This window comes from Paraburkholderia sp. RL17-368-BIF-A (assembly GCF_046054045.1).
Lineage (GTDB): Bacteria > Pseudomonadota > Gammaproteobacteria > Burkholderiales > Burkholderiaceae > Paraburkholderia > Paraburkholderia graminis.
This window is the reverse complement of sequence record NZ_JARESN010000018.1, coordinates 55,887-112,007: the sequence shown is the minus strand read 5'-3', so window position 1 is coordinate 112,007 and position 56,121 is coordinate 55,887. Positions and strand designations below refer to the sequence as shown.

The following is a 56,121-nucleotide window of genomic DNA, read 5'->3' as shown; positions in this document are numbered from 1 at the left end:
CCGCTGCTCGAACGCATCGCGCCGTTCCTCGACGCGAACACCATCGTGACCGATGCCGGCAGCACCAAGTCCGACGTCGTGGCCGCGGCTCGTGCCGCGCTCGGCGCGCGCATTGGGCAGTTCGTGCCGGGGCATCCAATCGCCGGCCGCGAGTCGAGCGGCGTCGAGGCCGCGTTGCCCGACCTGTACGTCGGCCGCAATGTCGTGCTGTGTCCGTTGCCGGAAAATGCACCGCATACCGTCGAGCGTGTGGCGGCGATGTGGCGCGCGACCGGCGCACTCGTGCGCGACATGGCGCCGGAGCAGCACGACCGCGTGTTTGCGTCGGTCAGTCATTTGCCGCATGTGTTGTCGTTCGCGCTCGTCGAGCAGATTCTGAATTCGCCCGATGCCGCGTTGAAGTTTTCTTTTGCCGCGGGCGGTTTTCGCGACTTCACGCGCATTGCGGCGTCGAGTCCCGAAATGTGGCGCGACGTCTGCGTCGCCAATCGCGCCGCGCTGCTCGACGAACTCGACGCGTACACGGCGGTGCTCGCGCGGCTGCGCACGGCGATTGAAGCGGGCGACGGCGCGGCGCTCGAAGCCGTATTCGCGCGCTCGCGCGTGGCGCGCACAGAGTGGCAGGAACAGCGCGCGGGCGGCGCCGCGCAAGGCGACGCATCGAAATAGCCGCGTCGAAATAACCGGAAACTGGACTCAATCATGGAATTCCTCGATCTCGGACCATTTTCTCGTGCGTCCGGCACGGTTCGTCTGCCTGGCTCGAAAAGCATTTCGAACCGGGTGCTGCTGCTCGCCGCGCTCGCCGAAGGCGAAACGACGATCACGAACCTGCTCGATTCCGACGACACGCGCGTCATGCTCGACGCGCTCGAGAAGCTCGGCGTGCGTCTGAAGCGCGAAGGCGACACGTGCGTCGTGACCGGCACGCGCGGCGCGTTCACTGCGCGCACGGCCGACCTCTTTCTCGGCAACGCCGGCACGGCGGTTCGCCCGCTGACGGCGGCGCTCGCCGTGAATGGCGGCAATTACCGCATCCACGGCGTGCCGCGCATGCACGAGCGGCCGATCGGCGATCTCGTCGACGGGCTGCGGCAGATCGGCGCGAGAATCGACTACGAGGAAAACGAGGGCTATCCGCCGCTGCGCATCCGCCCCGGGCAGATTTCCGCCGAGGCGCCGATCCGCGTGCGGGGCGACGTCTCGAGTCAATTCCTCACGTCGCTTCTGATGACGCTGCCGCTCGTGCGCACCGCAAGCGGCGTGACCACGGTTCAGGTGGACGGCGAACTCATCTCGAAGCCCTATATCGAGATCACGATCAAGCTGATGGCGCGCTTCGGGATCGACGTCGAGCGCAATGGCTGGCATCAGTTCGTCGTGCCGGCAGGGCAGCGCTATCAGTCGCCGGGCACGATCATGGTGGAAGGCGATGCGTCGTCGGCGTCGTATCTGCTCGCGGCCGGGGCGCTCGGCGGCGGGCCGGTGAAAGTGGAAGGCGTCGGCCGTTCGAGCATTCAGGGCGACGTCGGCTTCGCGGACGCGCTCATCAGAATGGGCGCGAACCTGCAAATGGGCGACGACTGGATCGAAGTGCGCGGCGTCGGCACCGACCACGGCAAGCTCGACCCGATCGACATGGATTTCAACCTGATTCCGGACGCCGCGATGACCATCGCGGTCGCCGCGCTGTTCGCCGACGGCACGACCACGCTGCGCAACATCGCGAGCTGGCGCGTGAAAGAGACCGACCGGATCGCGGCCATGGCGACCGAACTTCGCAAGGTCGGCGCAAAAGTCGAGGAGGGCGAAGACTTCCTGATGGTCACGCCGCCTGAAAAGCTGATTCCGAACGCGTCGATCGACACGTACGACGATCACCGCATGGCGATGTGTTTTTCGCTCGTGAGCTTGGGCGGCGTGCCGGTGCGGATCAACGACCCGAAGTGCGTCGCGAAGACATTCCCCGATTATTTCGAGCGCTTCACCGCGCTCACTCACCCTTGATTCGCTACGAATCGCCTGACGTGCGACCTTTTCGATGAAACCGATCCGTCCCTTTCACCAGACGCCCGTCATTACAATCGACGGCCCCAGTGCCTCCGGCAAAGGCACCGTGGCCGCGCTGGTCGCCGCGAGCCTCGGCTTTCACCTGCTCGACAGCGGCGCGCTGTACCGGCTCGCGGCGCTCGCGAGCATCCGCTACAACGTCGCGGCAGACGACGTCGACGCGCTTGTAAAGCTGATCGACGACCTGCATATCACGTTTCGCGAGGGTTTGGCGCAACTGGACGGCGTCGACGTCTCGGCGGAAATTCGCGCGGAGGAAGTCGGCAGCCGCGCGTCGGCGATCGCCGTGCACGCGCCGGTGCGCGCCGCGCTGGTGGCGCGCCAACGGGCTTTTCGTAAGGAACCGGGGCTGGTCGCGGACGGTCGCGACATGGGCACCGTCATCTTCCAGGACGCCGTTCTGAAGGTGTTCATGACCGCCAGCGTGGAGGCCCGCGCGGCGCGGCGGCATAAGCAATTGATACAAAAAGGCTTTTCTGCTAATATTGATGACTTGCTCCGGGATTTGCGCGAGCGTGACGAGCGCGACAGTCAGCGCTCAGCCGCGCCGCTTAAGCCCGCAGCGGATGCAAAACTGCTCGACACGTCCGCCTTGTCGGTCGATCAGGCGGTCGAGCAGGTGGTGCAATGGTACGAAGCCCTGGTCCATGCGTGATTGATTGCCTGACGCATGGCTGCCATGAAGCATGGCTCTCGCCGAACAGGCGGCCGCGGTCGTAGTTTCATTGATTGCTGGTGCTTCGCGATGGTCGCGAAGCGTTGTATTAACCCTTTAACCCCGCGTGGCATTCGCATTCTTGCCGTAGTTGCTGACCGTCCGGCCAGCCGGGCAGCGCGAGAACCATGCAAATTTCGATTTTTATGTCCGACCTGCAAACCTCTACCCCGAATACCGAATCTTTTGCGGCTCTGTTCGAAGAGTCGCTGACCAAGCAAGACATGCGCGCCGGCGAAGTGATCTCCGCCGAAGTCGTGCGTGTCGACCACAACTTCGTGGTCGTCAACGCTGGTCTCAAGTCCGAAGCCTACATCCCGCTCGAAGAGTTCCTGAACGACGCGGGCGAGGTAGAAGTGCAGGCGGGCGACTTCGTTTCCGTCGCGATCGACGCGCTGGAAAACGGCTATGGCGACACGATCCTGTCGCGCGACAAGGCGAAGCGTCTGGCTTCGTGGCTGTCGCTGGAAAAGGCTCTCGACAACAACGAACTCGTGACCGGCACGATCACGGGCAAGGTCAAGGGCGGCATGACCGTGATGGTCAACGGCATCCGCGCGTTCCTGCCGGGTTCGCTGGTCGACACGCGTCCGGTCAAGGACACGACCCCGTACGAAGGCAAGACGCTGGAATTCCGCGTCATCAAGCTCGACCGCAAGCGTAACAACGTCGTGCTGTCGCGCCGCGCCGTGATCGAAGCAACCCAGGGCGAAGAGCGCGCGAAGCTGCTCGAAACGCTGAAGGAAGGCGCGATCGTGGAAGGCGTGGTGAAGAACATCACCGACTACGGCGCGTTCGTGGACCTCGGCGGTATCGACGGCCTGCTGCACATCACCGACATCGCATGGCGTCGCGTGCGTCACCCGAGCGAAGTGCTGTCGGTTGGCCAGGAAGTCACCGCGAAGATCCTCAAGTTCGACCAGGAGAAGAACCGCGTTTCGCTCGGTATCAAGCAACTGGGCGACGATCCGTGGGAAGGCATCTCGCGCCGTTACCCGTCGGGCACGCGTCTGTTCGGTAAGGTCACCAACATCACCGACTACGGCGCATTCGTCGAAGTGGAATCGGGCATCGAAGGCCTCGTCCACGTGTCGGAAATGGACTGGACGAACAAGAACGTTGCACCGTCGAAGGTTGTGCAGCTGGGCGACGAAGTCGAAGTCATGGTTCTCGAAATCGACGAAGACCGCCGCCGTATCAGCCTCGGCATGAAGCAGTGCAAGCCGAACCCGTGGGACGACTTCAGCCGCAACTTCAAGAAGGGCGACAAGCTGCAAGGCGCAATCAAGTCGATCACCGACTTCGGCGTCTTCATCGGTCTGCCGGGCGGCATCGACGGTCTGGTTCACCTGTCGGACCTGTCGTGGTCGGAAACGGGCGAAGAAGCCGTTCGCAAGTACAAGAAGGGCGACGAAGTGGAAGCGATTGTTCTCGGCATCGACGTCGAGAAGGAACGCATTTCGCTGGGTATCAAGCAGCTCGAAGGCGACCCGTTCAGCAACTTCGTTGCAATGAACGACAAGGGTTCGATCGTCGACGGCGTGGTCAAGACGGTGGACGCGAAGGGTGCAGTGGTTCAGTTGTCGACGGAAGTCGAAGGCTACCTGCGCGCTTCCGAAATCGCACAAGACCGCGTGGAAGATGCTCGCAACGTGCTGAAGGAAGGCGACAAGGTCAACGCGATGATCATCAACATCGATCGCAAGTCGCGTGGCATCAACCTGTCGATCAAGGCGAAGGACTCGGCTGAGCAACAGGAAGCGATCCGCGGCCTGGCTTCGTCGGATTCCAGCGCGGCTGCTACCGGCACGACGAACCTCGGCGCGCTGCTGAAGGCCAAGCTCGACGGCCAGAACCAGTAATTGAGGAACGCCCCCAGCCTGCCGTTCGCGGCAGGTTCCCCAACGGGGAAGTCTTGGGGGTGGCTCGGCGTTTTCTTGAGAGGTCTGCTGCAGTATGACCAAATCGGAATTGGTCGCCCAACTGGCTACGCGTTTTCCGCAACTTGTATTGAAAGATGCGGATTTCGCGGTCAAGACGATGCTCGATGCGATGTCTGAGGCGCTTGCCAAAGGTCACCGCATCGAAATTCGAGGTTTCGGCAGCTTTGGCCTGAACCGCCGTCCTTCCCGCGTCGGGCGCAATCCGAAGTCGGGCGAAAAAGTGCTGGTGCCTGAGAAGTACGTACCGCATTTCAAGCCGGGCAAGGAGTTGCGTGAGCGGGTCGATCGTCGTGCGGGCGAGCCGTTGAAGGCCGAAGAGCCGGATGACGATCTGTAAAAGACCGCTCTGTGCGCGGTATGCACTCTGCAGCGGTCGGCAAAAGACCAGAAAAAGCGCCTTTAGGCGCTTTTTTTTCGCCCGTGCGCTTTGTCGACACGCAGGCATGTACTCCACTAACGGCGCCCCGAGCCGTGCTATCAGTCGCGCTCGAAACCGCGCTCTCGGCGAGCCGCGCTTTTACTCCAGCTTCCTGTCCCGCTCCCAGCCGCATTTCGCATCGCGTTTCGCCGGCACATTCTGTAAGCCCGCGATCCGCCAGTTCCTGCCCAGCCGCGAGGGCTTCAATTACAATACGGGTCACTTCGGCGCGGGCAAACACCGTGGCGCGACGCGTCATCAGGCCGGCGTCACCCCGCAACTGCCGTCAAGAGATCTATTCATGAAATTTATCGTCTGGCTGATCCGTGTACTGGTGTTCGTGCTGCTGCTGGTGCTCGCACTCTCCAATACACAACCCGCTACGCTGAATTTCCTCGCGGGTTACGCCTGGTCGGCACCGCTCATCCTGATCGGCCTCGCGTTTTTCGCGGTCGGGCTTGTCGCCGGCCTCGTTTCGTCGATGCCGGCCGTGGTCCGCCTTCGCATGGAAAACGGCCGCTTGAAGCGCGAGTTGCGGGTGGCTCGCGAGGCGCCGGTGGTTGTCGAACAGCCGCCCATGCCGCCGTTGATCTGATTGTGCCGTTCGCCGCGCGCCCCTTGCGCGGCATCCCGTTCCCGCCTTCCGGCTCATTTGCATTCATCGCATGGATCTAGACTTCTGGTGGCTGCTCGTCATTCCCGTCGCTTTCGCGTTCGGCTGGATGGCTGCGCGCTACGACCTCAAGACGCTGCTGTCAGAAAGCGCCAATCTGCCGCGTTCCTATTTCCGCGGCCTCAATTTCCTGCTCAACGAGCAGCCGGACCAGGCAATCGACGCGTTTATCGAAGTCGTCAAGCTCGATCCCGAAACCGTCGAATTGCATTTCGCGCTCGGCAACCTGTTCCGCCGCCGCGGCGAGACGGATCGCGCGATACGCGTGCATCAGAATCTTCTCAGCCGCGCCGATCTGCCGGTCAGTGAGCGCGATCACGCGCTGTTCGAACTCGGGCAGGACTTCCTGAAGGCCGGTCTGCTGGACCGCGCGGAAGAAACCTTCCGTTCGCTCGAAACCGGCGACTACGCGTTGGGCGCGCAGCGTGCGCTCCTCACCATCTACGAAATCGAGAAGGACTGGATCAAGTCGATCGACACCGCCCGGCATCTCGAAACGATGGGCGCGGAGTCGCTGGACAAGGAAATCGCGCAGTTCCATTGCGAGCTCGCGCAGGAAGCGCTGCAACACCAGAAGCCCGACGAAGCGCGCCGTCAACTCGGCTTCGCGCTGAAGGCGAACCCCGGCAACGTGCGCGCCACGATCCTGTTCGGCGATGTCGACGCAGCCGGCGGCGCGCAGGAAGCCGCGATCGCGCAATGGCGGCGCGTCGAGGAGCAGAATTCGGCGTATCTGCCGCTCGTCGCCGAAAAGCTGATGAAGGCCTATGAAGCGCTCGGCCGCGCGCAGGAAGGCGCCGATCTGCTGACCACGTGGGTCGACCGCTATCCGAGCAACGATCTGCTCGACGTCGCCTATCAGCACGTCGCGTCGTTGCGCGGGCCGGACGCCGCCCACGCGCTGGCCCGTTCGCAGATGCAGAAGTCGCCGAATCTCGCCGGCATGACGCGCCTGCTCGAGGCGCAGCAGGCCGTCGCGGAAGAGCCGCGGCGCAGCGAGCTCGAACTGATGCGCACGCTGATCCGCCAGCGCACGAAAAATCTGCCGCGCTATACGTGCCAGAATTGCGGTTTCAGGGCGCGGCTTTTCTACTGGCAGTGTCCCGGCTGCAGCGGTTGGGAAACCTACGCGCCGCGCCGGGTCGAGCCGATCACTGCGTCGAACTGAGGTCGCCCGCGGCTTCGGCAGCGTGTTCATGACCGGAATCATCACCGGAACTTTCAACCGGAAAGCGTATGAAAATCACCATTATCGGCACTGGCTATGTGGGCCTCGTCACGGGCGCATGTCTCGCTGAAATCGGCAACGACGTCTTCTGTCTCGACGTCGATCCGCGCAAGATCGAAATCCTCAACAACGGCGGCGTGCCGATCCACGAGCCGGGCCTGCAGGAAATCATCGCGCGCACGCGCGCGGCCGGGCGCATCACGTTTTCGACGGACATCGAGGCGAGCGTCGCACACGGCGACGTGCAGTTCATCGCGGTAGGCACGCCGCCCGACGAAGACGGCTCGGCGGATCTGCAATACGTGCTCGAAGCGGCGCGCAATATCGGCCGCACGATGAACGGCTTCAAGGTGATCGTCGATAAGTCGACGGTGCCGGTCGGCACCGCGCAGCGCGTGCGCGCGGTCGTCGAAGAAGAGCTCGCGAAGCGCGGGCTCGCGGGCAGCGAAAAGCATCGCTTCTCGGTCGTGTCGAATCCCGAGTTTCTGAAGGAAGGCGCGGCGGTGGACGACTTCATGCGGCCCGACCGCATCGTGCTCGGCAGCGACGAAGACCAGGCCGGCCAGCGCGCGCGCGAACTGATGAAGCGCCTCTACGCGCCGTTTAACCGCAACCACGAACGCACGCTCTACATGGACGTGCGCTCGGCCGAATTCACGAAATACGCGGCCAACGCGATGCTGGCCACGCGCATCTCGTTCATGAACGAAATGTCGAATCTCGCGGACCGCGTCGGCGCCGACATCGAGGCGGTGCGCCGCGGCATCGGCTCCGATCCGCGTATCGGCTATCACTTTCTGTACGCCGGCTGCGGCTACGGCGGCTCGTGCTTCCCGAAAGACGTGCAGGCGTTGATCCGCACCGCGAGCGAAGAGGGCCACAATCTGCGCATTCTCGAAGCCGTCGAGGAAGTGAACGACAAGCAGAAAGACGTGCTCGTGCAGAAGATCACGCACAAGTGGGGCAACGATCTGGCCGGCCGCACGTTCGCCGTCTGGGGCCTCGCGTTCAAGCCGAATACCGACGACATGCGCGAAGCGCCGAGCCGTCGCGTGATCGCCGAGCTTCTCGCGCGCGGCGCGCAGGTGCGCGCGTACGATCCGGTGGCCGTGACCGAAGCCCGCCGCGTCTTCGCGATGGATCTGCACGACGCGCCCGACCAGCTCGCGCGTCTCACGTTCACGAGCACGCAGGACGAAACGCTCACGAACGCCGATGCGCTTGTGGTCGTCACCGAATGGAAGGAGTTCAAGAGCCCGGACTTCGTGCATCTGAAATCGGTGCTGAAGTCGCCGGTCATTTTCGACGGCCGCAATCTGTACGAGCCGGATGCGATGAACGAACTCGGCATCGACTATCACTCGATTGGACGCCCCTATGCCCAACCCACTGAACTTGCGACCGATGTCTGAGGCGCGGCCCGGCTCCATCACACCATCGCCGTCGCCGTCGCCGGCACTGACGGTGGTGCCGCGCGCGCAACTCGCGGCCGCGCGCGTGCTTGTCGTCGGCGACGTGATGCTCGATCGCTACTGGTTCGGCGACGTCAACCGCATTTCGCCGGAAGCACCGGTGCCGGTCGTCCACGTGCAGCGCCAGGAAGACCGCCTCGGCGGCGCGGCCAACGTCGCGCGCAATGCGGCGGCGCTCGGCGCGCAAGCGGGCCTGCTGTGCGTCGTCGGACACGACGAGCCCGGCGAGCGCATCGTGCAGTTGCTCGGCGAGAGCGGCGTGAATCCGCATCTGGAACGCGACCCCGCGCTGCTCACGACGATCAAGCTGCGCGTGCTGTCGCGTCAACAGCAGTTGCTGCGTGTCGATTTCGAGAACTCGCCGGCGCACGAGGTGCTGCTTGCAAGCCTCGCGCGCTTCGACGAATTGCTGCCCGCGCACGACGTGATCCTGATGTCCGATTACGCGAAGGGCGGGCTCACGCACGTCACGCAGATGATCGCCAGAGCGCATGCCGCGGGCAAGCCTGTGCTGGTCGATCCGAAGGGCGACGACTGGGAGCGTTATCGCGGCGCCACGCTCATCACGCCGAATCGCGCGGAGTTGCGCGAGGTGGTCGGCCAGTGGAAGTCCGAAGAAGACCTGATCGAGCGCGTGAACAAACTGCGCGCGGATCTGCAGTTCAAGGCGCTGTTGCTCACGCGTTCGGAAGAAGGCATGACGCTCTTCTCCGACGACGGCATCCTGCACGCATCGGCCGTCGCGCGCGAAGTGTATGATGTTTCGGGCGCGGGCGACACCGTGATCGCGACGCTCGCGGCCATGCTGGGCGCGGGTCTCACGCTGGTCGAAGCAGTCGGTCTCGCCAATCGCGCAGCCGGCATCGTGGTCGGTAAACTAGGCACGGCCACCGTCGACTACGACGAACTCTTTCACTGACGCGGCCCGCCCGATCCTGCGCCGCAAGCCGACGGCAGCGCGCAGCGAGGATCGGCGGAACGCCAACCAGACCTGCCGATCGAAGCCGGCGTCTCGTCGCCCGCTTCGATCCTACACAAGGCTCATTACCGCGGGACCATCATGACTCTCATCGTCACCGGCGCGGCCGGCTTTATCGGCAGCAACCTCGTGAAAGCGCTCAACGAGCGCGGCGAACAACGCATCATCGCCGTCGACAATCTGACGCGCGCCGACAAGTTCAAGAATCTGGTCGACTGCGAAATCGACGACTATCTGGATAAGACCGAATTCGTCGAGCGCTTCAAGCGCGGCGACTTCGGCAAAGTGCGCGCGATCTTCCACGAAGGCGCCTGTTCGGACACGATGGAAACCGACGGCCGCTACATGATGGACAACAACTTCCGCTACAGCCGCGACGTGCTCGACGTGTGCCTCGCGCAGAACATCCAGTTCCTGTATGCGTCGTCGGCGGCAACGTATGGCGGCTCGAGCCGTTTCGTCGAAGAACGCGAAGTCGAGCAGCCGCTGAACGTGTACGGCTATTCGAAGTTTCTGTTCGACCAGGTGATCCGCCGCGTGCTGCCCACCGCGAAAAGCCAGATCGCGGGCTTTCGCTATTTCAACGTCTACGGTCCGCGCGAAACGCATAAGGCGCGCATGGCGTCGGTGGCGTTTCACAACTTCAACCAGTTCCGCGCCGAGGGCAAGGTCAAGCTGTTCGGCGAATACAACGGCTATGCCGCGGGCGAGCAGACGCGCGATTTCGTCTCGGTGGAAGACGTGGTCAAGGTGAACCTGTTCTTCTTCGACCACCCGGACAAATCGGGCATCTTCAATCTGGGCAGCGGACGCGCGCAGCCGTTCAACGACATCGCGAGCACGGTCGTTAATACCCTGCGCGCGCTGAACAACGAGCCGCCGCTGTCGCTCGCCGACCAGGTGCAGCGCGGCCTGATCGAATACATTCCCTTCCCCGACGCATTGCGCGGCAAGTATCAGTGCTTCACGCAGGCGGATCAGTCGAAGCTGCGCGCGGCTGGCTACGATGCGCCGTTTCTGAGCGTGCAGGAAGGTGTCGACCGATACGTACGTTGGCTATTCGGCCAGGTGTAAATAGTTCGGATACCTGTTTAAACTGGAATCTCCCGGTTGGTGATGTCGCCAACCGGTTGTACAAGGGAGATTCCATATGTTTCGAAAAATTCTGGTTACCGCAGCAATGCTCGCCGCTTTCGGCCACGCGTATGCGTCGGTTGACGTCAACACGGCTAACGAGGACGCGCTGCGCGGCGTCAAAGGCATTGGTCCTGCCAAAGCGAAAGCCATTCTCGAAGAGCGCGCCGCACATGGTCCGTTCAAGGACCCGACCGACCTCGGCAAGCGCGTCAAGGGCATGGGCGGGCATACCGTCGAGCGCCTGCAGGCGGAGGGTCTCGCTGTCGGTCCGGCTGGCGCGGCTGCTGGCCCGCAGGTTGCGGCGTCTTCACAGAGCAAGGGCGCGGCCGTTGCGGCCAATACGCCGAAAGGCGGCGCTACCGTGGCGGTGAAGAAATAGTCTGACAGCCTGACGCGGGCTCGCGCGCGGCGTGTGTAGCCGCGCGCGATTCGCCATCGTTGTCCTTCATGGTCGGAGCCGGCAACGCCGCTCCTTAAGCTGTCATTCGCATGACTGGCTCCCGCGGTACTCAGCCGCGGGTTTTTTGCGTGGGCGCTGCGTGCATCCATGCGGCGAGAAGGGCCGCGCGGCAGCGGCGGGCACCGTGGTTTAGAATCAATGGATTGAGACTCCGCGCATCGACAGCACCTGAACCGATATGGCTTACAAAACGATTGAAGACACGATCGGCAATACGCCGCTCGTGCAACTCGTCCGGCTCACCGACGACGAGATCCGCAGCCGCAATAACGTGGTGCTCGCCAAGCTCGAGGGCAACAATCCCGCCGGCTCGGTGAAGGACCGCCCGGCGTTGTCGATGATCAAGAAAGCGGAAGCGCGCGGCCGTATCAAACCGGGCGACACGCTGATCGAATCGACGAGCGGCAACACCGGCATCGCACTCGCGATGGCCGCGGCGATCCGCGGCTACAAGATGGTGCTGATCATGCCGGAAGACCTGTCGGTGGAGCGCCGTCAGAGCATGGCCGCGTATGGCGCGCAAATCATCCTCACGCCGGTCACGGGCGGCATGGAGTACGCGCGCGATCTCGCCGAACAGATGCAGCGCGACGGCAAGGGCATCATCCTCGATCAGTTCGCGAACCCGGACAATCCGGCGTCGCACGTCGAAGGCACGGGCCCCGAAATCTGGCGCGATACCGAAGGGCGCATCACCCACTTCGTTTCGTCGATGGGGACGACCGGCACGATCATGGGCGTGTCCACGTATCTGAAGCAGCAGAACCAGGCAATCGAGATTATCGGCGCGCAGCCGGAGGAAGGTTCGCGCATTCCAGGCATCCGCAAATGGCCGGAAGCGTATCTGCCGAAAATTTTCGACCGCAGCCGCGTGGATCGCGTCGAGAACGTGAGCCAGGCGGCAGCCGAGGCAATGGCCCGGCGTCTTGCATCGGTGGAAGGGATATTCGCGGGCATTTCGTCGGGCGGCGCATGTGAAGTCGCGTTGCGCGTCGCGCGGCAAGTCGAGAACGCGACCATCGTGTTTATCGTCTGCGATCGCGGCGACCGTTATTTGTCGACGGGCGTGTTTCCGGCGTAAGGCGGCAATACGGGTGCGGCTGTTGGCAGCCTTGCTGCTTGCGGACAAAGAAAAAAGCGCCTGCCGGCGCTTTTTTCTTTTCCATCACATCACATGCGAAGCGATCCGACAGCGCGCCTCGCGTTGCATGGTGTCATTGCGAAGCGTCGCTCGCCGGCGCCGCGTTATCGACGGAATTGCCGTTGGAATTGCCGCCGTCGCTCGCCTCCATCTGCGACTTGATGCGCTGCCCCAACTGATAAACCGCGAGCGCATAAAAGAAGCTGCGGTTATAGCGCGTCAGCACATAGAAGTTCCTCAGGCCCAGCATGTATTCCGTGCCGCGTCCCGGCGAGGGCAGGTCGACCACCGTAACCGGCGTTGCCACTTCGGAAGAGATATTCACGTTCGGCTCATTGAGCACGAGCCCGGCGCGCAACAACTGGTCGAGCGGCCAATGCGGTTCCGGCGCGCCGTCGGCGGCCGCTTGCGCGACGCCGAGGCTGCCCGCATCGCTACCGATCTTCCACACGACCGGCCGGCCGTTCTCCCAGCCGTTCTTGCGCAGATAGTTGGCGACGCTGCCGATTGCATCGGCCTGGCTCGTGCGCAGGTCGATGTCCTTGTGGCCATCGTAGCTGACCGCATACTGCACGATGCTGCTCGGCAGAAATTGCGGAATGCCGATCGCGCCGGTGTACGAGCCGAGCACCGTGCTCGGATCGATCTGCGAATCGCGCGTCCACACCAGGTAGTCTTCGAGATTCTTGCGGAAGGTCGCCTGGCGGTCCGCGCGATTCGGTGTATTCGGGTAATCGAAACTGAGCGTGGTCAGTGCGTCGAGCACGCGGAAGTTGCCCATGAAACGCCCGTAAATCGTCTCCACGCCGAGAATGCCGACGATCACTTCCGGCGGCACGCCGAACTCTTCATACGCGCGCTGCAGCGTGGCCCGATTCGCGCGCCAGAAACGGATGCCGGCATTGATGCGGATCTGATCGAGAAAGCGCGACTGGTACACGCGCCAGTTTTTCACCGCGGCCGACGGCGACGGCGTGACCAGCTTCACCGCGGTCGCCGAATAGCTGACGCCGGCGAACAGCGAATGCAGCGCCGCTTCGTCGAAATCGTAGCGCGCCGCCATGTCGTTGATGAACGCATCGACATTCGCGTTGTTCGCGTAACGCTGCGGAATAATTTCTTCCTCAAACGTTTGCCCTTGCGGAACGGCGGTTTGCGGCTGCGCCTGAGCGACAAGTACGGGCGGTTTTTTGCCGGTGCTCTGCGCGAGAGCCGGAGTGGTTGCCATGAACATGCACGATGCGGTGGAGAGTGCGGCGGCGATGGTTCGGATGCTGAGCCGGTTTCGTGCAGACAGAGCAAGCTTGACGGTCATAGTGAGCTGGGGGCGCAGAGCGAAAGGACAAAGACGGGAGGAAAACGGAACGGGCAGTATACCCGAGGCCTCTTGCGAAACTGTGCCGGACACGTCACAGCGGCGTGATGCGGAACGACGCGTCATCGCTGCGTCGTGTGGTAACTTCATGAATGTTGGCGCGCCGTGGGCGCGCGCCCCTGGACGGAGACACGCCGCGCACGCTGCCAGCGCTGCGCCGCAGAAAAGAATCATGGCAACAGGTTTCTATTCCCACGCCGACTGTCTGCTGCACGATATGGGGCAATGGCATCCCGAATGCCCCGCACGGCTGCAGGCCATCGAAGATCAATTGATCGCGAGCCGCATCGACGCGTTGATCGAACGCGAATCGCCGCCGCTCGCCGACGAAGCGGCGCTGCTGCGCGTGCATACGCAGGCGCACATCGACTACATCCGTAGCTGTTCGCCTGCCGAGGGCCGCGCCGAGATCGACCCCGACACGTCGATGAATCCGCACACCTTGCAGGCGGCGTTACGCGCAGCCGGCGCGGCGGTGGCCGCTACCGACGCGGTCATCGAAGGCCGCTTCGACAACGCTTTTTGCAGCGTGCGCCCGCCCGGCCATCACGCCGAGCCGGCGCGTGCAATGGGCTTCTGCTTCTTCAACAACGTCGCCATCGCCGCGCGTCATGCGCTCGAGGTGCACGGCTTGCAGCGCGTTGCGATCATCGACTTCGACGTGCATCACGGCAACGGCACCGAAGCGGCGTTTTCGGGCGACCCGCGCGTGCTGATGTGCAGCATCTTCCAGCATCCGTTCTATCCGTTCACGGGCGCCGACAATCAGGCGCCCAACATGTGCAACGTGCCGATGCCCGCGCGCTCGAAAGGCATGGCCGTGCGCGAGGCGGTGGACATGCTGTGGCTGCCGCGTCTGAACGACTTCAAGCCGGAGATGCTGTTCATTTCCGCGGGCTTCGACGCGCATCGCGAAGACGACCTCGGCAACATGGGCCTCGTCGAAGACGACTACGTGTGGATTACCGAGCAGATGCGCGACGTCGCGAAACGCTATGCGAGCGGGCGGATCGTGAGTTGTCTCGAAGGCGGCTACAACCTGTCCGCGCTCGGGCGCAGCGTGGTTGCCCACGTGCGCGCGCTGGCCGAAATCTGAGGAAGAGCAAGCCATGAACGAGGATGCACGCAGCGCTTCGCTAGTGGAGACGGAAACCGGCGCGTACGGCGTACCCGGCGTCGTGCGTCTGACGATGAACCGGCCCGACGCTTTCAACGCGCTCTCCGAAGGCATGCTCGACGCGTTGCAGGACGCGCTGAACGAAGTCGCGCGATCGGAGGCGCGCGTGGTCGTGATCGCCGGCGCGGGGCGCGCGTTCTGCGCGGGACATGATCTGAAGGAAATGCGCGCGGCGCCGTCGCTCGCGTATTACCAGGCGCTGTTCGCCCGCTGCACGAAACTCATGATGACGATCCAGCGCTTGCCGCAGCCGGTGATCGCGCGAGTGCATGGCATCGCGACGGCGGCGGGCTGCCAGCTCGTCGCGATGTGCGATCTCGCCGTGGCTTCCGATACCGCGCGTTTCGCTGTGTCGGGCGTGAATCTCGGGCTCTTTTGCGCGACGCCGTCGGTGCCGCTGTCGCGCAATCTGTCGCGCAAGGCGGCGCTCGAAATGCTGTTGACCGGCGATTTCATCGACGCCGCCGAGGCGAAGCAGCAGGGCCTCGTCAATCGCGTCGTGCCGCTGGACTCGCTCGACGCGGAAGTGGCGCGGCTTGCCACCAGCATCTGCGCGAAACCGGTCGAGGCGGTCAGCGCCGGCAAGGGTCTCTTCTACCGGCAACTGGAAATGGGCATCGAGGCCGCGTATCAACTCGCGGGCCAGACGATGGCCTGCAACATGATGGACGACTCCGCGCTCGAGGGCATGCAGGCGTTCATCGACAAACGCCCGCCTGACTGGAAGCGCTAAGTCCTTAGCCCTAATGCGCCCGCTGCGCGCGCTGAAGAACCCACTCGATCAGTTCGCCGATCACGCGATCGCGGTCGAGATCGTTCATCGTCTCGTGATAGCCCGCTTCGTATAGCCGGAGCGTCTTGTCCGGCGAGCCGGCGTGCTCGCCGAACGCGCGGCTGCCTTCGGGCTCCGTGAGTTTATCGGCGGTGCCGTGATAGACGAGAAGCGGCAGACGCAGTCCCGCGCGTCCGCGTTCGATCCGCGCCATCGCGAGCAGCAACTCCGCGCCGGTGCGCGCCGGAATCGCCGCATGATGCACGAGCGGGTCGCTGCGATTGGCGTCCACGACGGATTGCACCCGAGACAGCAGCGCGGCGTCGATTTTCATCGCCGGAAAGCCTGGCCAGACGCGGCTGATAACCTGACTCAGCGCGAGCATCCAGCCCGGCACGTCGCGGCCAGGCGCGAGCGCGGGGCTCGACAGGATCAGACCGCTCAGATTGGCGCGGCTGCCTGTTGCTTGCGAGGCGGCGCTGGCGCGCTCGATTGCGTAGAGCGCGGCGATAGCGCCGCCCATGCTATGGCCCATCAGGAACAGCGGCGTCTCGGTCCGCACAGTGCGCGCCGCGGCGTCGAGCAACGCCTGCGCATCCAGCAGGTAATCGTCGAATCGTTCGACATAGGCGCGCTTGCCCGGCGCGCGGCCGTGACCGCGCAAGTCGATCGCCAGCAGTTCGATCCCGGCTGCATTGAGCCGTGCGGCCAGCGCCGAATAGCGGCACGCATGCTCGGCGAGTCCGTGAATCAGCGCAATGCTCGCGCGCGGCGCTTTGCGGGTTGGCCAACGGTATAGCGGCAGTTCGAGGCCATCCGCCGTGGTGGCGGTCGAGCGCACCGGCTCCGCGCTGTCTGCGCCGGTTTCATCGTCAGAGGCGAAGGGCTGTTGCGAGGTCTCCATGGCGCGCGTCCGTGAATTGGGGTTCGCGCGATCATAGACCGTCGCCTCTGGCGTCAGCGGAAATGGGCGGCGGGTCCGTCCTCTAATATCTAACAGTTATGAAAAGATCGTAATTGATTATTAAAGGGAATGCCCCGGGCGCGGTAGAATCGCGGGCTCAAATTCCCAATAAAAGTAACGGCGGCCGCTTGGCCGGGGAGCGCACGACGCTCGTCGGCAAACCCGCCGTTTCGTTTTTCCATGATCGAAATACGCAATATCTCTCAGCGGTTCGCGGGGCCCCGGGGCTGGGTCGAGGCGCTGCACAACGTCAATCTGTCGATTCCGGCGGGCGAGGTGTTCGGCATCATCGGCCGCAGCGGCGCGGGCAAGAGCACGCTGGTCCGCACGATCAACCTGCTGACGCGTCCGACCGAAGGCAACATCGTCGTCGACGGCCGCGATCTGACCACGCTGCCCGCCGCGCAATTGCGCGAAGCGCGCCGCGAGATCGGCATGATCTTCCAGCACTTCAATTTGCTGTCGTCGCGCACGGTGTTCGAGAACGTCGCGTTGCCGCTCGAGCTTGCCGGCATGAAGCGCGACGAGATCGAGGCGAACGTGTTGCCGCTGCTGGAACTCGTGGGCCTGTCCGCGCAGAAGGACCGCTACCCGGCGCAGATCAGCGGCGGGCAGAAGCAGCGCGTCGGCATCGCGCGCGCGTTGGCAAGCAAGCCGAAGGTGCTGCTTTCCGACGAAGCGACGTCCGCGCTCGATCCCGAAACCACGCGCTCGATTCTCGATCTGCTCAAGCGCATCAACCGCGAACTGAACCTGACTGTCGTGCTGATCACGCATCAGATGGATGTGATCAAGCAGGTGTGCGATCGCGTCGCCGTGCTCGACGCGGGCCGCGTCGTCGAACAGGGCAAGGTGATCGACGTGTTTCTGCAGCCGCATCACGAAGTCACGCGCGCGCTGATCGGCGACGTGATCGCGCAGGAACTGCCGCCCGCAATGAAGGCTCGCGTCGCCGAACGTCTGAAGACGGGCAGCGGCCATTTGCTGCGCCTCGCGTTCACGGGTTCGGGCGTCGATCAGCCGATTCTCTCGGAGACGATTCGCCGCTACGAACTCGACTTCAACATCCTGCACGGCCAGATCGACGAGATTCAGGGGCAGGCGTTCGGCTCGCTCGCGGTGCTCGCGGGCGGCGAACCGGCGAAGGTGGCGCAGGCGCTCGCGTATCTGCGCGAACAGGGTGTGGTGGTGGAGGAGCTCTCGTATGTTGAGTGAAATGTTCGATATGTTCGTCCAGTCGTTCTGGGAAACGCTCGTGATGGTGGGCATTTCCGGACTGGTCGGCGCGTTGGTGGGCTTGCCGCTCGGCGTGCTGCTGTATCTGACCGACCGTCAGGGCGTGTTGCAGAACGTCGCGGTGAATCGCGTCGTCGGCATGGTCGTGAATGCGGTGCGCTCGACGCCGTTCATCATCCTGCTCGTGGCGGTGATTCCGTTCACGCGCCTTGTGGTCGGATCGTCGATCGGCACGGCCGCGGCGGTGGTGCCGCTGACGATTGCCGCGGCGCCGTTCATCGCGCGTCTCGTGGAAACGGCGCTGCGCGAAGTCGATCGCGGGCTGATCGAAGCGGCTCAGGCGATGGGCGCGACCACCAGCCAGATCGTCTTCAAGGTGCTGTTGCCGGAATCGCTGCCGGGCGTCGTGGCCGGCTTGACCATCACGTTCGTCTCGCTGGTCGGCTATTCGGCGATGGCCGGTGCGATCGGCGGCGGCGGTCTTGGCGACCTCGGCATTCGCTACGGGTATCAGCGTTTTCTGCCGGAAGTCATGTTGACAGTCGTCGTGATTCTTATCGTGTTCGTGCAGTTGGTGCAGTCGTTCGGGGATTGGCTCGTGCGTCGTCTGAGCCATAAATAAATCAAAAGGTCCATCATGCAACGTCGTTTCATACTCAAGCTGGTCGCGGCATTCGGCGCCGCGTCGCTGTTCGCCGCAAATGCGGCCCACGCTGAAGACACCATCAAGGTCGGCGTGACCGGCGGTCCGCACGCGCAGATCATGGAAGTCGTGAAGAGCGTCGCCGCAAAGAACGGTCTGAACATCAAGGTCGTCGAGTTCTCCGATTACGTGCAGCCGAACGCGGCGCTCGCGGGCGGCGATCTGGACGCCAACAGCTATCAGCACGACCCGTACTTGCAGGCGCAGGTCAAGGACCGCGGCTACAAGCTGATTCGCGTCGCCGATACGGTCACGTACCCGATGGGCATCTACTCGAAGAAGGTGAAGTCGCTGGCCGAACTGCCGCAAGGCGCGAAGATCGCGGTGCCGAACGATCCGACCAACGGCGGCCGCGCCTTGCTGCTGCTGCAAAAGCAGGGGCTGCTGAAGCTGCGTGCCGAAGCGGGCCTGAAGGCGACGCCGCTCGACATCGTCGAAAATCCGAAGAAGCTGAAGATTGTCGAACTGGACGCCGCGCAGATTCCGCGTTCGCTCAACGACGTGGACGCCGCCGCGATCAACACCAACTTCGCGATGGAAGCCGGCCTCAAGCCGAAGCAGGATGCGATCGCGATCGAAGACCCGAAGGGTCCGTACGTGAACGTCATCGCGATCCGCGAGGCCGACAAGAACAAACCGTGGGTCGCCAAGCTCGTGGCCGCCTACCATTCGCCGGAAGTGAAGCAGTTTGTCGACAGCAAATTCGGCGGTTCGGTGGTCACGGCCTGGTGATCTGAAGCCGTCAGATACCGCGTGAGCAGCCGGCGATATGAAAATTAGAGTCGTAAATCGGAACCCGGGGTTGTCACCCGGGTTTTTTCGCGATTAAAATAGAACGACCGTTCGATATTGCCGTCACGCCGCTGGGGAGCGATATCCTCCTGCTAGAGCGCCCGCGACAAAGCTGCCACGAGGGCAGTCGTTATAATGTTCGTTGGGTTGACGTATTCGTAACTTTGGAGCGTGTGCATGAAAATCCTGGTGCCAGTCAAGAGAGTGGTCGACTACAACGTGAAGGTCCGGGTCAAGTCGGACGGCACGGGCGTCGACATCGCGAACGTGAAGATGTCGATGAATCCGTTCGACGAAATCGCGGTTGAAGAAGCGGTGCGTCTGCGCGAAGCGGGCGTGGCGACCGAGGTGATCGCCGTGTCGGCGGGCGCGACGCAATCGCAGGAAACGCTGCGCACGGCGCTCGCCATCGGCGCGGATCGCGCGATCCTGATCGAGTCGAACGAAGAATTGCAGCCGCTGGCGGTCGCGAAGCTGCTGAAGGCGCTCGTCGACAAGGAACAGCCGCAACTGGTGATTCTCGGCAAGCAGGCTATCGACGATGACTCCAACCAGACCGGCCAGATGCTCGCCGCGCTGGCTGGTTTGCCGCAGGCGACGTTTGCGTCGAAGGTTGTCGTCGCTGACGGCAAGGCGACCGTGTCGCGCGAAGTGGATGGCGGCGCGGAAACGCTGTCGCTCACATTGCCCGCTGTCATCACGACCGATCTGCGCCTGAACGAGCCGCGCTACGTGACGCTGCCGAACATCATGAAGGCGAAGAAAAAGCCGCTGGAAGTCGTCAAGCCCGAAGACCTCGGCGTCGATGTCACGCCGCGTCTGAAGACGCTGAAGGTCGTCGAGCCGCCGAAGCGCTCCGCCGGCGTGAAGGTGCCGGACGTGAAGACGCTGGTCGAGAAGCTGAAGACCGAAGCCAAGGTGCTTTAAGGAACGCGGGAGACAGGGCAAATGACGAATCTTGTAATTGCAGAACACGACAACGCATCGATCAAGGCCGCGACGCTGCACACCATTGCAGCCGCGCAAAAGATCGGCGGTGACATTCACGTACTGGTAGCAGGCCAGAACGCGCAGGCCGCAGCGGACGCAGCCGCGAAAATCGCGGGCGTTTCGAAAGTGCTGCTGGCCGACGCGCCGCAACTCGCCGAAGGTCTCGCGGAAAACGTCGAGGCGACGGTGCTGAACATCGCGAAGGACTACTCGCATATCCTCGCGCCGGCTACCGCTTACGGCAAGAACATCGCGCCGCGTATCGCCGCCAAGCTCGACGTCGCGCAGATCAGCGACATCACGGCGGTCGATTCCACCGACACCTTCGAGCGTCCGATTTACGCGGGCAATGCGATCGCTACCGTTCAATCGGCTGATCCGATCAAGGTCATCACGGTCCGCACCACCGGCTTCGACGCAGTGGCGGCTGAAGGCGGCAACGCATCGGTGGAAAAAATCGAAGCGGCGGCAGACGCGGGCATCTCGCAGTTCGTGAGCCGCGAAGTGACGAAGCTCGACCGTCCGGAACTGACGTCGGCGAAGATCATCGTTTCGGGTGGCCGCGGTCTCGGCAACGGCGAGAACTACACGAAGGTGCTCGAGCCGCTCGCCGACAAGCTGAACGCGGCGCTGGGCGCATCGCGCGCGGCGGTCGACGCCGGCTTCGTGCCGAACGACTATCAGGTCGGGCAGACCGGCAAGATCGTCGCGCCGCAACTGTATGTGGCCGTCGGCATTTCCGGCGCGATCCAGCATCTGGCCGGCATGAAGGACAGCAAAGTGATCGTCGCGATCAACAAAGACCCGGAAGCGCCGATTTTCAGCGTCGCCGATTACGGTCTCGTCGGCGATCTGTTCACGCTTGTGCCGGAACTCGTGAGCGAACTCGGCTGAGCGTGTTAGCGCCATATAAAGCCATCTGCAAAGCCGTTTAACGGCGTTTCGCAACGCATTGGCGACACAAGAAGGGCGCTGGACCGAACAAGTCCCGCGCCCTTTTTCCATCAGGCAGGAGGAGAACAGAAAATGAGCTATACGGCGCCCATCAAGGACATGCTGTTCGTGATGAAGGAACTGGCGGATCTCGAACAGATCGCGACGCTGCCGGGCTTCGAGGACGCGAACCTCGACACCGCTCAGGCCGTGCTGGAAGAGTCGGCGAAACTGTGCGGCGAGGTGCTGGCTCCGCTGAACGTCGAAGGAGATCGCAATCCGAGCAGTTGGAAAGACGGCGTCGTGACGGCGACGCCCGGCTTCAAGGAAGCGTTCCGTCAGTTTGCCGAGGGCGGCTGGCAAGGCGTGCAGCATCCTGTGGAGTATGAAGGCCAAGGCCTGCCGAAACTCATCGCCACACCTTGCGTTGAGATGTTGAACGCATCGAATCTGTCGTTCGCGCTGTGCCCGTTGCTGACCGACGGCGCGATCGAGGCGCTGCTGACCGCCGGCACCGACGCGCAAAAACAGACCTATGTGCCGAAGCTCATTTCAGGCGAATGGACCGGCACAATGAACCTCACTGAGCCGCAGGCCGGCTCGGATCTCGCGCTCGTGCGCACGCGCGCCGAGCCGCAAGGCGATGGCTCGTTCAAGCTGTTCGGCACGAAGATTTTCATCACGTGGGGCGAGCACGACATGGCGGAGAACATCGCGCATCTCGTGCTCGCGCGCACGCCGAATGCGCCCGAAGGCGTGAAGGGCATCTCGCTCTTCATCGTGCCGAAGTTTTTGATCAACGAAGACGGTTCGCTCGGCGAGCGCAACGACGTGCATTGCGTGTCGATCGAGCACAAGCTCGGCATCAAGGCGAGTCCGACGGCCGTGCTGCAATTCGGCGACCATGGCGGCGCGATCGGGCATCTGATCGGCGAGGAAAATCGCGGCCTCGAGTACATGTTCATCATGATGAACGCGGCGCGGTTCGCCGTGGGCATGCAAGGCGTCGGCGTATCGGATCGCGCGTATCAGAAGGCGGCGGCCTATGCGAAGGAGCGCGTGCAAAGCCGTCCCGTCGACGGCTCCGCGAAACAGCCGGTGGCGATCATCGAGCATCCCGACGTGCGCCGCATGCTTTCGACGATGCGCGCGCTCACCGAAGCGTCGCGCGCGCTGGCTTATGTCGCGGCCGGGCATTGCGACATTGCACATCGTCATCCGGACGAAGCGAAGCGCGCCGAGCATCAGGCGATTTACGAGTTTCTCGTGCCCGTCGTGAAGGGCTGGAGCACGGAGTTGTCGATCGACGTAACCAGCCTTGGCGTGCAGGTGCACGGCGGCATGGGTTTCATCGAAGAGACGGGCGCCGCGCAGTATTACCGCGACGCTCGCATTCTGCCGATCTACGAAGGCACGACCGCGATTCAGGCGAACGATCTGATCGGCCGCAAGACGGTGCGTGACGGCGGCAAAGTCGCGAGGTCGCTGCTTGCCAGCGTTGCCGAAACGGTCGGATTGCTTGGCGCGCAACAAGGTCAGGCGTTCCGATCGATGGAAAAGCATCTTGCCGAGGGGCAGCGCTCGTTGGGCGCGGTGGTCGATTTCGTCGTCGCGAACACGAAGGGCGATCCGAATGCCGTGTTTGCCGGCAGCGTGCCGTATCTGAAGCTCGCGGGCATTGTGCTGGGCGGCTGGCAAATGGCGCGTGCGCTGCTCGCGGCCGCTCAGAAGCGCGACGAAGACCCGCAGTTTTACGGCGCGAAGATCGCGACGGCGCAATTCTACGCGGAGCATGTGTTGCCGCTCGCGACCGCGCTGGAGGCGTCGATTGTCAGTGCGAAGGGCGGCGAGGGCGTGCTGGCGTTGTCCGCGGATCAGTTTTGATGCGGCGCGAAGTCTGAGGTCTTGCTGAGTAAACGAAAACGGCGCCTTGCAGCGTTAACTGAAGCGCAGGCAATTGGACATTGGTCCAATTTCTGCGGTCAGTTCGCAAGGCGCCGTTTGTCTTTTGGCGAGCCGGCTTGCGCTGTTACAGCCGGCTGGAAACGCGCCGAGCATGACCACGCCCGGCGCTAGAAGCTTCAGGCATAAGCCGGACGATGTGCAGCGCCGCTCTCGCCGAAATAGCGATGCACCGACAGGTCGTCTGCCTTGATCGCCGGCTGCTTGCCGGACATCACATCGGCGAGCAACTGGCCCGAACCGCACGACATTGTCCAGCCGAGCGTGCCGTGCCCCGTGTTGAGGAACAGGTTCGGCACGGGGGTGCGGCCGACGATCGGCGTGCCGTCCGGCGTCATGGGCCGCAGGCCGGTCCAGAAGCTGGCCTTCGACGTGTCGCCGCCGCCCGGGAACAGGTCGTTCACGCACAGCTCGAGCGTTTCGCGGCGCGCCTGGCGCAACGACTTGTCGAAGCCGACGATTTCAGCCATCCCGCCGACGCGAATCCGGTTGTCGAAGCGCGTAATCGCGATCTTGTAGGTTTCGTCGAGCACCGTGGAAACCGGCGCGGCGGCTTCGTTGACGATGGGCGCCGTGATCGAGTAACCCTTCAGCGGATAGACCGGAATCTTCACGAGGCCGGACAGAAATTTCGTCGAGTAAGAACCGAGTGCGACGACGAACGAATCGGCGCGTACCAATTCCTGGCCGCACTGCACGCCGGCGATGCGGTCGCCGGCCATGGCGAGCGCGTCGATCGGCGTGTTGTAGCGGAATTTGACGCCCATCTGCTCGGCCAGCGCGGCGAGGCGCGTGGTGAACATCTGGCAGTCGCCGGTTTCGTCGCCCGGCAGGCGCAGACCGCCCGTCAGCTTGTGCGAGACCGCGGCGAGCGCCGGTTCGGCCTGAGCCAGTTCCGCCGCCGACAGCAGTTCGAACGGCACGTTGGCCTCGCGCAGCACGGCGATGTCTTTCGCCGCGCCGTCGAATTGCTGCTGCGTGCGGAATACCTGCAGCGTGCCGCCGGTGCGGCCTTCGTAGTGGATGCCGGTTTCGGCGCGCAGCGCTTGCAGACAATCGCGGCTGTATTCGGCGAGGCGGACCATGCGTCCCTTGTTGACCGCATAGCGCGACGCCGTGCAGTTCTGCAGCATCTGCCACATCCATTGCAACTGGAACTGCGTGCCGTCGAGGCGAATGGCGAGCGGCGCGTGTTTCTGGAACATCCACTTGACGGCTTTCAGCGGCACGCCGGGCGCGGCCCACGGCGACGCATAGCCCGGCGAGATCTGGCCGGCGTTGGCGAAACTGGTTTCGAGCGCCGGGCCCGGCTCACGATCGATCACGGTCACTTCATGACCCGCGCGTGCGAGGTAATACGCGCTCGTTACGCCGACGACGCCACTGCCCAAAACGACGATTCGCATAGCTGCTCCAGATGATTCGCAAGATTCGCGGGCGTTGTGCTGTTCAGTTCGCTTCAATCGTTCGATTAACGACGTGAAACGCGGTACGCCCAGTGTTAAGCGCTATACTATTGGCGAGCTTGCAGGTTTTGTTATTGTATTTCTGCGATTTTCAGAATAAACACTATGCGCACCCAACGTCAGCCCGTTCGAACCCTCGATAAGCTCGATCACAAGATTCTTCGGCTGCTGCAGCAGGACGGCCGGATGGCCATGAAAGACCTCGCGGAGCAGGTCGGACTGTCGGTCACGCCGTGCATCGAGCGTGTGAAGCGCATGGAGCGCGACGGCGTGATCACCGGCTACTATGCGCGCGTGAATCCGGCCGAACTGGGCGCGGCGCTGCTGGTGTTCGTCGAAATCACGCTCGACCACAAGAGCGGCAACATGTTCGACCAGTTTCGCCGCGAGGTGCAGAAGATCCCCGAAGTGCTCGAGTGCCATCTCGTGTCGGGAGACTTCGATTACCTGATCAAGGCGCGCATCGGCGAGATGGCCGATTACCGCAAGCTTTTGGGCGACATCCTGCTTCAGCTTCCGGGCGCCGTGCAGTCGAAAAGCTATGTGGTGATGGAAGAGATCAAGGAAACGCTGACCATCCCGGTCGGGGATGAAACCACGCGCTAGCCTCGTTGGAGAGGGCTCGACAAACGGCGTAAACACTGTATATTTATACAGGTGTTTTGCGCCGTTTTGTTTGCCCTGTTCACTTGTCCCAGCCAGCCGTGACCGAGCCCGATTTCCCTTCCGCTGCCGAGTTTCCAATCGCGCCGCCGGTGCCCCGCAAGGGGCGCGGTGCGGTCACGAACGTGCAAGGCCGGTACGAAGTCGACCAGCGGGAAGCGGTGGACGACGGTTGGTTAGCCACGCCGGAAGAAGGTGAAGCGCCGAAGGCGCTGCGCACCCAGGTGTTCGAGGAAAGGGCGAAAAGCATTCTCACGCGTAACGCGTCGCCGGACATTCCGTTTAGCGTGTCGCTGAATCCATACCGCGGTTGCGAGCACGGCTGTATTTATTGTTTTGCGCGGCCCACGCATAGTTATCTCGGCCTCTCGCCGGGGCTCGACTTCGAAAGCCGCATTTATGCGAAGGTGAACGCGCCCGAGCTGCTTGAGCGCGAGCTGTCGAAAAAGTCCTATGAGCCGGAGCCCATTGCGCTTGGCGTCAATACCGACGCGTGGCAGCCTGCAGAACGCGAGTGGCGGCTCACACGGCGCGTCGTCGAGATTCTGAGCGAGCGTAATCATCCCTTTGCGGCTATTACGAAGTCGTCGCTGATCGAGCGGGACCTGGATCTGCTTGCGCCCATGGCGGCTCGCGGCCAATTCATGGCGGCCATTACTATCACGACGCTCGACGCCGACATTGCGCGCACGCTCGAACCGCGCGCGGCTACGCCGTCGCGGCGCTTGCGCACGATCCGCACGCTGAGCGAAGCGGGCATTCCGGTCGGGGTGAGCATTGCGCCGGTGATTCCGTTTGTCACGGAGCCGGACATGGAGCGCGTGCTCGAAGCGTGTGCGGAAGCCGGCGCCAGCAACGCGAGCTATATCGTGCTGCGCCTGCCGTGGGAAGTTGCGCCGCTGTTCAAAGACTGGCTCGCCGCGCATTTTCCCGATCGCGCCGAACGGGTCATGGCGCGTGTGCGCGATATGCGGGGCGGCAAGGACTACGACTCGTCTTTCTCCACCCGAATGAAGGGGGAAGGCTTGTGGGCCGATCTGCTCAAGCAGCGATTCCACAAGGCGGTGCGCCGTCTAGGGCTGAATCAGCGCGACCGCGGCATTCTGGATATGTCGCACTTCAAGCGTCATGAGGTGCCGCGGAGCCAGGCGGCGAGTGGCGATAATCCGCAGCTCGATCTTTTTTAGCCGATGGTGCGTGTAGTGCGCGTGGTCCTTCTGCTATTGCGACAGCGCCTTCGCCGCCTGGACTTGTCCTTCGAAGTAGGTCTGGAAGGAAATGGCGAGACCGGTCATCAACAGAAACGCGCCGATCAGCAGCGAAAAGATCACCACGAAGATCACGGTCCACCCCGAGCGGCTTTGTCGCTGCGTGTGCGCATTGAATTGCCGGTCCCACTTTTCGTCCGGGCGCAGACCATAGACGATCGCGGCGAGAAACGCGGCCAGAAGCGAAACGGCGCCGGGGAATGCGAGCACCCAGCCGAGTATCGAAGAGCGTTCGCTCGCTACCAGCAACATCGCGCCGGGAATGCCGATTACGGTGCCAAGCACGTGGGCCCAGCCGTAGACGTCGCGCGGACCGCACAGATAAAAGCGATGCGCGCCGAGGCTGCCCAGGAAAAACGCCAGCGCGGCGGTAATCGTTTTGGATCGGAAGTAAGTCGAGGTCGAAGCAGACGTGGACATGTGGGCGTGGGTAGCGTGATGGGCAGCGCGAACTGACGGGCAAAGACGGCAGCGCGGACTGATGGTCGAAAGCTGTGGTGCAAATGAGCGGTGTATTGTTGGCCGCGAACCGTCGCGCATTCTACGCCGCCGGCGCGCGACCGGTCACCTGGCGTAGAGCCTCAGGCGGCGGGGCGGCTGGCAAGGCGGGGGCGTTGCCGTGTTCTTCGGCGGCGGTTGCGGGTGCGCATCGCCGAGGGCTTCAGCGTTGGCGTTGGCGTCGACATCGGCAGCGACCACCGTTGCGGCATCGCCGGCTTCACACCGGCAGTGCACGCCTAGGCCTATACGTCTTAGCTTGCCCCGGGCACATCCGTCCGCGTGACGTCCCGGACCGCGACCACAAGCCCCGAGCCGCCCGGCACCAGGGTAGCCGCTCAAGGCACCGAGTACGTGACGCGGTAAATGGCGCCGGCGTAGTCGTCGCTGATCAGCAGCGACCCGTCTGGCAGCGGCAACACGTCGGCGGGGCGGCCCCACACGGTTTCTCCCGGCTGAAGCCATCCCTCGGCGAAAACCTCCTGCCGCACGTGGCTGCCGTCCGGCTCCGTCACGACTCTTACCACGCGGTAGCCGGACTTCTTACTGCGGTTCCAGGAACCGTGCTCGGCAATGAAAATGTTGTGGCGGTAGTCGGCCGGGAACATCGAGCCGCTATAAAAGCGCATGCCGAGCGCGGCGACATGCGCGCCCAATTTGACGACCGGTGGCGTGAATGCGCTGCACGGATGGCCCGCGCCGAATTGCGGGTCGGCTACCGCGTCGGCGTGACAGTACGGAAAGCCGAAATCGAGACCGGCGCGCGGGGCGCGGTTGAGTTCGTCGTCGGGTACGTCGTCGCCTAGCAGATCGCGGCCGTTGTCGGTGAACCAGAGTTCGTGCGTCGCCGGATGCCATGCGAAGCCGACGGAGTCGCGTATGCCGCGCGCGACCACCTCGTAATGGCTGCCGTCGGGGTCCATGCGGCCGATCATCGCGTAGCGGTCGCGATCTTTCAGGCAGACGTTGCAGGGTGCGCCTTGCGGGACGTAAAGCTTGCCGTCCGGGCCGAAAGCAATGAATTTCGCCCCGTGATGAGTCTCGGCGGGCAATTTGTCCGTAACGACCGCCGGCTGCGGCGGCGCGCTCAGGCGCGTGTCGATCAAATCGAAGCGTAAAATTCGCGACACCGCCGAAACGTACAACGCGCCGTCGTGCCAGGCGACGCCGACGGGGGCCTCGAGACCCGTGGCCACGATATGTCGGGCGGCGACTCGCGCACCTTGCAGTTCGAGCGCATAGACGTGGCCGTCGAGGCTGCCTATATAGAGAATGCCCTTTGGCGACAAAGCCATCGCGCGTGCGCTCGGTACTGCGTCCGACAAGACTTCGATATGAAAGCCCGGCGGCAGTTTGATGCGCTCCACAGGCGGCGCGGCCAGGGCGCTGCACGCGACGACGGCCAGCAACGCGCCCACCGCGCTGCCAAAACCGCGGAAACCACGAAAACCGCGCGGACGGCAAACGGATGCAGGCCGGCGGGCGGAAAGGATGCGAAACAGCGCGGTTTGCAGCAGAGATTTCACAGGCATTCCGTCAGGTCCTCCATGTGTTTGCGCCAGCTTGCGCGCCCGCGCTGTCGGGGCGGCGCACCCCGATTGCTCAGTTTATCCGGGTAAGTGTTTGTTATGGCGTCGGTTTCCCGCTATAATCGCGTGTTTCAGTCGTTCCGAACCCCGGTTTTCAAGGATTCTAGTATGGTCATCATCCGCTTGGCTCGTGGCGGCTCCAAGAAGCGCCCGTTCTACAACATCGTCGCAACCGACTCGCGTAACCGTCGTGACGGCCGCTTCATCGAGCGCGTTGGCTTCTACAACCCGGTCGCTACGAAGGGCGAATCGCTGCGTATCGCTCAAGATCGCCTGACGTATTGGCAAGGCGTTGGCGCACAACTGTCGCCGACCGTCGAGCGTCTCGTGAAAGAAGCGCAAAAGGCGCAGCCGGCTGCTTAATGGTAGCTCGCATGCGTATCGTCGTCGGTTTGGCCGGCGGCTCGCGCGACCCGCGTGAGCAGTCCGATGCGCAAAATGTTTTGCCGAAACAGGCGTCGAAGTTCGCAGCAAGGCTCAATCTGAGGTCCCGTCATGTCTGAGCGTGATTCCGGCAGTTCAGGTCGCGTAAAGGCAGCGGAAGCGGCTACACAGGCCGCTAAAGAGGCGAGCCCGCGCGCAAAGACGCCTGCTCAGGCGCCGTTCGGTGCATTCGTCCGCAAGTCGGGCGAGCGGGCCGGAGGCAAGGCGAAAGCCAATGTTGAAAACACCGGTTCCGAGGCAGCAGCAATGCGCGCGGAAACGGCGGCGAGCTGGCCGGCTGACGCGGTCGAAGTCGGTGCAATCGTCGACGCTTACGGCCTCAAAGGCTGGGTCAAGGTGGCCGCGCATGCGGACGCCGGGCATGGCGGCGACGCTTTGCTGAGCGCCGAGCGCTGGTGGCTCATGAAAGGCCGCGAGCGCCAGTCGGCGCCGTCGCTGCAAGCCAAAACGCATAGCGACAGTGTCGTAGCCCTTCTGGGCGGCGTCGCTGACCGCGACGCGGCGCTGGCGCTGCGCGGCTCGCGCGTCTACGTGAGCCGCAGCGAATTTCCGGCGCTTGAAGCCGACGAATTCTACTGGGTCGACCTGCTCGGCCTGGACGTGGTGAACCTTGCCGGTGTCAACCTGGGCAAGGTTGCAGACATGATCGACAACGGTGCGCATTCGGTGCTGCGCATCGAATACGCAGCGGCCGACAAAACCGGCAAGCCGGTCAAGGCAGAGCGCTTGATCCCGTTCGTCGGCGTGTTTGTCAAAACGGTGGACCAGGCGGCGAAGCAGATCATCGTCGACTGGGAAGCCGATTATTGATAGTTCAGCAAATCGAGTTCGCTACAACGGAGAGAGCGATGCAGTTCGATGTCGTCACGCTCTTTCCCGAAATGTTTCGCGCGCTGACCGACTGGGGCATTACCAGCCGGGCAGCAAAGCAGCAGCGCTATGGGTTGCGTACGTGGAATCCGCGTGATTTCACCACGGACAACTACCGCACAATCGACGATCGCCCGTACGGCGGCGGCCCCGGCATGGTCATGCTGGCCAAGCCGCTGGAAGACGCGATCGGTGCAGCGAAGGCTGCGCAGGCGGAGCAGGGCATCGGCGCCCCGCGTGTCGTGATGATGTCGCCGCAAGGCGCCACGCTGAATCACGAACGTGTGATGAAGTTCGCCGCCCGGCCTGGTTTGATTCTGCTGTGCGGCCGCTACGAGGCGATCGACCAGCGTTTGCTCGACCGGGTTGTCGACGAAGAAATCAGTCTCGGCGACTTCGTGCTGTCGGGCGGCGAGTTGCCCGCCATGGCGTTGATGGATGCAGTCGTGCGCCAGTTGCCCGGCGTGCTCAATGATTCGCAGTCGGCGGTGCAGGACAGTTTTGTCGATGTGCTGCTCGATTGTCCGCACTACACGCGGCCTGAGGAATACCACGGCGTGCGTGTGCCCGATGTGCTGCTCGGCGGCCATCATGCGGAGATCGAAGCGTGGCGTCGGCGGGAAGCTTTGCGCAATACGTGGCACAAGCGGCCCGATTTGATCGTCAAGGCCAGAAAGAACAAGATGTTGAGCCGTGCCGACGAGGCATGGCTTGCAAGTCTCGCGAAGGAAGAGCCGAAGGCGTAAAGCCCCGGCCTTTCGAGCGGACACCAGGCGGCGCCGCACATGCGTGTTCGGCGCCTGATGTGAACCCATCCTCTATCGGGGCCGTAGCCGCGCATATTGATGCAAGGCAGGTACGAACGCCGACAAGATGGACTTAGGAGTCAGTGATGAATCTGATTGCAAAACTCGAGCAGGAAGAAATCGCGCGCGCCCTCGGCGAGAAGACCATTCCCGAATTCGCTCCCGGCGATACGGTGATTGTCAGCGTGAACGTGGTTGAAGGTACGCGTAAGCGTGTCCAGGCATACGAAGGCGTCGTGATCGCCAAGCGTAACCGTGGTCTGAATTCGTCGTTCATCGTCCGCAAGATTTCGTCGGGCGAAGGCGTCGAGCGTACGTTCCAGACGTACTCGCCGCTGTTGGCAAGCATCGTCGTCAAGCGTCGTGGCGATGTGCGTCGTGCAAAGCTGTACTACCTGCGCGAGCGTTCGGGCAAGTCGGCTCGAATCAAGGAAAAGCTGGTCTCGAAAGACCGCGCTGCTTCGCAAGCGTAACTGCTGTAAGAAAAAGCACCCCTCGCGGGTGCTTTTTTGTTTGCCAGGTCAAAATAGCGGCATCGCGTCCATCCGCTCATTCGAGAGATCCGTTGATCCGCCCCGTCTTTGAACCTGAAGCCCTGCCCATCGAGGCAACGGGCGCCCACTTGCCGCCAGTCGCCGCGGAGCGTCTTACGCCCGACGGCGTTCGAACGCGCTTCAAGCAGCATCTTTCCTGGACACCCGAGCCGATTATCGAGGCGCCGTGGCGCGACATTCACACCGACCCGCGTGTCGCCTCCGTGCTGGTGCCGCTCGTGATCCGCGCGAATGGACTCACGGTGTTGCTGACGCAGCGTGCCGATCATCTCAACGACCATGCCGGTCAAGTCAGCTTTCCGGGCGGACGTCAGGAGCCTTTCGATGCCGACGCCACCGCGACCGCCTTGCGTGAAGCGCAAGAGGAAGTGGGCCTCGCGCCTTCGCGCGTCGAGGTGCTCGGCGCGTTGCCCGACTATCTGACGGGCACCGGTTTTCGCGTCACGCCGGTGATTGGCCTCGTGCACCCGCCGTTCGCGTTGAAAGCGGACGCGCTCGAGGTCGCGGAGGTCTTTGAAGTGCCGCTCCCGTTTCTGATGAACCCGGCGCATCACGAAGAACGCGTCTTCCGCTATGAAGGCGGCGAGCGCCGCTTCTTCGCGATGCCGTACCCGCGCGGCGCATCGCTCGAAGCAGCCGAACAGGGTGTCGGCGGAACGGGTAGCCACTACTTCATCTGGGGCGCGACAGCGGCGATGCTGCGCAATTTCTATCGCTTTCTGGCGGCTTGACGGGTGTTCTTATGTGCGGACGTTGGGTGTTTGGCAACGTCCCGCTCAGTGGCATCCGACCCTGTGCTATCGTTATGAACCAATCGTAAAACTCGAAAAGCACGGCGCATCGCATGACTTTTTTTTCCGTATTGCTGGCTCTGATCATTGAACAGGTGCGCGCACTGTCGCCGAACAATCCGGTATCCGCGCTGCTTCAATACCATGCGGAGTCGGCGGCGCACGGATTCGATGCGGGCAAGCCCAAGCATGGTCTGCTTGCATGGCTCGTCGTCGTGGTGCCGTGGACGCTGGCCGTCGCGCTCGTCTACTACGTTCTGTACAACATTCACTTCGTGCTGGCGTTTCTGTGGAATGTCGCGGTGCTGTACTTCACGCTAGGCTTCCGCCAGTTCAGCCATTACTTTACCGACATCCATCTCGCGCTCAATAACGACGACGTGCCGCGCGCGCGCGAAATTCTCAACGAATGGACCGGCCTCGACACGCTCGACATGCCGGTCAGCGAGATCGTGCGTCATACGCTGATTCACGCGGTGGTCGCGTCGCATCGCCATGTTTTCGGCGTGTTCTTCTGGTTTCTGATTCCGGTTGGGCCGGCCGGCGCTGTGCTGTATCGGATCGCCGAGTATCTGTCGCGCACGTGGGCGCGGCCGGTGGACGATCGTACCGTCGCGTTTTCGAGCTTCGCGCAGCGCGCGTTCTTCGTGATCGACTGGATTCCGGCGCGGCTCACGTCGCTCGGCTTTGCCATTGTCGGCAATTTCGAAGATGCGATTTACGCGTGGCGCAACCACGCGCGCCAGTGGCCGGATGCGAACGACGGCGTGCTGCTCGCCGCGGGCAGCGGAGCGCTTGGCGCGCGTCTGAGCGGGCCGCTTGCCGAGCCGTCGAGTCTTGATGCACTCGCTACCGGCGACGGCGGTCCGATGCAGGTCGGTGACGACTGCACGCCGCGCACGTTGCAATCGGCGGTCGGACTTGTCTGGCGCGCGGTCGTGCTGTGGATGATTCTGTTGCTGATGCTCACCATCGCCGTGTGGCTGGCTTGAGGCAACACACGTGATGTGCGTAAAAAAACGGGCAATCGCCCGTTTTTTTACGACCTCGATCTCGCAGCCCGCGCCAGACCCGTTCACCCATCCAAAGGATCGCGCGCCGTCCCGCACTGCCAGCATACGGTGAACTGCGCTTCGAGCTTTTCGCCGCATTGCCGGCATTGCCAGCCGGGCGCACCTGCGGCCGGACCTCGCGACGCCGCATCGATCAGACGTCGCGCCACGGCCTCGTCGCGATCGTCCACGAGCCACAATTCGGGCGCGCACTGATCCGCGGGAATGTCGCCGAGCGCGCCGTTCAGATAGCGGTTATGCAGCTCGCACGCGATGCCGGCCGCCGCCAGCACATTGATCCAATGCTGTCCGATGATGAGATTCGGCGCGCGCATCAGCTTCATGTCAGCGCACGATCTGGCTGGCTTCATGCACGAGTTGCGCGTACAGCGCATGCCGTTCGCGACGGATGCGGCCGTCCGCGACTGCTTCGAGGATCGCGCAGCCCGGCTCGTGCAAGTGGTGACAATTGTAGAAGCGGCAGTTAGGCAAGAGAGGCCGGAACTCCGGGAACGCGCGCTCGAGCCGGCCTTCGGTCAAATGATGGAGGCCGAATTCCTGGAAGCCAGGCGAGTCGATCAGCGCACCGTTCCCGCCGTTCCCCCCATTACCCGGCACCGCGCCCGGCAGCGGATAAAGCCGCGTGAACGTCGTCGTATGGCGCCCGCTGTTCAACGCGGTCGAAATCTCGCGCGTGGCGACTTCGGCGTTTGGAATCAGCAGGTTCACGAGCGTCGACTTGCCCATCCCCGACTGGCCGAGCAAGAGCGTCGAGTGGCCGTGCAAATGGTCGATCAACGTCGCGCGGGCGTCGTCGGGTTGCGTCTTGATCGACACTTCCAGGACCGTATAGCCGAGTGCGCGATAGGGCTCGAGCCGCTTGCGGGCGCCGTCGAGCGAATCGGTCACGTCGATCTTGTTCAGCACGATCAGCGGCTTGAGTTCGTTGGCCTCGGCGGCGACGAGCGCGCGCCCGAGCAGGTCTTCGCTGAAGTGCGGTTCGGTCGCGAGCACGATCAGCAACTGGTCGAGGTTCGCAGCGAAGAGCTTCGACTTGTACTGATCCGAGCGATACAGCAGATTGCGTCGCTCGCCGATTTCGACGATCACGCCCTGGTCCGCGGACGTCGGCTCGTAAATCACGCGATCGCCCACCGCCACCTCACTGCGCTTGCCGCGCGGGAAGCATTGCAGCAGCGCGCCGCCGTCTTCGGGCGCGACCAGATAGTGGCGGCCATGCGCGGCCACCACGAGGCCGCCTACGCGCGTGCTGGACGTTGCGCGCGGCGCTTTCGGAGAGCGGCCGCTCATGCGTGCCGCAACAGTCGGTCGATCCGCTGCGAAGCCGGCGGATGCGAGTAATAGAACGCGGTGTAGAGCGGATCGGGCGTCAACGTGGACGCATTGTCTTCGTACAGCTTGACGAGCGCGTTGACGAGGTCTTGCGCATCCGTTTGCGTGGCGGCGAACGCGTCGGCCTCGAACTCGTGTTTGCGAGAAGTCAGGCTGCCAAGCGGCGTGACGAAGAATACGAACACCGGCAGCGCGAGGAAGAACAGCACGAGCGCAAGACCGCTATTGCCGCCGATGAGCGACGGCCTCACGCCCAGTCCTTCATAGAACCAGACCTGCTGCGTGAGCCAGCCGAGCAGCGCGAGCATCGCGAGGCTGATCGCGAACGTGACGAGCATCCGCTTGATCACGTGACGACGCTTGAAATGGCCGAGCTCGTGCGCGAGCACGGCCTCGATCTCGCTGCCCGACAGGCGCGCGAGCAGCGTGTCGAAAAACACGATGCGCTTGGCCGCGCCGAAGCCCGTGAAGTACGCATTGCCGTGCGCCGAGCGGCGGCTGCCGTCCATCACGAAGAGGCCCTTGGCCGCGAAGCCGCAGCGCTTCATCAGCGCTTCGATGCGGCTTTTCAGCGCTTCGTCCTTGAGCGGCTCGAACTTGTTGAAAAGCGGCGCGATAAACGACGGATACAGCACCAGCACGAGCATCTGAAAGACGACCCAGACGATCCACGTCCACAGCCACCAGAAGCTGCCCGCCTGGTTCATCAGCCACAGCACGACAAAGAGCAGCGGCAGGCCGAACGCGGCGCCGAGCAGCACGCCCTTCAGACGGTCGACGACGAAAATCCGCTTGCTCATCCGGTTAAAGCCGAAGCGTTGCTCGATCACGAACTGACGGTAGTAGTCGAATGGCAGATCGATCGCGCTGGTGATCGCGATCACTGCCGCGACGAGTGCAATCTGGCCGATATAGCCGCGGCCGAGCCAGTCGGTGATCGCCAGATCGAGCGCCTGCACGCCGCCGAGCAGCGTGAGGCCGATCAGCACCGCCGCGCCGACGACGATCTCGATCATCGTGAGACGCGTGCGCTCGACGGTGTAGTCGGCGGCGCGCTGGTGCGCGGTGAGCGCGATGGTGCCGGCAAACTGGCTCGGCACCTGCTCGCGATGGCGCGCGACGAAGCGGATTTGCCGCGACGCGAGCCACAGCTTGGTGCCGACCATCGCCACGACGGCGACGACGAACAGGACGGTGAAGTACAGGGTAGGCATCCGTGGATTCCGTGGTATCTATGCGAGAATTATATGTTCCTTCCCGCGTCGCAGCGGGGACCGGCTTAAACCATCCATAACCATTTCACACGAACGATCGCCGCGGCGTCCGGGCTTTCACCAAGCTCGCGGCCGGGCCGTCAAGGTTGCCTTCATGACTGACATCCTCCAATCCGCTGCACCAGTGCCGCTCGTGCGCAGCGACATGAACCTCGTCTGGCTGGACATGGAAATGACCGGGCTCGATCCGGACTCCGACCGCATCATCGAAATCGCCGTAGTGGTCACGAATTCGACGCTGGACAGAATGGCCGAAGGTCCGGTTCTCGCGATCCATCAGAGCGACGAGACGCTCGCAAAAATGGACCAGTGGAATCAGAACACGCATGGGCGTTCCGGGTTGATCGACCGTGTGAAGGCGTCCACCGTCGGCGAGATCGAGGCCACCGAACAGATCCGCGCGTTTCTCGCGCAGTACGTGCCGCCCGGCAAATCGCCGATGTGCGGCAACTCGATCTGCCAGGACCGCCGCTTCATGGCGCGCTGGATGCCCGAGCTCGAGACGTTCTTCCACTACCGCAACCTGGACGTGAGCACGCTGAAGGAACTGTGCCGCCGCTGGCAGCCCGCGATCTACAAGGGCTTCCAGAAGCGCGCGATGCACACGGCGCTGGCCGACATCCACGAGTCGATCGACGAACTGAAGTACTACCGCGAACACTTCCTCATTCCGCCGGCGCCCGACGCCTCGATGAACGCCGAATAACCGGCGAGCGGGCGTGAAATAAGTCAGACCGGCCTGGGCGCGCGCACCGCGTTCTTCGGCCGGAACGCTTTCACGACCTCGGCGTTCGTCTCGACATACGGCCCGCCGATCAGGTCGATGCAGTACGGCACCGCGGCGAAAATGCCCGGCACCTTCACCGCGCCTTCTGCATCGCGCAAGCCTTCCAGCGTTTCCTTGATCGACTTCGGCTGGCCCGGCAGATTGACGATCAGCGCCGCGTGGTCCGCCGTTTCGCGGATCACCGCGACTTGGCGCGACAGGATCGCGGTCGGCACGAAATTCAGGCCGATCTGCCGCATCTGCTCGCCGAATCCCGGCATTTCCTTGGTAGCGACGGCAAGCGTCGCCTCGGGCGTCACGTCGCGCCGCGACGGGCCGGTGCCGCCGGTGGTCAGCACGAGGTCGCAGCCGACTTCATCGACGAGTTCCGCGAGCGTGGCGGAGATGGTCGGCGCGTCGTCCTGGATCAGGCGCGTGACGACCTGCCACGGCGAACTCAAGGCCGCGCCGAGCCATTCCTGCAGCGCCGGGATGCCCTTGTCCTCGTACACGCCGGTGGACGCGCGGTCGCTGATCGACACGAGGCCGATCAGGATCTCGTCGGGACGATTGCGCACGAGCTTGTGCTTGCCGGGCGAGTCAGGCGTCGCGGTCGTCATCGGCGTCTTCCTTAGCGTCAGCGTCTGCGTCTGCGGAATCGGTCGCGGCGGCGGGGCCATCCGCGTTCTTGATCCACTGGAACAGCTCGCGGAAATAGCGCGGCGGCTTGTTCTGCTGCGCTTCCTTGCGCGCATTGCGAATCAGCGTGCGGCCTTGCTGCGGATCGGCGTTCGGATGCTGGCGGATGAATTCGGTCAGCGCGGCGTCGTCGGCAAGCAGCTTGTCGCGGGTGCGCTCGATCCAGTGCAGCTTGGCCGTTTCCGCCTTGTTGACGCCGTTATAGGTGTCGAGCGCGGTGCGCAGCGCGGCGGTTTCGTCGTCGAGCAGCGAGCGCATTACGCGGCCGACGTACTGAAGCTGACGGCGCTTGCCTTCGTGGTCGGTGATGCGGCGCGCCTCGCGCACGGCGTCGTCGAGCTTTTCGGGCATCGGCATGCGCTTGAGCGCGTCTTTCGGCAGCGCGATCAGCGCCTCGCCCAGCTCCTGCAGCGCGTGCATTTCGCGCTTCAACTGGGACTTGCTCGGACGGTCGTAGCCGTTCTCGTCGACTTCCGGCTCGGCGGATTCGATGGGTTGAATGCGGGTTTTGCGTGTCATGCCGATATTGTAGCGTGCCGGGCCTTGCAAACCCGCCGCCGCGCCGTATAGAGCGGCGCGCGCGCTGCGAAAAACCGCGCTGCGAATGCCAGGTGCGCGAGCGCTTAGCTTGCTATGATCGCGGGATGCTTCAACGATGCTCATGCGCCCGTCATGCGCAGATTCGGCGCACGCAATCGCGCGGCACGCGAACACGCATGGGCGAACACCCGGGCCGCTCGGCCCCAAAAGGACGGCAACGACAATGGCAGCAGACATGGACGTCAAGCAGCGCTTTTTTCCGCATACCCAGGATGAACTGAAGGAAATCGCCTCGGACATCCTTCGTCACGCGAAGTCGCTCGGCGGTACCGACGCGGCGACCGAAATTTCCGAAGGCGACGGCCTGTCCGTCTCCGTGCGGCGAGGCGAAGTCGAAACGATCGAGCACAACCGCGACAAGATGGTCGGCGTGACGGTGTTCATCGGCAACAAGCGCGGCAACGCGAGCACCTCCGATTTTTCGTCGCAAGCGCTGAAGGACACGGTTGCGGCGGCGTACAACATCGCGCGCTTCACGGCCGAAGACGATTGCGCGGGCCTCGCGGAAGCCGAGCTGCTCGAAACGGAGCCGCGCGATCTCGATCTCTATCACCCGTGGAATCTGTCCGCCGACGAAGCCGTGGAAATCGCCCGTCGCGCGGAAGACGCCGCGTTCGCGACCGATCCGCAGATCAAGAACTCGGAAGGCGCGAGCGTGTCGGCGCAGCACTCGCAGTTCGTGCTCGCCACGTCGCGCGGCTTTCTTGCGGGCTATCCGTACTCGCGGCATTACATTGCGTGCGCGCCGATTGCCGGCAGCGGCCGCAACATGCAGCGCGACGACTGGTACACGTCCACGCGCAGCGCCGAACAGCTTGCCGATCCTGAAGCGGTCGGCCGTTACGCGGCGCAGCGGGCGCTCGCGCGCATCGGCGCGCGCGGTCTGGATACGCGCAAGGTGCCGGTGCTGTTCGAGGCGCCGCTCGCCGCCGGTCTGCTCGGCGCGTTCGTGCAGGCGACGAGCGGCGGCGCGCTGTACCGCAAGACGACGTTTCTCGTCGACAGTCTCGGCAAACCGGTGTTCGCCCCGCATGTGCAGATCGTCGAAGATCCGCATGTGCCGCGCGCGATGGGCAGCGCGCCGTTCGACGAGGAAGGCGTGCGCACGCGGCAGCGCTCGGTCGTGAAAGACGGCGTCGTCGAAGGCTATTTCCTGTCCACTTACTCCGCGCGCAAGCTCGGCATGCAGACCACCGGCAACGCCGGCGGCTCGCACAACCTGTCGCTGCAGAGTTCGAGCACGCGTCCCGAGGACGACTTCGAGGAGATGCTGCGCAAGCTCGGCACCGGCCTTTTGCTGACTGAACTGATGGGGCAGGGCGTGAACTATGTGACGGGCGACTATTCGCGCGGCGCGTCGGGCTTCTGGGTCGAGAACGGCAAGATCCAGTATCCGGTCGAGGAGATCACCGTCGCGAGCACGCTGCAGGAGATGTTCCGCCATATCGTCGCGATCGGCGCGGATACCATCACGCGAGGCACCAAGCAGACCGGCTCGGTGCTGATCGAGCGGATGACGATCGCGGGGCAGTAAGCGGTTTCACTGTTGCGGCGGCGCTCGCTACGGGCGCCGCAAACGAAAACGCCACGCCTGGCTTGCGTGGCGTTTTGCTTTTGACGGCGCGCTTCATGGCGCGCTTCATGGCTCGCTTCATGGCGCGAGTCGGTGCTTCATGAGGCCGCGGCCTCAGCGGCTTTTGCGCTTATACGTCACGAACGCATAGTCGAAATCGTTCGGCGCATGCGCGCGATGCGTTTCGTGCGCGACTTCTTCCCACTCGTCCGGGTCGACGGCGGGGAACGTCGCGTCGCCCTGGAAATCGGCCGAGATCTCGGTGACGATCAGCTTGTCCGCGAGACGCAGCCCTTCCACATACAACTGCGCGCCGCCGATCAGAAACGCTTCCGGCGCCTGGTCCTGTGCCGCGAGCTTCAGCGCTTCGCCGAGCGTCGTCGCCGCGTCGCAGCCCTGGAAGCGCCGCGTGGCATCGCGTGTCACGACGATGTTGCGGCGTCCCGGCAGCGGCCTGCCGATCGACTCATGCGTCTTGCGGCCCATGATGATGGGCGCGCCCATCGTCGTGCGCTTGAAAAACGCGAGGTCTTCGGGAAGTCGCCAGGGCAACTGGTTGTCGCGGCCGATCACGCCGTTATTGGCGCGAGCGACGATCAGGGTGAGCGTCGTCATCGAATGGAAGGGGGAACGTAATCGGATCGATTCTACCTGAGCGAAGCGCCGCGGCCGCCGATGGAGCCGGCAGCGGCAACGGTAGCGGCGGAGCGACCTCGTCCCACAAGGTCACGCGCGCGCTTTTCGCACTCGCCGGTCGCGGCGCGCCGCGAGTCCCGATCCGCGGAATCGGCATCGTGATCGTCCGACAAAGTACCGCATGCGTTGCAATCCGTGCCCGACGGACGCGCAACCGAAGTGTTCGCATAATGACTCTCCAGATGCAGGCAATTAGCGAAACACGTGCCACCGGGCGCAATCCCTTGGTGGGTCGGGTTGCAACTTCTTGCTCGCGCAATCCGATAAAAGGAATCGGCTGTAAACGTTTCAGGTCTGAAACGGCGAGAAGAAAATACCTATTAACTGTTAATTGCAGCGGTATGAACTACCTCCAGCGCTATGTATGAGAGAACCGCTTCCCACAATTGGTTATTCGTAAGTTGATTACTTATTTATCCCCGCGCGCGCCTTGCTGGACAAGGGCAGCCGGATTAAATTCGCATAATTGTTTTCCAAGCGGCGCGCGTATAGTAAGCTCTCGGAAAGAGCTTCAAATTTAAAAAAGCCCGCTAACGGGCCGTCTCAAACACACACGCCGCTTTCTGGGGATCAGCTGTCCGCACGGAATGGAATGGCCGTTCGGTTTTTGCTATTTGCGAATCCCGAATGTGCCAGCGTGTCTGAATTGCGGTTCAGGTGCGTGCATCATCCTTAACGTTCGTTGACGAGAGGATCTGAATAATGGAACCCGCAACGCGGCAACTGATTTACGTTTCGCGAGAGCCAAGCGCGGAACTGAACACCCGCTTTCACCAGCGTGGCTGGCATGTGGAAGTGGTGGGATCGGCGCGCGACGCGCGCCGGGCCGTACGCGCCGGTTCGGCAGCGGGTGGCCTGCTCGATCTGTCCAGTCATTTCCAGCCGCATGAAATCGCCGCTTTCGAATCCTGCCTGACCATGCCGAACGTCGGCTGGGTCGCCGCGACCATGCCCGGCCAACTCCAGGACGCGGCGCTGCGCCGCCTCGTGCGCGATTATTGTTTCGACTATGTGACCGTGCCGTATTCCGGCGACCGGATCGTCGATTCCGTCGGCCATGCATACGGCATGATTTCGCTCGGCGAACCGGCTTCGAACGACGGATCGCAAGGCGCCGAAGGCGAAATGGTCGGCTCGTGCGACGCGATGCTCGCGCTGTTCCGTTCCATCCGCAAAGTTGCGATGACCGATGCGCCGGTCTTTATCTCCGGCGAATCGGGCACCGGCAAGGAACTCACGGCGGTCGCGATTCACGAGCGTTCGTCGCGGCGCAATGCGCCGTTCGTGCCGATCAACTGCGGCGCGATTCCGCCGCATCTGCTGCAGTCCGAACTATTCGGCTACGAACGCGGCGCGTTCACGGGCGCGAATCAGCGCAAGATCGGCCGCGTTGAAGCGGCCAACGGCGGCACGCTGTTTCTCGACGAAATCGGCGATCTGCCGCTCGAAAGCCAGGCGAGCCTGTTGCGCTTCCTGCAGGAGCGCAAGGTCGAGCGGCTCGGCGGTCATAGCGCGATCGACGTCGACGTGCGGATCATTTCCGCCACGCACGTCGACATGACGGCGGCCATGATCGAAGGCCGTTTCCGCTCGGACCTTTACCATCGGCTGTGCGTGCTGCAAATCGACGAGCCGCCGCTGCGCGCGCGCGGCAAGGATATTGAACTGCTCGCGCGTCACATGCTGGAACGTTTCAAGAAAGACGCAAGCCGGCGGCTGCGCGGCTTTGCACCCGACGCGATCGCGGCTTTGCACAACTACGGCTGGCCGGGCAACGTGCGCGAGCTGATCAACCGCGTGCGGCGAGCCATCGTGATGTCCGAAGGACGCGCGATCACAGCGCGCGATCTGGAATTGGCCGAGTACGTCGAGATCGTGCCGGTGTCGCTCGCGCAAGCGCGCGAAGCCGCTGAGCGTCAGGCTATCGAACTCGCGCTGTTGCGGCATCGCGGGCGTCTTGGCGACGCCGCGCAGGAGCTCGGTATTTCGCGCGTCACGCTATACCGGCTGCTCTGCTCGCATGGCATGCGTCATATGGAAAGCGAGCCGCTTTCGGCGCCGAACGGTACGTTGCCGGCATCTGTGCCGCATCTCTGAGCCGACGGGCGGGCGTTATCGGGCGTTGCGTTTGTGAATGGGCGCCGCTGCGGGTGCTGAGTTGTGCCGCGGCGGTGACTTCCGGGGTTTGCGCGCGGGAGTGTTGGCGTTGCGCGCGTTACGCCTCGCCCCGCCCCGATCCTGGTCCCGTCTGTTCTCATCACTTCTCTTCAGTTCCCCTCTGTCGCATCGCAGCGGCGGCGCCATGTCGCCGCGCTTGGTAAAATCGGGTTTTCCGCTCAATCTCGCGGCACGCCGGCTGTAGCGTGCGCCGGCCTGCGCCGCGTCGAAGGAACCCGCATGAAACAATACCTGGACCTCGTCCGCACGATTCTCGACACTGGCTCGTGGCAGGAGAACCGCACCGGCATTCGCACGATCAGCATGCCGGGCGCCATGTTGCGCTTCGATCTCCAGCAAGGTTTCCCGGCGGTCACGACGAAGAAACTCGCGTTCAAGTCGGCCGTGGGCGAACTGGTCGGTTTCCTGCGCGCGTCGCGCAGCGCGGCGGATTTCCGCGATCTCGGCTGCAAGGTGTGGGACGCCAACGCGAACCAGAACCCGCAGTGGCTGGCCAACCCGTATCGCGAGGGCCCCGACGATCTCGGCGATGTCTACGGCGTGCAATGGCGTCAATGGCCCGCGTACAAGGTGCTGGACGCCGCGGCGAGCGCGCAGCTTGCCGACGCGACCGCGCGCGGCTTTCAAGTAGTGACGGAGTTCGACGAAAACGGCAGCCGCAAGGTGCTGCTGTACAAGGCAATCGATCAATTGCGCCAGTGTCTCGACACGATCATGCAGAACCCGTCGGACCGGCGGATTCTGTTTCATGCGTGGAACCCGGCCGTGCTGGACCAGATCGCGTTGCCCGCGTGCCATCTGCTTTATCAGTTCCTGCCGAACGTCGCGCGCAAGGAGATTTCGCTGTGCCTGTACATCCGCAGCAACGATGTCGGGCTCGGCACGCCGTTCAATCTGACCGAGGGCGCGGCGTTGCTGCATCTGGTCGGCCGCCTGACGGGCTATACGCCGCGCTGGTTCACCTACTTTATCGGCGACGCACACATCTACGAGAATCAGCTTGCCATGCTGCAGGAGCAGCTCAAGCGCGAGCCGTATGAAAGCCCGACGCTCGCGATCTCCGACCGCGTGCCGGACTACGCGAAGACCGGCGTGTACGAGCCGGAATGGCTCGAGAAGATCGAACCGTCGGACTTTTCGCTGGTCGGCTATCGGCATCACGAGCCGCTGACGGCGCCGATGGCGGTTTAAGCGGCGCTGTACGGAGAAGGGTAAAGCCCCTGCGATGTGAATCGCGGGGGCTTTTTTTATGTCGATGAACGTTGCGGTTTGGGAAAGCAGAGAGCGCTTAGCCTCGGTGATGCTCGTCGTGGCCACCGCCCGACCGCTGCTCGCCGTGCGGCGGTTGTGGTTGCGGCTGCGGACGCGGTTGCTGCTGCTGCGCTTGCGGCTGAGGACGCGGTTCTGGGCGTGGCTGCGCTTGCTGCGGATGGAACTCGGGACGCGGTTGCTGCTGAGCCTGCGGCTGAGGACGTGGTTCTGGACGCGGCTGCATCTGCTGCGGATGGAACTCAGGGCGCGGCTGCTGAGCCTGCGGCTGAGGACGCGGCTCGGGGCGCGGCTGCATCTGCTGCGGATGGAACTCCGGACGCGGCTGCTGTTGCGCCTGCATCTGCTGCGGATTGAGTGCGGAACGCGGCTGCTGTTGCGCCTGCGGCTGACGCTGCGGCTCAGCCCCCGGCTGTGCCTGCTGCTGACGAAACTCCTGCCGAGGCGGCTCTTGCCCCCGCGGTTGCGGGCGCACTTCGCCACCAGCCTGCGCCTGAACCCCCTGACGCGGCTGCTCCTGAACCTGCTGCGGCCGCCCGAGCGGCTGCGCGCGTTGGTCCCGCTGCGTTGGCTGCCCATCCTGCCGCAGCCCCTGACTTTGACCTTGCCCGATCCGCGTCTGCTGTCCCACGGCCGGATTCTGCACCGGACGAGGCACACCGCCTTGCCGCCCCGCGGCATCCACGTCACCGCGACCTTGCTGAGCGACGCCGCCCGTTGGCCCCTGCGATCCCTCAACACCGCGCTGCGAATTCTGCTGCGCTTGCTGACCCATCGGCACATGCGGCTGAGTCCAGACAGGCTGCTGACGACCATCGGCTCCAGCTTGCCGCCCCGCGTCTTGTGACCGCGCAAACCCGGCCGCGTTGCCGCCGTTCTCACGCGGCGGACGCGGCACGCCGTTGAACGCGGCGCCCGTCGCGCCAGCCGGCTGGCCGTTCGCCAGTGCCTGCATGCCGGGCCGCCCCTGCTGCATCGCTGCATGCGGCGGTTCGCCTGCGCCAGGCGCCTCGCCCAGGCGGCGCCCCGCCTGGTCCCCGCGATCAGCAGCGCCCGGTGCGGGCCGGCCGCCGAGCCCCGGCTCAGGAACCGGCGCGCCTGCTGCCGCGCCAGGCATTCGTCCCGGAAGATGCGACTGCACGACCCGGACGTTTTGCATCGGTGAAGAACCAGGCGTGCCCGCGAAGTGCGCCGGCACCGACGTCCGCACGATCGGCTGCCCCGCGCCAGGCACGCGCGCGCCGCTTTGCGCAAAACGCTGCGCGAGGCCGTCGCGGTACGCCGGCGGCAGCGACGGACTGCGCGTCGCCATCACCGGACGCCCGATGACGCCCGCCGGCGGCCGGTAATTCGCGTTGCGCTGGCCGGGCCCGAAGCTCTCGCGCACCGGCGCGATGCCCGGAGCGCCGGGGTTGATCCGCGCGTTGCGCCACTGCGCCGGGTCGACCTTCTGCGCGAACCGTCCGACCGGCTGTCCGTGAACGAAAGCCGTCGCGGGCACGGCGGTCACGGCCCGCGGCGCCCGATAGTTGATGTACGTGTTGTGGACGTTGGTGATGTTGGTGATGTTGGTGTGGTTGTAGCTGTTGACCACCGTCGTGCGATTGACGCGTTCGTAGTAGCGCGGGCTCCAGTTGTCGCGGCCGCCCCATTGCGGGTGCCATCGTTCGCCGGGGCCGAGCGGGAACCAAGCGACGCCCGCAGCCATCGCGCCGCCGATCGCCAGATTCACGCCCCAATCGACCCCGCCGCCACCGCCGCCGACGAACGCCACCAGCGCCGGCGCATAAACCGGCGGCGCGTTGACCACTACAGGGCCCGGCACCCACGCCCACGAATCGTCGACATAAGCCCAGCGGCCGTAGTGGTAGGGCGCGAAACCCCACGGCGCGTCGTCGACCCATGTCCAGCCCCACGGCGCCTGCCATACCCAGTGGCCGTCGTGATAGGGCGCCCAGCCTGCGGGCGTCGCGCGCGGCACCCAGACTTCGCCGTATTGCGGACTGCTGCGCCACGTGCCGTTGGCGTCGAGGTCCTGATAACCCGGAATTTCGCGCGATACATACCGCGCCGATACCGAGCGGTCTTCCGCGGCGTCGCGGCTCGCGGCCCATTGGTCGAACGCGTCGGCGCCCGGCGCGCCGTTGTCGGCGAGCGCCTGCAGATTGGTGCCGGCAAAGCGCAGTTGCTGGCCGGCGGCGATCGGCACCTGAGCGCCGTCGCCATAAGCCGTTGCGCTGCCGCTGCGCACGGTGACGGTGGTGCTGCTGCCGTCGGGCGCGACGTCCACGCGGTAGTCGCCCGCGCCGTTCAGCCCGAGCGCGAGATTCGGGGTGTCGATTTCATACGACGAGCCCGGCGGCAATTCCCGCACGCGCGCCGACAGCGTGCCTTGCGCGACCTTCAACTGCGCGCTGTTGTCGTCGAGATTGAGCAGATCGAGACTGGCGGACTCGCCCAGACGCACGGCCGTCGAGCCGATATGCAGCTCGGAGCGTGCGTTCCGGTCATTCCACAACTGATCGCCGGTGGTGAGCGGCCGATTGATCTGGGCGTACGACCAGTCGGCGGCGCCGGCGGGCTCTGTCGTGACGGTCCCGGCCATGTAGTTGAGACGCGCGACGCGCCCCGGCGGATCGGCGTCCTGCGTCGCGACGCCTTGCGGCGCGGGAGCGGCTTGCTGCGCGAGCGCGCATTGCGTCGCGAACAGGAAGGCGGCGGTGGCGAGCAACGTGTAGCCGAGTGTCCGATGTCTCGACGGTTCGCGCGGGGTCGTGGTTTTCATGATTCGTTCTCCGACGGACGATGCACATGCAGCATCCGTGAACCACTCTACCCGCGCCCTATGTTTCAAGGCCCCCACTTTTGTAAGGCCGTCTCACCAGCGGTAACAAAAGGTCTCGATCGAGGCGTGGAGGCGGGCTCGGCTGCGTTTGGCGCGCCAACCCGGACTCAACGCCGAGCCGCTCCGGACTCAAGGCTTCGACGTTCCGAGTACCCGCCGCTCATTCCGCGAGAAACGCGTCGAAATGCCGATGACCTGCCGGCGTGATCCGCAAAATGCGCGGCCGCTCGGTTCGTTCGACCCAGCCGCGCGCCGCCCACGAATCCAGCAATGCCGCGCCGAGGGCGCCGCCGAGGTGCGGGCGCCGCTCGCTCCAGTCCGGGCATGTGCAGGCGAAGCGGCGTCGACGGCTGCGCTGCGCCGACACGTCGATGCCCCAGTCGGCGAAGCGGGCCGCGCCGTCGGACGTGGCTTCGAGCGACGTCCCTTGCAGGCTCAGCAGTCCGCGGCCGACGAGCCGCTCGAACACCCGCACCGACAGTTCGCCCGCCATGTGGTCGTAGCAGGTGCGCGCGTAGCGCATGTCGGTCGGCACCGTGCGCACCGGACGCGGCGCGGGGCGCTGCGGCGCGCTGACTTGCGCGACGTTGGCGAGCGCTTCGATGGAGGCCGCGATATCCGCCGATGCAATCCGGAAATAGCGATGCCGGCCGCGCACTTCGAGCGCGAGCAGGCCGCCGTCGGTGAGACGCGCGAGATGCGCGCTGGCCGCCGACGGCGACAGCCCGGCGATCATCGTGAGTTCGCCGGCGGGGCGGGCGCTGCCGTCCATCAGCGCCCACAGCATGGCTGCGCGGCCGGGGTCGGCCAGTAGCGCGCCGATCCGGCTGAGGCCCGGAAAATGGTTGTGTTCGTCTGCGAGGATGGCGGGCATGGGGCGCTCCGTGTTCGGTCTTTCGGGCGATGCGCGGGTCGCACAACGCGTCATGTGGCCACTCTACGCGGCGCATGCATTCGATGTTTCAGCTTAGCGTGAACCGTCGAATGCAGCAGCTACGAAAACCCGGCCCGTCTGCAGGCGGACCGTGCTCGGCGCTTGCCTGTGCGTTCATGCGTGCGCTTCCACTGCCAAGCTAGAATCGACGCCTGTCTTTCGAAGGAACGCAGTCATGAAAACGGTTTTGGCCTTAGTGGCGTCGATCGTGTTGCTGGGCGCTTGCGCGCAGGGCGGTTCGACGTCGGGCGCGGGCACCGGCAGCGTCACCATGTACGGCACGATCGACGAAGGCATCACTTTTCGTAAGTAACGGAACGGCCGCACGGTCTGGTTAAACGGCCCCGAATGGCAGAAAGTGATGCATCATTGTCATGACTGCCACGCGCGAGCATGTGACGATGCGGCTTTCGCCACTCGAGCCACTCAGGCCACTCGAGGCACCTGGACCAGTTGGACCCCGGAAGCCGCGATGGCTTGAACAGCGACCGCCGCGACGGTGCGCTCAGAGCCGCCGCGATCACTCTCCGCCGCCGGAACCGACCTATGCCGCCAGCCGCTTCTGCCTCTACTTCCACCCCCAGCACCGCGTCGACTTTCTCCGACCACGCCACCGATCTGCGCGGCCCCGATCCCCACGGCCGCCGCGCCGCGCGCGTGCTGGCCGTTTGCCAGGCGCTGTACACATCGTCGGTATCGATCGATCTGACGCTGACCGGGCTCGTCGGCTACACGCTCGCCGACGACAAGGCGCTCGCCACACTGCCGTTCTCGTTGATCACGGTCGCGGCCGCGCTGACGACCGTCTTCGCTTCGTTCCTGATGGCGCGCATCGGCCGTCGCGCGGGCTTCGTACTCGGCGCGGGCGTCGGCGCGCTGGGCGGCGCGGTGTCCGTGTGGGCGATTTTCCATCACGACTTCTGGGCGTTCTGCGCGGGCACGGCGACCGTCGGCGTGTTTCAGGCGTTCGCGCAGTACTACCGGTTGGCCGCTGCCGACGCGGTCGGACTCGAGGGCAAGAGCCGCGCGATCTCGACGGTGCTCACGGGCGGCGTCGTCGCGGCCGTGTGCGGTCCGCTGCTCGCCGCGTGGAGCAAGGACTGGCTCGCGCCGGTCGCGTTCGCGGGCTCGTATGCGCTCGTGACCGGACTCGGGCTCGCGTCGATCGTCCTGCTGATGCTGCTGTACCGCGACATGGCGCCTGCGCCCGCCGCGGCCACTTCCGACGACGCCGCGCGGCCTCTGCGCGAGATCGTGCGGCAGCCGATCTTCGCGGCGGCGCTCGCGAACAACGCGCTCGGCTACGCCGTGATGATGTTCGTGATGACCGCGACGCCGATCGCGGCGGTGGCGTGCGGGCACAGCATCGGCGACGGCGCTGCGATCATCCAGTGGCATCTGGTCGGCATGTTCGCGCCGTCGCTGTTCTCCGCCCGGCTGATCCGGCGCTTCGGCGTGCTGCCGGTGATCGGCGCGGGCATCGCGCTGTCGGCGTTGTGCGGCGTGTTCGCGTTGCGTTCGACTGATCTCCCGCATTTCTACGCCGCGCTCGCGTGTCTGGGCGTCGGCTGGAACTTCATGTTCGTCGGCGGCTCGACGCTGCTCGCGCAATCGTACCGGCCGTCGGAGCGCGCGAGGACGCAGGCGACCAGCGAATTCACGACGTTCGCGTGTTCCGCGCTCGGCTCGTTGTTCGCCGGGCAATTGCTGGCGCGCTTCGGCTGGGCGGCGATCAATGCGGCGATCTTTCCGCTCCTCGGCGTGGCGGCGCTTGCGACGCTGGCTTACGCGCGCTCGTTGAAACGCCGCGCGGCGTCGGGAGTCGCGTGATGAGCGCGCGTCATATCGTGTTCGCCGTCGCGCCCGATCTCGTGTTGCTCGACGCGTGCGGTCCGCTCGAAGCGTTCTGGCGCGCGGAACTGACTATGGCCGCGGGGAGGGGGGATGGTAGGGGCGCTGGTGCTGGCACTGGCTTCGGCACTGGCTCCGGCTCTGGTTCTGGCTCCGGCAACGGCAACGGCAACGGCAACACCAACGGCAACGGCAACACCAACGGCAACGGCAACACCAACGGCAACGGCAACACCAACGGCAACACCAACGGCAACACCAGCGGCGCCTCGCCCGTGCCCCACTCGCCGCACTCCCGCCCCGTCGCATACCGCACGACGGTTGCATCGATTGACGGCGGCGTCCTTCAGACCTTTCCTGGCTTGCCGGTCGTGACCGAACGGCTTGACTCGCTCGACGCCCAGCCGATCGACACACTGATCGTCCCCGGCGTTCCCATCGATGAGCACTGCACGCTGCAACCCGAACTCGTCGCGTGGATCAGGCGCAATGCGCCGCGCGCCCGCCGCATCTGCTCCGTGTGCACCGGTGCGTTCTACCTGGCGGCGGCGGGCCTGCTCGACGGCCGGCGCGCGACCACGCACTGGCGCGAGGCCGCGCATCTCGCGCGCCGTTTTCCCAATGTGCACGTCGACGCCGATCCGATTTTCATCCGCGACGCGGGGCCAGGCGCGGGGTCAGACGGACACACCAGCACAACCCCGCGCGAAAGCGTGGTCTGGACGTCGGCAGGCGTGACCGCAGGCATCGATCTCGCGCTTGCGCTGATCGACGAAGACCTCGGCCACGCAGTCGCGATGCAGGCCGCACGGCGCCTCGTCGTCTTCATGAAGCGGCCGGGCGGCCAGTCGCAGTTCAGCGCGGCGCTGGCGGCGCAGGCATCGGCGGGCGGGCCGTTCGACGCGTTGCATAGCTGGATGGCCGCGCATCTGCGTGACGATTTGACGGTCGAACGGCTCGCCGAGCGCGCGCGGATGACGCCGCGGACTTTCGCGCGCCGCTACGTCGACGAAGTGGGGCGCACGCCGGCGAAAACCGTGTCGGCGCTGCGTCTCGAAGCGGCTTCGCGGGCGCTCGCGGAATCACGTCGGCCGCTTAAGCGGATCGCGCTCGACTGCGGCTTCGGCAGCGAGCAGAACTTGCGGCGCGCGTTCGTACGGCGCTTCGGCGTGTTGCCGCTCGATTATCGCGAGCGGTTTATGTCGGCGGCAGCAGCGCCGTCGTCGGCGGCGAGCGGCGTGGTTGCCGCGGACAGCGGGCGCCTCGAAACGCTCTGAACCGCGATGCTCGCGCGGAGAACCCGCGCATCGAGTAGTGGAAATTCGACGTCAAAATCCGCGCCATGCGTCGCCGTACCGCTTCGGCGTGCTGCCGCTCGATTATCGGGAGCGGTTTATGTCGGCGGCAGCAGCGCCGTCGTTGGCGGCGAGCGGTGCGATTGTCGCGGACAGCGCGCGCCCGAAGTGCGCTGAACCGCCACGCGCGCGCGGAGAACCCGCCGCATCGAGTAATGGAAACTCGATGTCGAGATCCGCGGCACGCTTCGTTGCACAGCAAGCCCGCGCGGCCGCACCCGTCGCCACCGTCGTCGACCTTAAGCGCTCAACAAGCCCAGCCGCCGCCCAAACAAGCACCACCTCGTCCACCTATCGCCTCACCAGCCGATCCCACAAAGTGGCGCGCCGTCAATATTGCGCTCGTATAATCGCCTCCTTTCAATGCATCCGATTGACCGGAGTCAAGATGAGCAGCCATCCCGCAGCGCCGCTGGACCGTTCCGAAACCACCTTCCGTTTTCTGGCCGAACCGAGTTCGGTCAACTTCGGCGGCAAGGTGCACGGCGGCGCGCTGATGAAATGGATCGACGAAACCGCCTATGCGTGCGCGGCCGTCTGGTCGGGGCGTTATTGCGTGACGGTGAGCGTCGGCAATATTCGTTTTCGTCGGCCGATTCTGGTCGGCAACCTCGTCGAATTGCGCGCGCGGGTCGTGGCGACGGGACGCACCAGCATGCACATCCACGTGTCGGTGCAGGCGGGCGATCCGAAGGGCGGGGAGTTGCTGCAGACCACGGACTGTCTCGTCGTGATGGTCGCGGTCAACGAGAACGGCAGCCCGGTGCAGGTGCCGTCGTTCGTACCGGAAACCGACGAGCAGAAGCGCCTCGCGAGATACGCAATGGATGTGAAGGAAGCGCTCGACGCGATCGTCGAACTGAAGCCTGAAGAAGTGGCGCAGGGCAAGATCTGAACAACGAGGGTTACGGGCGCCGACTTCAAAGCGGTGCGAGCCACAAGCGCACGCACCTCACGTACCGAACCCACGTTTCCAGACCGAAAATCAAAGCGGGCAAACCGGGCAAACCGGGCAAACCGGGCAAACCGGGCGACTCACCACGAGCCGCCCAACAACCGCCCGAGGCATCGAGGCGTCCCTACGGCGCCGAATGCCCGACCATATCTCCCGGCCGCACCCATTCGTCGAACTGCTGCTCGGTGACATGACCGAGCGCGAGCGCCGCGGCTTTCAGCGTGGTGCCTTCCTTGTGCGCCTTCTTCGCGATCTGCGCGGCCTTGTCGTAACCGATGTGCGGATTGAGCGCCGTCACCAGCATCAGCGATTCGTTAAGCAGCGTGTCGATCCGCTCGCGATTCGGCTCGATGCCAACCGCACAGTTCTCGTTGAAACTGCGCGCGCCGTCCGTCAGCAGACGAATGGATTGCAGCACGTTGTGCGCAATCATCGGCCGGAATACGTTCAGTTCGAAGTTGCCGCTCGCGCCGCCGATGTTCACCGCGACGTCGTTGCCGAACACCTGCGCGCACAGCATCGTCAATGCTTCGGACTGCGTCGGATTGACCTTGCCCGGCATGATGGAGCTGCCCGGTTCGTTCTCCGGAATCGACAGTTCGCCGAGGCCGCAGCGCGGACCGCTCGCGAGCCAGCGGATGTCGTTCGCGATCTTGTTCAGGCCCGCGGCCACCGTCTTCAGCGCGCCGTGCGCGAAGACGAGTGCATCGGCGGCCGCCATCACTTCGAATTTGTTGGGTGCGGTGACGAAGGGCACGCCGGTGAGCTTCGCGATCTCCGCCGCCACCTTCTGCGCGAACTGCGGATGCGCGTTAAGGCCGGTGCCGACCGCCGTGCCGCCCTGCGCGAGTTCGTACAGATGCGGCAACGCCGATTCGACGTGGCGAATGCCCTGGTCAAGCTGCGCGACGTAACCTGAAAACTCCTGGCCGAGCGTGAGCGGCGTCGCGTCCTGCAAGTGCGTGCGGCCGATCTTGACGATGTCGGCGAACGCGCGCGCTTTGCCGTCGAGCGTATCGCGCAGCGTCTTCAAAGCGGGCACGAGATGCTTGACGATGCCATGCGCGGCGGCCACGTGCATCGCAGTCGGAAACACGTCGTTCGACGATTGCCCGCGATTCACGTCGTCGTTCGGATGAACCTTGCGCGCCTCGCCGCGCTCGCCGCCGAGCAGCTCGCTCGCGCGATTCGCGATTACTTCGTTGAGGTTCATGTTGGTCTGCGTGCCGGAGCCGGTCTGCCAGACGGCGAGCGGAAACTCTTCCGGATGCTTGCCGTCGATGATCTCATCCGCCGCCTGCATGATCGCGCGCGCCTTGCTTTCGTCGAGCACGCCGAGGCCCAGGTTCACCTCGGCGGCGGCGCGCTTGATCACGGCGAGCGCGGTGATCAGTTCGGGCGATTGCTTCTCGGTGGAAATGCGGAAATTCTGCAGCGAGCGCTGCGTTTGCGCGCCCCATAGACGGGCGTTCGGCACGGCGATTTCACCGAACGTGTCGCGCTCCATTCGTACGTCTTCAGTCATGGTTCAGCTCCGCTTTTAAAGTTCTGCGTTGACCGGCAATAAGGAGAATAGCCCGGTTAGCGCATTCCGGTATAACCCTGCCTGCGGGTCGAAAATATAGGTGCGCCGCACGCCGTTCTCCACATCGGTCCAGACGAGCGGCGACAGCGGCGCGCCGATCGAGCGGAGATAGGCGAGCTGCGCGTCGTCGGCGAGCGTCACGCGATAGCTTTGTTGCGGTTCGATCGCGCGGTCGAAGATGTCAGCCACCTGCGCCGCCAGTTCCGGACTGTGGATCACGAGCGCGAGTTCGGTGTTCAGGTTCGCCGAGCGCGGATCGAGGTTCATTGAACCGATCACCAGAATGCGCCGGTCGATCATAAAAGTCTTCGCATGCAGACTCGCGCGCGAACGCGAGCCCGCGAAACCCGCGGCCGGCGTTTCCTGGCGCGGTCGGAACTCATATAGCTCGACGCCCTGCTTGAGCAGCGGCACGCGAAACGGACTGTAGCCGGCTTGCACCGCGACCGCGTCGGTGGCGGCGAGTGAATTCGTCAGGATTGCTACGCGCACGCCGCGCTGCGTCAGTTCGCTGAGCGCCTTGACGCCCGCCTCGTGCGGAACGAAGTAGGGCGACACGATCAGGAAATCCTTGTGCGCGTCCTTGATCAGTTCGCCGAGCCGCTTCAGCGGCGGACTCACGTAGTCCGGCGACGGGTTCTCGATCTTCTCCGGCTCATCCGCCTTGAACTCGGCGTGCGCCCACGTCAGGCCGAGTTGCCTGCTGGAAATCTGCGCGGCGAGCGGCGTCGCATTCAGCGGCTTTGCGTTGTATGGATCGGCGTTGGTGCGCCAGTGCTGGCGAAGATCGTCGCGCGTCTGGTCGAGTTCCTTTGCGTCGAACTTCTGCTTGTTCAGCACACGCAACGGATACGCGAGACTGCTGTTCCAGTAATCGTCGAAGCTCGCGGAGACATCGGCGGTGATCGGACCGGCGGCGAGCACGTCGATGTCGCGGAACTGCAGTACCTCGCTCGCGCTGAAGTATTCGTCGCCGAGATTGCGGCCGCCGACAATCGCCAACTGGTTATCCGCGATCATCGCCTTGTTGTGCATGCGGCGCGTGAAGTGGCCGATCTGTGTGAAGAGATTCGTGGTGCGCTCGAACACCCCTTCGCGCGCGCTGCCGAACGGATTGAAGACGCGAATCTCGATGTTGCTGTGCGAATTCAGGCCCGCCATGATGCGGTCGATGTCCTTGAAATTCAGGTCGTCGACCAGCATGCGTACGCGCACGCCGTGATCCGCCGCATAGAGCGCCGCGCCGAGCAGCAGCTTGCCGGTGGTGTCCTCGTTGGCGATGTAGTACTGCATGTCGAGCGTCTTGGTCGCCGCGCGGGCGAGCGCAATGCGCATCTGCAACGCGTCGGTGCCGCTCGATAGCACGCGAAAACCCGACTCGTCCGGATGAGCGGCTTCAAGTGGCGCGAGCGCTGCGCGAAGCGGCGTGTTCTCGGTGGCGGGCAGCGCGTGAGTGACCGGACGGTCGAACGCGGTGGCGGGCGGCCTCGTCGCGCACGCGGTCAGAAATGCCGATGCGCAACACAGCAGGAAGAAATGTCTCGCAGAACTGATTGCACGCTTGCGCTGCATCGCGGTCTGCTTTTGTTGTGTAGGCAACTGCACGCTCTTTCCCCTTTGTTGTTCAGGCTTTTCGTGCGGCGGCGCAGTGTCTTCACACGCGCCGCCGAGAAAACCATTCTAAGGGGAATCGGGCCGCCGGACTGTTGGCGGCGGCACGAGATGGGCGTGCTTAGACGCGTCCGGGATTCACCGCGCGTTCGTCGTTGGCATGGGTCGAGCCTTCCGCCGGACGCCCTGCCCAGAAGCCCGCGAGCAGCGAGCCCGAGAGGTTGTGCCACACCGAGAACAAGGCGCCCGGCAACGCGGCGATCGGCGTGAAATACAGCTTGCCGAGCGTCGCGGCGAGGCCCGAGTTCTGCATGCCGACTTCGATGGCGAGCGTGCGGCAGACGGCTTCGTCGAAACCAAGCAGACGGCCGCCCCAATAACCGCCGAGCAGACCGATGCCGTTGTGCAGCACGACGCCGAACATCACGACGAGGCCGACGGACGCAATGCTCTTTTGCGTGCCGCCCACCACCGCGCCGATGATCAGCAGAATCGCGACCATCGACACGAGCGGCAGCACGGGTTCCACTTTGCGCACCGTCTTGTTGAACAGATGATTCACCGCGAGGCCGACCACGATCGGCAGCGCGACGATCTGCAGGATGCTCATCAGCATGCCGTGCACGTCGACCGCGATTGACGCGTCCACATAAAGGCGCGTGAGGAGCGGCGTCGCAAATACGCCGACCAGCGTGGACAACGCGCTGATCGTTACCGACAGCGCGACGTCGCCGCGCGCGAGATAGATCATCACGTTTGACGCCGTGCCGCTCGCGACGCTGCCGACCAGCACCATGCCCGCCGTCAGGTCGGGCGGCATGCGCAACGCCTTCGCGATCGCCCAGGCGGCAAGCGGCATCACGAGGTAATGCAGCACGATGCCTGCGATCACCGGCGCGGGCCGCGTGAAGACGCGCTGGAAATCGGCGACGGAGAGCGTGACGCCCATCGCCAGCATGATGATGGTCAGGAGTGTGGTGACGTGCGGCGCGATGCCGGAAAACGATGCCGGCGACGAATAGGCGGCAACCGAAATGAGCACGGCCCAGAGTGGAAAGAGACGGGTGATGCGGGCAAGCATGAGGCGAGGTCCTTGGTTGGGTATTTTTTCGTGAGAAGCGACTGGCGAAAAGCGCGGGTCTCTAGTAATGCCGTATTAAGCGCTATTGGCGCGGCGCGCGGCGATGGTTCTGCGAAGCGGCGGTGCCGTTATGGATCGGATCGGCCGCGCGCGAGCCGCTTACCCGCAGCGTGTGTGTCGCGCCGGTTGCGCTGTTCGTCTCTTGCAGGAGAAAGGCAGTGCGTCAGCGGATGGCGGACCTGCCGGCGGCGCGGTCCTTTGTGAGGAGCGCGGCCGCGTTTTTTCGTCGGATGGACGCGGGTTCGCGTCGCTCGGAACGAACGCGCATTTTACCGTTGCCGCGCAAAGGCTGCCG

Annotated in this window: 52 protein-coding genes (1 of these 52 cut by a window edge); 36 read left to right on the top strand and 16 right to left on the bottom strand. The window is 64.2% G+C overall.

Annotated features, from left to right (window positions below):
- The 12 genes from P0D87_RS26000 to cysM all read left to right on the top strand — a co-directional run.
- Window positions 1-669 carry the 3' portion of a prephenate dehydrogenase gene (locus P0D87_RS26000; protein WP_053858594.1) on the top strand. Its footprint begins 273 nt before the window's first position, so only the last 669 of its 942 coding nucleotides appear in the window; its start codon lies beyond the left edge, outside the window; it ends in the stop codon at window positions 667-669.
- 33 nt (window positions 670-702) lie between these two features.
- Complete coding sequence (aroA, locus tag P0D87_RS25995) at window positions 703-2,007, top strand: 3-phosphoshikimate 1-carboxyvinyltransferase (protein WP_006050252.1); 1,305 nt, start codon at window positions 703-705, stop codon at window positions 2,005-2,007.
- 34 nt (window positions 2,008-2,041) lie between these two features.
- A complete protein-coding gene (gene cmk / locus P0D87_RS25990; protein WP_006050253.1) occupies window positions 2,042-2,725 on the top strand; it encodes a (d)CMP kinase in 684 nt (227 codons plus the stop codon).
- A gap of 188 nt (window positions 2,726-2,913) precedes the next feature.
- A complete protein-coding gene (rpsA, locus tag P0D87_RS25985) occupies window positions 2,914-4,647 on the top strand; it encodes a 30S ribosomal protein S1 (RefSeq protein ID WP_006050254.1) in 1,734 nt (577 codons plus the stop codon).
- A 94-nt stretch (window positions 4,648-4,741) separates the two neighbouring features.
- The gene (locus P0D87_RS25980) at window positions 4,742-5,065 is read left to right on the top strand and encodes an integration host factor subunit beta (RefSeq protein ID WP_006050255.1); all 324 of its coding nucleotides are present in this window, start codon (window positions 4,742-4,744) and stop codon (window positions 5,063-5,065) included.
- Between the two features lie 382 nt (window positions 5,066-5,447).
- On the top strand, window positions 5,448-5,741 hold the full coding sequence (locus P0D87_RS25975; RefSeq protein ID WP_029967902.1) for a LapA family protein: 294 nt from the start codon (window positions 5,448-5,450) through the stop codon (window positions 5,739-5,741).
- Window positions 5,742-5,811: 70 nt separating this feature from the next.
- The gene (lapB, locus tag P0D87_RS25970; RefSeq protein ID WP_053858593.1) at window positions 5,812-6,987 is read left to right on the top strand and encodes a lipopolysaccharide assembly protein LapB; all 1,176 of its coding nucleotides are present in this window, start codon (window positions 5,812-5,814) and stop codon (window positions 6,985-6,987) included.
- 68 nt (window positions 6,988-7,055) lie between these two features.
- A complete protein-coding gene (locus tag P0D87_RS25965; RefSeq protein WP_029967901.1) occupies window positions 7,056-8,459 on the top strand; it encodes a UDP-glucose dehydrogenase family protein in 1,404 nt (467 codons plus the stop codon).
- Entirely contained in the window at window positions 8,425-9,438 is a 1,014-nt protein-coding gene (rfaE1, locus tag P0D87_RS25960) for a D-glycero-beta-D-manno-heptose-7-phosphate kinase (RefSeq protein ID WP_006050259.1), read from the top strand. The genes P0D87_RS25965 and rfaE1 overlap by 35 nt, the downstream gene beginning before the upstream one ends.
- Before the next feature lie 141 nt (window positions 9,439-9,579).
- The gene (gene rfaD, locus P0D87_RS25955) at window positions 9,580-10,572 is read left to right on the top strand and encodes an ADP-glyceromanno-heptose 6-epimerase (protein ID WP_029967897.1); all 993 of its coding nucleotides are present in this window, start codon (window positions 9,580-9,582) and stop codon (window positions 10,570-10,572) included.
- 76 nt (window positions 10,573-10,648) lie between these two features.
- Window positions 10,649-11,014, top strand: a complete 366-nt coding sequence (locus tag P0D87_RS25950) for a ComEA family DNA-binding protein (RefSeq protein ID WP_053858592.1) — start codon at window positions 10,649-10,651, stop codon at window positions 11,012-11,014.
- Between the two features lie 259 nt (window positions 11,015-11,273).
- Window positions 11,274-12,176, top strand: a complete 903-nt coding sequence (gene cysM / locus P0D87_RS25945) for a cysteine synthase CysM (RefSeq protein WP_006050262.1) — start codon at window positions 11,274-11,276, stop codon at window positions 12,174-12,176.
- Window positions 12,177-12,309: 133 nt separating this feature from the next.
- Here the strand turns inward: cysM and mltB are convergent, their stop codons facing one another.
- Window positions 12,310-13,470, bottom strand: coding sequence for a lytic murein transglycosylase B (gene mltB / locus P0D87_RS25940; protein ID WP_053858591.1), 1,161 nt, complete (start codon window positions 13,468-13,470; stop codon window positions 12,310-12,312).
- Between the two features lie 313 nt (window positions 13,471-13,783).
- Between mltB and P0D87_RS25935 the strand changes: the two genes are divergently transcribed.
- Together P0D87_RS25935 and P0D87_RS25930 are read left to right on the top strand one after the other, a co-directional pair.
- Window positions 13,784-14,707, top strand: a complete 924-nt coding sequence (locus P0D87_RS25935) for a histone deacetylase family protein (RefSeq protein WP_006050264.1) — start codon at window positions 13,784-13,786, stop codon at window positions 14,705-14,707.
- A 13-nt stretch (window positions 14,708-14,720) separates the two neighbouring features.
- Window positions 14,721-15,521: an enoyl-CoA hydratase gene (locus P0D87_RS25930; RefSeq protein WP_053858590.1), complete on the top strand. Its 801-nt coding sequence runs from the start codon at window positions 14,721-14,723 to the stop codon at window positions 15,519-15,521.
- 10 nt (window positions 15,522-15,531) lie between these two features.
- Here the strand turns inward: P0D87_RS25930 and P0D87_RS25925 are convergent, their stop codons facing one another.
- Window positions 15,532-16,464 (bottom strand): alpha/beta hydrolase, encoded by a 933-nt coding sequence (locus P0D87_RS25925; protein WP_053858589.1) that lies wholly within the window; start codon window positions 16,462-16,464, stop codon window positions 15,532-15,534.
- Window positions 16,465-16,704: 240 nt separating this feature from the next.
- On the opposite strand from P0D87_RS25925, the gene P0D87_RS25920 reads away from it, so the two are divergent.
- The 6 genes from P0D87_RS25920 (at window position 16,705) to P0D87_RS25895 (ending at window position 23,062) form a co-directional block, all read left to right on the top strand.
- Window positions 16,705-17,739, top strand: coding sequence for a methionine ABC transporter ATP-binding protein (locus P0D87_RS25920; protein ID WP_006050267.1), 1,035 nt, complete (start codon window positions 16,705-16,707; stop codon window positions 17,737-17,739).
- Window positions 17,729-18,382: a methionine ABC transporter permease gene (locus P0D87_RS25915; RefSeq protein WP_006050268.1), complete on the top strand. Its 654-nt coding sequence runs from the start codon at window positions 17,729-17,731 to the stop codon at window positions 18,380-18,382. The genes P0D87_RS25920 and P0D87_RS25915 overlap by 11 nt, the downstream gene beginning before the upstream one ends.
- Before the next feature lie 15 nt (window positions 18,383-18,397).
- On the top strand, window positions 18,398-19,195 hold the full coding sequence (locus P0D87_RS25910; RefSeq protein ID WP_006050269.1) for a MetQ/NlpA family ABC transporter substrate-binding protein: 798 nt from the start codon (window positions 18,398-18,400) through the stop codon (window positions 19,193-19,195).
- A gap of 237 nt (window positions 19,196-19,432) precedes the next feature.
- A complete protein-coding gene (locus P0D87_RS25905; protein ID WP_029967885.1) occupies window positions 19,433-20,182 on the top strand; it encodes an electron transfer flavoprotein subunit beta/FixA family protein in 750 nt (249 codons plus the stop codon).
- 21 nt (window positions 20,183-20,203) lie between these two features.
- Window positions 20,204-21,139 carry an electron transfer flavoprotein subunit alpha/FixB family protein gene (locus P0D87_RS25900; RefSeq protein ID WP_006050271.1) on the top strand — a complete coding sequence of 312 codons (936 nt, stop codon included), beginning with the start codon at window positions 20,204-20,206 and terminating at the stop codon, window positions 21,137-21,139.
- A 132-nt stretch (window positions 21,140-21,271) separates the two neighbouring features.
- Window positions 21,272-23,062, top strand: coding sequence for an acyl-CoA dehydrogenase (locus P0D87_RS25895; RefSeq protein ID WP_053858588.1), 1,791 nt, complete (start codon window positions 21,272-21,274; stop codon window positions 23,060-23,062).
- A gap of 197 nt (window positions 23,063-23,259) precedes the next feature.
- Here the strand turns inward: P0D87_RS25895 and P0D87_RS25890 are convergent, their stop codons facing one another.
- Window positions 23,260-24,603, bottom strand: coding sequence for a D-amino acid dehydrogenase (locus P0D87_RS25890; protein ID WP_374710139.1), 1,344 nt, complete (start codon window positions 24,601-24,603; stop codon window positions 23,260-23,262).
- A 108-nt stretch (window positions 24,604-24,711) separates the two neighbouring features.
- Here P0D87_RS25890 and P0D87_RS25885 point away from each other — a divergent pair, with 108 nt between their 5' ends.
- Window positions 24,712-25,212: an Lrp/AsnC ligand binding domain-containing protein gene (locus P0D87_RS25885; protein ID WP_006050274.1), complete on the top strand. Its 501-nt coding sequence runs from the start codon at window positions 24,712-24,714 to the stop codon at window positions 25,210-25,212.
- A gap of 98 nt (window positions 25,213-25,310) precedes the next feature.
- On the top strand, window positions 25,311-26,456 hold the full coding sequence (locus P0D87_RS25880; RefSeq protein WP_053858586.1) for a PA0069 family radical SAM protein: 1,146 nt from the start codon (window positions 25,311-25,313) through the stop codon (window positions 26,454-26,456).
- Between the two features lie 33 nt (window positions 26,457-26,489).
- Here the strand turns inward: P0D87_RS25880 and P0D87_RS25875 are convergent, their stop codons facing one another.
- Both P0D87_RS25875 and P0D87_RS25870 read right to left on the bottom strand, forming a co-directional pair.
- The gene (locus tag P0D87_RS25875) at window positions 26,490-26,957 is read right to left on the bottom strand and encodes an NINE protein (RefSeq protein ID WP_029967875.1); all 468 of its coding nucleotides are present in this window, start codon (window positions 26,955-26,957) and stop codon (window positions 26,490-26,492) included.
- 416 nt (window positions 26,958-27,373) lie between these two features.
- Window positions 27,374-28,561 (bottom strand): PQQ-dependent sugar dehydrogenase, encoded by a 1,188-nt coding sequence (locus P0D87_RS25870; RefSeq protein ID WP_408637077.1) that lies wholly within the window; start codon window positions 28,559-28,561, stop codon window positions 27,374-27,376.
- Between the two features lie 171 nt (window positions 28,562-28,732).
- Between P0D87_RS25870 and rpsP the strand changes: the two genes are divergently transcribed.
- The 6 genes from rpsP (at window position 28,733) to P0D87_RS25840 (ending at window position 33,081) form a co-directional block, all read left to right on the top strand.
- Entirely contained in the window at window positions 28,733-28,987 is a 255-nt protein-coding gene (gene rpsP, locus P0D87_RS25865) for a 30S ribosomal protein S16 (protein WP_006050280.1), read from the top strand.
- Window positions 28,988-29,119: 132 nt separating this feature from the next.
- Window positions 29,120-29,878, top strand: a complete 759-nt coding sequence (gene rimM, locus P0D87_RS25860; RefSeq protein WP_053858584.1) for a ribosome maturation factor RimM — start codon at window positions 29,120-29,122, stop codon at window positions 29,876-29,878.
- A 38-nt stretch (window positions 29,879-29,916) separates the two neighbouring features.
- Window positions 29,917-30,684 carry a tRNA (guanosine(37)-N1)-methyltransferase TrmD gene (gene trmD / locus P0D87_RS25855; protein WP_053858583.1) on the top strand — a complete coding sequence of 256 codons (768 nt, stop codon included), beginning with the start codon at window positions 29,917-29,919 and terminating at the stop codon, window positions 30,682-30,684.
- Window positions 30,685-30,830: 146 nt separating this feature from the next.
- Window positions 30,831-31,217, top strand: coding sequence for a 50S ribosomal protein L19 (gene rplS / locus P0D87_RS25850; RefSeq protein WP_029967865.1), 387 nt, complete (start codon window positions 30,831-30,833; stop codon window positions 31,215-31,217).
- Between the two features lie 92 nt (window positions 31,218-31,309).
- Entirely contained in the window at window positions 31,310-32,029 is a 720-nt protein-coding gene (locus P0D87_RS25845) for an NUDIX hydrolase (RefSeq protein WP_053858582.1), read from the top strand.
- 113 nt (window positions 32,030-32,142) lie between these two features.
- Window positions 32,143-33,081: a CobD/CbiB family protein gene (locus tag P0D87_RS25840; protein ID WP_006052832.1), complete on the top strand. Its 939-nt coding sequence runs from the start codon at window positions 32,143-32,145 to the stop codon at window positions 33,079-33,081.
- A gap of 83 nt (window positions 33,082-33,164) precedes the next feature.
- Here P0D87_RS25840 and P0D87_RS25835 read toward each other — a convergent pair whose 3' ends face one another.
- Genes P0D87_RS25835 through P0D87_RS25825 form a run of 3 tightly spaced genes read right to left on the bottom strand, consistent with a single transcriptional unit; the run spans window position 33,165 to window position 35,708 of the window.
- Window positions 33,165-33,485, bottom strand: a complete 321-nt coding sequence (locus P0D87_RS25835; RefSeq protein ID WP_006052833.1) for a putative signal transducing protein — start codon at window positions 33,483-33,485, stop codon at window positions 33,165-33,167.
- Between the two features lies 1 nt (window position 33,486).
- The gene (gene rsgA, locus P0D87_RS25830) at window positions 33,487-34,452 is read right to left on the bottom strand and encodes a ribosome small subunit-dependent GTPase A (protein WP_053858581.1); all 966 of its coding nucleotides are present in this window, start codon (window positions 34,450-34,452) and stop codon (window positions 33,487-33,489) included.
- Window positions 34,449-35,708 (bottom strand): M48 family metallopeptidase, encoded by a 1,260-nt coding sequence (locus tag P0D87_RS25825; RefSeq protein ID WP_053858580.1) that lies wholly within the window; start codon window positions 35,706-35,708, stop codon window positions 34,449-34,451. The genes rsgA and P0D87_RS25825 overlap by 4 nt, the downstream gene beginning before the upstream one ends.
- Window positions 35,709-35,862: 154 nt before the next feature.
- Between P0D87_RS25825 and orn the strand changes: the two genes are divergently transcribed.
- The gene (gene orn, locus P0D87_RS25820; RefSeq protein ID WP_053858579.1) at window positions 35,863-36,474 is read left to right on the top strand and encodes an oligoribonuclease; all 612 of its coding nucleotides are present in this window, start codon (window positions 35,863-35,865) and stop codon (window positions 36,472-36,474) included.
- Window positions 36,475-36,497: 23 nt separating this feature from the next.
- Here the strand turns inward: orn and mog are convergent, their stop codons facing one another.
- On the bottom strand, window positions 36,498-37,154 hold the full coding sequence (mog, locus tag P0D87_RS25815) for a molybdopterin adenylyltransferase (RefSeq protein ID WP_053858578.1): 657 nt from the start codon (window positions 37,152-37,154) through the stop codon (window positions 36,498-36,500).
- On the bottom strand, window positions 37,135-37,752 hold the full coding sequence (gene yjgA / locus P0D87_RS25810; protein ID WP_053859077.1) for a ribosome biogenesis factor YjgA: 618 nt from the start codon (window positions 37,750-37,752) through the stop codon (window positions 37,135-37,137). The genes mog and yjgA overlap by 20 nt, the downstream gene beginning before the upstream one ends.
- A gap of 244 nt (window positions 37,753-37,996) precedes the next feature.
- On the opposite strand from yjgA, the gene pmbA reads away from it, so the two are divergent.
- Window positions 37,997-39,367: a metalloprotease PmbA gene (pmbA, locus tag P0D87_RS25805; RefSeq protein WP_053858577.1), complete on the top strand. Its 1,371-nt coding sequence runs from the start codon at window positions 37,997-37,999 to the stop codon at window positions 39,365-39,367.
- A 153-nt stretch (window positions 39,368-39,520) separates the two neighbouring features.
- Here pmbA and P0D87_RS25800 read toward each other — a convergent pair whose 3' ends face one another.
- On the bottom strand, window positions 39,521-40,021 hold the full coding sequence (locus tag P0D87_RS25800) for a dihydrofolate reductase (protein ID WP_006052840.1): 501 nt from the start codon (window positions 40,019-40,021) through the stop codon (window positions 39,521-39,523).
- 783 nt (window positions 40,022-40,804) lie between these two features.
- Between P0D87_RS25800 and P0D87_RS25795 the strand changes: the two genes are divergently transcribed.
- Together P0D87_RS25795 and P0D87_RS25790 are read left to right on the top strand one after the other, a co-directional pair.
- Window positions 40,805-42,199, top strand: a complete 1,395-nt coding sequence (locus P0D87_RS25795; protein WP_006052841.1) for a sigma-54 dependent transcriptional regulator — start codon at window positions 40,805-40,807, stop codon at window positions 42,197-42,199.
- Window positions 42,200-42,499: 300 nt separating this feature from the next.
- On the top strand, window positions 42,500-43,471 hold the full coding sequence (locus P0D87_RS25790) for a thymidylate synthase (RefSeq protein ID WP_053858576.1): 972 nt from the start codon (window positions 42,500-42,502) through the stop codon (window positions 43,469-43,471).
- Window positions 43,472-43,568: 97 nt separating this feature from the next.
- Here P0D87_RS25790 and P0D87_RS25785 read toward each other — a convergent pair whose 3' ends face one another.
- Both P0D87_RS25785 and P0D87_RS25780 read right to left on the bottom strand, forming a co-directional pair.
- The gene (locus P0D87_RS25785) at window positions 43,569-46,334 is read right to left on the bottom strand and encodes a DUF6600 domain-containing protein (protein WP_053858575.1); all 2,766 of its coding nucleotides are present in this window, start codon (window positions 46,332-46,334) and stop codon (window positions 43,569-43,571) included.
- Between the two features lie 220 nt (window positions 46,335-46,554).
- A complete protein-coding gene (locus tag P0D87_RS25780) occupies window positions 46,555-47,268 on the bottom strand; it encodes an ArsR/SmtB family transcription factor (protein ID WP_029967826.1) in 714 nt (237 codons plus the stop codon).
- Window positions 47,269-47,503: 235 nt separating this feature from the next.
- On the opposite strand from P0D87_RS25780, the gene P0D87_RS25775 reads away from it, so the two are divergent.
- From P0D87_RS25775 to P0D87_RS25760, 4 genes are all read left to right on the top strand, one after another.
- Window positions 47,504-47,641 carry a hypothetical protein gene (locus P0D87_RS25775; RefSeq protein ID WP_171799876.1) on the top strand — a complete coding sequence of 46 codons (138 nt, stop codon included), beginning with the start codon at window positions 47,504-47,506 and terminating at the stop codon, window positions 47,639-47,641.
- 233 nt (window positions 47,642-47,874) lie between these two features.
- Complete coding sequence (locus P0D87_RS25770) at window positions 47,875-49,158, top strand: MFS transporter (RefSeq protein ID WP_053858574.1); 1,284 nt, start codon at window positions 47,875-47,877, stop codon at window positions 49,156-49,158.
- Complete coding sequence (locus P0D87_RS25765) at window positions 49,158-50,456, top strand: GlxA family transcriptional regulator (protein WP_408637075.1); 1,299 nt, start codon at window positions 49,158-49,160, stop codon at window positions 50,454-50,456. The genes P0D87_RS25770 and P0D87_RS25765 overlap by 1 nt, the downstream gene beginning before the upstream one ends.
- Window positions 50,457-50,922: 466 nt before the next feature.
- On the top strand, window positions 50,923-51,429 hold the full coding sequence (locus P0D87_RS25760) for an acyl-CoA thioesterase (protein ID WP_006052848.1): 507 nt from the start codon (window positions 50,923-50,925) through the stop codon (window positions 51,427-51,429).
- 184 nt (window positions 51,430-51,613) lie between these two features.
- On the opposite strand, the gene fumC is transcribed toward P0D87_RS25760, so the two are convergent.
- The 3 genes from fumC to panS all read right to left on the bottom strand — a co-directional run bounded on the left by fumC (window position 51,614) and on the right by panS (window position 55,766).
- The gene (fumC, locus tag P0D87_RS25755) at window positions 51,614-53,014 is read right to left on the bottom strand and encodes a class II fumarate hydratase (protein ID WP_053858572.1); all 1,401 of its coding nucleotides are present in this window, start codon (window positions 53,012-53,014) and stop codon (window positions 51,614-51,616) included.
- Window positions 53,015-53,029: 15 nt separating this feature from the next.
- Window positions 53,030-54,646 (bottom strand): phospholipase D family protein, encoded by a 1,617-nt coding sequence (locus tag P0D87_RS25750; RefSeq protein ID WP_053858571.1) that lies wholly within the window; start codon window positions 54,644-54,646, stop codon window positions 53,030-53,032.
- Window positions 54,647-54,806: 160 nt separating this feature from the next.
- Window positions 54,807-55,766, bottom strand: coding sequence for a ketopantoate/pantoate/pantothenate transporter PanS (panS, locus tag P0D87_RS25745; RefSeq protein WP_053858570.1), 960 nt, complete (start codon window positions 55,764-55,766; stop codon window positions 54,807-54,809).
- Between the last annotated feature and the right edge of the window lie 355 nt (window positions 55,767-56,121).

What these genes read in the sequence shown, in the direction of transcription:
- P0D87_RS25785 (WP_053858575.1), bottom strand. Translation starts at nt 46,334, where the DNA reads ATGAAAACCACGACCCCGCGCGAACCGTCGAGACATCGGACACTCGGC.
- P0D87_RS25905 (WP_029967885.1), top strand. Translation starts at nt 19,433, where the DNA reads ATGAAAATCCTGGTGCCAGTCAAGAGAGTGGTCGACTACAACGTGAAG.
- cysM (WP_006050262.1), top strand. Translation starts at nt 11,274, where the DNA reads ATGGCTTACAAAACGATTGAAGACACGATCGGCAATACGCCGCTCGTG.
- orn (WP_053858579.1), top strand. Translation starts at nt 35,863, where the DNA reads ATGACTGACATCCTCCAATCCGCTGCACCAGTGCCGCTCGTGCGCAGC.
- P0D87_RS25915 (WP_006050268.1), top strand. Translation starts at nt 17,729, where the DNA reads ATGTTGAGTGAAATGTTCGATATGTTCGTCCAGTCGTTCTGGGAAACG.
- rimM (WP_053858584.1), top strand. Translation starts at nt 29,120, where the DNA reads ATGTCTGAGCGTGATTCCGGCAGTTCAGGTCGCGTAAAGGCAGCGGAA.
- P0D87_RS25835 (WP_006052833.1), bottom strand. Translation starts at nt 33,485, where the DNA reads ATGAAGCTGATGCGCGCGCCGAATCTCATCATCGGACAGCATTGGATC.
- P0D87_RS25765 (WP_408637075.1), top strand. Translation starts at nt 49,158, where the DNA reads ATGAGCGCGCGTCATATCGTGTTCGCCGTCGCGCCCGATCTCGTGTTG.
- rpsA (WP_006050254.1), top strand. Translation starts at nt 2,914, where the DNA reads ATGCAAATTTCGATTTTTATGTCCGACCTGCAAACCTCTACCCCGAAT.
- cmk (WP_006050253.1), top strand. Translation starts at nt 2,042, where the DNA reads ATGAAACCGATCCGTCCCTTTCACCAGACGCCCGTCATTACAATCGAC.
- P0D87_RS25975 (WP_029967902.1), top strand. Translation starts at nt 5,448, where the DNA reads ATGAAATTTATCGTCTGGCTGATCCGTGTACTGGTGTTCGTGCTGCTG.
- rpsP (WP_006050280.1), top strand. Translation starts at nt 28,733, where the DNA reads ATGGTCATCATCCGCTTGGCTCGTGGCGGCTCCAAGAAGCGCCCGTTC.
- P0D87_RS25760 (WP_006052848.1), top strand. Translation starts at nt 50,923, where the DNA reads ATGAGCAGCCATCCCGCAGCGCCGCTGGACCGTTCCGAAACCACCTTC.
- panS (WP_053858570.1), bottom strand. Translation starts at nt 55,766, where the DNA reads ATGCTTGCCCGCATCACCCGTCTCTTTCCACTCTGGGCCGTGCTCATT.
- P0D87_RS25900 (WP_006050271.1), top strand. Translation starts at nt 20,204, where the DNA reads ATGACGAATCTTGTAATTGCAGAACACGACAACGCATCGATCAAGGCC.
- P0D87_RS25780 (WP_029967826.1), bottom strand. Translation starts at nt 47,268, where the DNA reads ATGCCCGCCATCCTCGCAGACGAACACAACCATTTTCCGGGCCTCAGC.
- P0D87_RS25895 (WP_053858588.1), top strand. Translation starts at nt 21,272, where the DNA reads ATGAGCTATACGGCGCCCATCAAGGACATGCTGTTCGTGATGAAGGAA.
- P0D87_RS25770 (WP_053858574.1), top strand. Translation starts at nt 47,875, where the DNA reads ATGCCGCCAGCCGCTTCTGCCTCTACTTCCACCCCCAGCACCGCGTCG.
- P0D87_RS25935 (WP_006050264.1), top strand. Translation starts at nt 13,784, where the DNA reads ATGGCAACAGGTTTCTATTCCCACGCCGACTGTCTGCTGCACGATATG.
- P0D87_RS25965 (WP_029967901.1), top strand. Translation starts at nt 7,056, where the DNA reads ATGAAAATCACCATTATCGGCACTGGCTATGTGGGCCTCGTCACGGGC.
- P0D87_RS25840 (WP_006052832.1), top strand. Translation starts at nt 32,143, where the DNA reads ATGACTTTTTTTTCCGTATTGCTGGCTCTGATCATTGAACAGGTGCGC.
- P0D87_RS25920 (WP_006050267.1), top strand. Translation starts at nt 16,705, where the DNA reads ATGATCGAAATACGCAATATCTCTCAGCGGTTCGCGGGGCCCCGGGGC.
- P0D87_RS25750 (WP_053858571.1), bottom strand. Translation starts at nt 54,646, where the DNA reads ATGCAGCGCAAGCGTGCAATCAGTTCTGCGAGACATTTCTTCCTGCTG.
- aroA (WP_006050252.1), top strand. Translation starts at nt 703, where the DNA reads ATGGAATTCCTCGATCTCGGACCATTTTCTCGTGCGTCCGGCACGGTT.
- P0D87_RS25910 (WP_006050269.1), top strand. Translation starts at nt 18,398, where the DNA reads ATGCAACGTCGTTTCATACTCAAGCTGGTCGCGGCATTCGGCGCCGCG.
- rfaE1 (WP_006050259.1), top strand. Translation starts at nt 8,425, where the DNA reads ATGCCCAACCCACTGAACTTGCGACCGATGTCTGAGGCGCGGCCCGGC.
- P0D87_RS25790 (WP_053858576.1), top strand. Translation starts at nt 42,500, where the DNA reads ATGAAACAATACCTGGACCTCGTCCGCACGATTCTCGACACTGGCTCG.
- P0D87_RS25980 (WP_006050255.1), top strand. Translation starts at nt 4,742, where the DNA reads ATGACCAAATCGGAATTGGTCGCCCAACTGGCTACGCGTTTTCCGCAA.
- rplS (WP_029967865.1), top strand. Translation starts at nt 30,831, where the DNA reads ATGAATCTGATTGCAAAACTCGAGCAGGAAGAAATCGCGCGCGCCCTC.
- lapB (WP_053858593.1), top strand. Translation starts at nt 5,812, where the DNA reads ATGGATCTAGACTTCTGGTGGCTGCTCGTCATTCCCGTCGCTTTCGCG.
- P0D87_RS25925 (WP_053858589.1), bottom strand. Translation starts at nt 16,464, where the DNA reads ATGGAGACCTCGCAACAGCCCTTCGCCTCTGACGATGAAACCGGCGCA.
- P0D87_RS25800 (WP_006052840.1), bottom strand. Translation starts at nt 40,021, where the DNA reads ATGACGACGCTCACCCTGATCGTCGCTCGCGCCAATAACGGCGTGATC.
- P0D87_RS25825 (WP_053858580.1), bottom strand. Translation starts at nt 35,708, where the DNA reads ATGCCTACCCTGTACTTCACCGTCCTGTTCGTCGTCGCCGTCGTGGCG.
- P0D87_RS25775 (WP_171799876.1), top strand. Translation starts at nt 47,504, where the DNA reads ATGAAAACGGTTTTGGCCTTAGTGGCGTCGATCGTGTTGCTGGGCGCT.
- P0D87_RS25950 (WP_053858592.1), top strand. Translation starts at nt 10,649, where the DNA reads ATGTTTCGAAAAATTCTGGTTACCGCAGCAATGCTCGCCGCTTTCGGC.
- trmD (WP_053858583.1), top strand. Translation starts at nt 29,917, where the DNA reads ATGCAGTTCGATGTCGTCACGCTCTTTCCCGAAATGTTTCGCGCGCTG.
- pmbA (WP_053858577.1), top strand. Translation starts at nt 37,997, where the DNA reads ATGGCAGCAGACATGGACGTCAAGCAGCGCTTTTTTCCGCATACCCAG.
- P0D87_RS25875 (WP_029967875.1), bottom strand. Translation starts at nt 26,957, where the DNA reads ATGTCCACGTCTGCTTCGACCTCGACTTACTTCCGATCCAAAACGATT.
- P0D87_RS25795 (WP_006052841.1), top strand. Translation starts at nt 40,805, where the DNA reads ATGGAACCCGCAACGCGGCAACTGATTTACGTTTCGCGAGAGCCAAGC.
- mog (WP_053858578.1), bottom strand. Translation starts at nt 37,154, where the DNA reads ATGACGACCGCGACGCCTGACTCGCCCGGCAAGCACAAGCTCGTGCGC.
- mltB (WP_053858591.1), bottom strand. Translation starts at nt 13,470, where the DNA reads ATGTTCATGGCAACCACTCCGGCTCTCGCGCAGAGCACCGGCAAAAAA.
- rsgA (WP_053858581.1), bottom strand. Translation starts at nt 34,452, where the DNA reads ATGAGCGGCCGCTCTCCGAAAGCGCCGCGCGCAACGTCCAGCACGCGC.
- yjgA (WP_053859077.1), bottom strand. Translation starts at nt 37,752, where the DNA reads ATGACACGCAAAACCCGCATTCAACCCATCGAATCCGCCGAGCCGGAA.
- rfaD (WP_029967897.1), top strand. Translation starts at nt 9,580, where the DNA reads ATGACTCTCATCGTCACCGGCGCGGCCGGCTTTATCGGCAGCAACCTC.
- P0D87_RS25930 (WP_053858590.1), top strand. Translation starts at nt 14,721, where the DNA reads ATGAACGAGGATGCACGCAGCGCTTCGCTAGTGGAGACGGAAACCGGC.
- P0D87_RS25885 (WP_006050274.1), top strand. Translation starts at nt 24,712, where the DNA reads ATGCGCACCCAACGTCAGCCCGTTCGAACCCTCGATAAGCTCGATCAC.
- fumC (WP_053858572.1), bottom strand. Translation starts at nt 53,014, where the DNA reads ATGACTGAAGACGTACGAATGGAGCGCGACACGTTCGGTGAAATCGCC.